Genomic DNA, 57,671 nt, shown 5'->3' with positions numbered 1-57,671 from the left:
TTTTCTTTGTTGAAAACGAATAGACGACTTTTTTCAATTTTAAAACCTTATATATCATGGCAAACATTACCGCCGCAGACGTAAAGAAATTAAGAGAAGCTACTGGAGCTGGAATGATGGACTGTAAAAAAGCCCTAGTTGAAGCAGATGGTAACTTTGATGAGGCAATCACTGTACTACGCAAAAAAGGACAGAAAGTTGCTGAAAAGAGAGCAGATAGAGATTCTTCTGAAGGTGTAGTTATTGCAAAGATCAATGCAGATAACACACGCGGAGTTGTTGTATCACTTAACTGTGAGACTGACTTTGTAACAAAAAACGATTCTTTTATCGAGCTAGCTACAAAAATGGGAGAAATCGCATTAAGCGTAAACTCTAAAGAAGAAATGCTTGCTGCAGATTTTGACGGAATGACTGTTACAGAAAAGCTTATCGAGCAAACTGGTGTAATAGGTGAGAAAATCGAAATAGGAGGTTATGAGACATTAGAAGCTCCTTTTGTAGGTTCTTATGTACACGGTAACAAAATAGGTGCCCTAGTAGGTCTTAGTGCTGCTACTGATAACGCTGCAGAAGTTGCAAAGAGCGTTTCTATGCAAGTAGCATCTATGGGAGCAAACACGCTTTCTTACAAAGATTTTGACCCTGCATTTGTAGCATCAGAAACTGAGGCACGTATTGCTGCTATCGAAAAAGATAATATTGAATTAGGTCGTCTTGGGAAGACTCTTAAAAACGTACCTCAATATATCTCTATGTCACAACTTACTGAAGAAGTAATGGCACAGGCAGAGGCAGATATTAAAGAACAATTAAAAGCAGAAGGTAAGCCAGAAAAAATCTGGGATAACATTGTACCTGGTAAAGTAGCTCGTTTTGTTGCAGACAACACGACTCTTGATCACGAGCAAGCGTTACTTGACCAACGTTTTATTATGGATGAAAGCCAGAACGTAGCAGAATTTGTTGCTTCAAAAGGTGATGCATCTGTAGTAGCTTTTAAAAGAGTTTCTCTAGCTTAATCGCTTTACAAACTTTATTGATATTTAAAACGCCTCCATCTGGAGGCGTTTTTTTATTTAGGTCTTTTAAAGAAGCCTAAGAATTGTACTGATCCATTATCGATACAGACACCTCTTTACTTCTACTTATGGCAATAGGCAATACCATTAAGTTCATTAGTGAGCACAAACATTGCTTTGAGTTCAAGAGCATAGCCATCTTTTTCATCTCGCAATGCCTCAATAACCTTATTGCTTACAAGAAAATTACCTGGTCTAACGGAGCTCGGGTCTTTTTGTAATTGGAATTTAAAACGGGTGGTAACATTACCATTACTTGCCTTATAACTCTTGCCAAGCTTGTTGTAAATCATATCGTCCTCGTTAGAATAAGAGTCTTTTACTTGCTCAACATCTAATTGACAATGCAATTCATTAATGAGCGGCATCATAATATCTTCCTCTCCATCTACGTCGTAAACAAATCCTTGTATGTAATAGATAACATCCAGTTGCTTATCGAGCTTACTAAAGACAATATCTGTTTTAATTTCTATATCAATACCGCTTGATGCGTTACCAATAACTTTTAATGATGTAGCTTGTAGTTTTGCCATTGTATGTTGTTTTTGTGATTACGACCCCAAAATTATAATGAGTATGACACAAACCAATACCACTTCACCCTTAAAACAAAGCATCAAAACACTCTAAGTCAAAAGATTAAAACCCCATCACACCTTCCTAAATAAAACGAATCTTCAATCACAATCAAGTTAATTGGTTTAAAGAAGATATTTATTTTACAAAAGCCCGCTTTCGCGAAAGCGTAAAAAACCATTGCCACACATTTTTAAATCATTCTGTTTAAATAGTATATTTGCATAACTACACAGACTATGAAATATAAAAGAATATTACTTAAACTTTCTGGTGAGGCCTTAATGGGAGATCGCCAGTACGGAATAGATCCTAACCGTCTTGCAGAATATGCAGAAGACATTAAAGCAGTAACAGAAAAAGGTGTTGAAGTTGCTATTGTTATAGGTGGCGGAAATATCTTTAGAGGTGTAGCGGGAGCTAGCAAAGGAATGGATCGCGTGCAAAGTGATCACATGGGAATGCTTGCCACTGTAATAAATGGCCTAGCTCTACAAGACGCGCTAGAACAAGCAGACGTAAAAACAAGACTACAAACAGCGGTGAAAATTAATGAAGTAGCCGAGCCTTTTATACGCCGTAAAGCGATGGCACATCTTAAAAAGGGACGTGTTGTCATTTTTGGAGCAGGTACAGGTAATCCATACTTTACTACAGACTCTGCCGCAGTACTAAGAGCGATCGAGGTAGAGGCAGATGTAATTTTAAAGGGAACAAGAGTAGATGGTATTTATAACTCAGATCCTGAGAAAAATACAGATGCTATTAAGTATGACCATATCTCTTTTGACGATGTGTTACGTAAAGGATTAAAAGTGATGGACACTACTGCATTTACATTAAGCCAGGAGAATGAACTACCTATTATTGTTTTTGATATGAACACACGAGGTAACTTAATGAAAGTAGTCTCTGGTGATGCGATAGGTACTACCGTAAACTAACGTCAAGAGAATTGGCTCAATTTTTGTAAACTTGCTATCATAATTATATTACCATGAACGAAGATTTAAAATTTATAGTAGATACTGCCAAAGAAGCAATGGATGATGCCATTGTACACTTAGCAAAACGATTACTTACCATACGTGCAGGAAAAGCAAGCCCAGCAATGCTACAAGGTTTAATGGTAAGCTATTACGGGAGCCCTACGCCTTTGAGCCAAGTGGCAAATGTAAACACTCCAGATGGTCGCACAATAACTGTACAGCCGTGGGAGAAAAGCTTAATGCAAGAGATTGAAAAAGCTATTATAAATGCAAACTTAGGTTTTAACCCTATGAATAATGGGGAAAACATTATCATTAACGTTCCGCCACTTACAGAGGAAAGACGTAAAGATCTTGTAAAACAAGCTCGCTCAGAAGCAGAAGACTCAAAGGTAGGTGTGCGTAATGACCGTAAAAATGCCAATAACGATATCAAAAAAGTAGATGACGCCTCTGAAGATGAAAAGGCAAATGCAGAAGTAGATATCCAGAAGCTTACAGATATTCATATCAAGAAGATAGAAGAAGTCTTAAGTAAGAAAGAAGAAGAGATTATGACTGTATAATACTACAGACGTTAAACAATTATAAAAAAGCGACCATGTGGTCGCTTTTTTAATACATTTACCTTTCAACCTACCCTATGCGTCCGTTTATAATTGTCTTACTCTTATGCTTAAGTTTTAATGCGGTAGCTCAAAATGAGCCTGATGAACTGGACATTATTACGCAAGCAATTGAAAATAAATCTAAGAACGACCCGCGAGAGGTACTCGCTTCATACACATATGACGTTTATGAGAAAACGGTTATTACCGATAGTCTCAATGGAAGCACACACAACTTCTTTTCTGAAAAAGTAAGCCAACTTCAATTTACAGAGGATCACCAGTTTTCGGAGAATATTATTGGATATCAGCTTGCTGGTTTTAAGAATCCGCGATACGAGGTGTTTGCTGTAAACGTACAATCAAGATCATTTTATGATGATGACTTTGTAATTTTCAATAATCGATATGCGGGAATTCTCTCAACAAGAGGCATGCGCAATTATAACTACAGTATAACTTCTAGTGGTGTAAATGGAGATTACCAAGTAAGTTTTAGCCCTAAAAAACCTAAGAAAATTCCTGGGCTTACTGGGACAATGACCTTAGATAAAAACACACTCGCTATAAAAGGCGTGCAAGTGCGTATTACAGATAAGCTTAACATTATTCTTAATCAAGAGTACACCTACATAGAAGACGCAAACATTTATTTACCACAGCAGCGAGAGTTATTTCTAGATAAAGGAAGTGAAGATCGCAAGCTGTCTTTCTTTAAAGGTCGCATCTCCATAGGTACTATAGAAAACGAAGTGCTAGAAGATATGGTCACTCGTAAGTTTCTTGTAGCTACTACTAGAATGAGTAATCATAATGTAAACGGCGATGTTGCCATTCCAGATTCTAAGTATGCTATTACTTTTAAGGAAGGAGCAAGCGAGCAACCAGAATCGTTCTGGCAAAACTATCGTACAACCCCGCTATCTAGCAAAGATGAACGCAGTTTCTCAGAACTAGAGCGCATTGTAAATGCCGAAAACATAGAACGTAGATTAGGGACTACTAATAATTTTAGTATTGGTTATTTTAGTTTTGACGCCTTCGATTTTGACCTTACCTATCCTGTAAAATTCAATAATTATGAGGGTTTGAGACTTGGCCTTGGTGGAGTGACTAATGAGTCTTTCTCTAAGCGTTTCCGTATAGAGGGCTATGGTGCATATGGATTTAAGGATCAAGATGTCAAGTATGGTATAGGAGCTGGCTATCTCCTAGATCCAGACAAGGGAGCATGGATTTCTGGAACGTACAACAGTGATCTTGAAGAAGTAGGTAATTATGCATATTTGACAGATCGCCGTGTGTATTCACTCTTTGAGCCACGCCTTGTAAACATCACACAGTTTTACAAACATCGCACTACTCGTTTAAATCTTGAATACAGATTAACACCACAATTACTTTCTGAACTACAGATTGCTCATAGAAGACTAGATCAAACAACACCTTATCGCTATAATAACAATGGCAACATCATACGCAATTATGATATTTCTGAAGTCACTGCCTCTTTCCGCTGGAGTCCGTCTAATAAATACTTAAAAACAGATAATGATATTGTTCCTGTTTACGAGGGGTATCCTATAATCTCTGGCCAAGTATCTCAGGCTATTGATGGTCTAGGAGGTGATCTCGAATTTACAAAACTTGCCGCCAAAGTATTTTACAGAGTAGATAGACTCAACAAATCTGCTACGGAGTTTCTGGTAGAAGGGAACGTTGGTTTTGGAGATTTACCTATTACACACTTGTTTCACGCTTTTCCTAATGCACCTACTAAGGAAACGATACTTCAGCGGTTTTCGGTGGCTGGGGTTAACAGCTTTGAGACTATGTTTTTTGGAGAATTCTTTTCAGACAAATTGCTTACTGCTCAGGTAAAACATAGACTGGCACCATTTAATATCTCTAAGAGCTTTAAACCAGAATTGGTTTTTATAAGCCGTTTTGCCATAGGAGATATAAGTAACCCAGAAGATCACCTCGACATCGGGGAGTTTGGCTCGCTTAGTAAAGGATATACAGAAACTGGTTTTGAACTCAACAAGCTACTTTTTGGTTTTGGGACGAGTCTCACCTACCGTTATGGCGCATATCACTTACCTAACTGGGGAGATAACATTGCGTTTAAGTTTACATTTAATCTCAAACTGTAGTAAACCTATCGTAACCTCATTCGATTTACTGAACCTAGGTTAATTTTTTACGCTTTCGCGAAAGCGTAACCCCTACCACCTACAAGCCTTTGTCAATTTGCCCGCATATCTGCATCCAAAAGAATATCTTTGCGGTGCTAAAACAAGTCAATGGCAAAATTTCTGAGTAAAGGTTTTTGGGAGTCTGTAGCGAGTTTAATACTACGCAATCGTCCTTTGATTCTCATTCTTATTGTGGGTTTCACCATTTTCTTAGGTTTCCAATGGCGCAATATGCGCTTTACCTATACAGAGGCAAACTTACTTCCTGACGACCATGAAGTAAATCTAGAATACCAGAATTTTAAAGATAAGTTTGGTGAGGAGGGGAACCTCATTGTGTTAGGAATACAAGACGAACGTCTCTTTACTCCTGATGTACTTACCGCTTGGAATGACTTATCTACCAAGATTGCAAAGGCAGATGCTGTTGCATTATCCCTTTCTCTTAAAGATCTCAAGATATTAGACAAACAAGAAAATCCGCAGCGATTTGATCTTGTTCCCTTCATGACAGATAGTACGCTCACTGCCGAAAGTGCTGCTAGTTATAGAAAATTACTCTTTGACGATTTACCATTTTATGAAAATCTGATTTACAATAAAGAGACAGGTACCGTACGCTCTGCGGTATACCTTAAGAAAGATTTAATCAACACTCCAGCGCGTTTAGATTTTGTTGTAAATGATCTTATGCCAGCGATCGCGACTTTTGAAAAAGATTACGACATCGATGTGCGCACCAGTGGGATGCCATACATACGAACGCTCAATGCTCAAAATATTATTGATGAGATAGGCATTTTTGTAGGTGCAGCATTACTAGTTACTTCTTTTATATTTTTCTTTTTCTTTAGATCATACAGAGCAACCTTTATCTCCATGATTACGGTAATCATAGGTGTGATGTGGGCTTTTGGATTTCTAGGATTACTTGGATACGAGATTACAGTACTTACAGCTATTATCCCACCGCTTATTATTGTGATTGGGATTCCTAACTGTATTTTCTTAATTAATAAATACCAGCAAGAGTATAAAAATCACGGTAACCAAGTAAAAGCGTTACAGCGTGTTATTACCAAAGTAGGTAATGCAACCTTAATGACTAACATTACAACAGCTTCTGGATTTGCTACTTTCATTCTTACTGAGAGTTCGCTATTAAGCGAGTTCGGTGTGGTTGCAAGTATCAATATCATCGCTATATTTTTACTTAGCTTACTTATCATTCCTATCATTTACAGTTATATGTCTCCTCCTAAGGAGAAGCACCTTAAACACCTAGGTAAAACTTGGATAGAAGGGTTTGTAAACTGGATGGAGCGCATGGTACGTACTAGACGCACTGCAATTTATGCCTCTAGTGTATTATTACTTGCTTTGAGTATTATAGGTATTTATCAAATACGCATATCTGGTTCGCTCATAGAAGACATGCCTAAAAAAGCCGACTTCTATAAAGACATAAAGTTTTTTGAGGAAGAATTTGATGGTATTATGCCACTTGAGATTCTGATTGACACTAAGAAAAAACAAGGAGTCATGAAGCTTGCCACGCTTAAACGCATGGAAGAGCTAAGTGCTACCATAGAGGAGCAACCAGAACTCTCTGCACCTATATCTATAGTAAATCTTGTAAAGTATGCAAAGCAAGCCTACTTTAATGGAAATCCTAAATACTACCAACTTCCTACCAGCAACGAGCGCAATTTTATACTGCCGTATGCAAAGAGTTTTGATAATGATCAAAATCTCATGGGAGCCTACGTAGATAGTACGGGTCAATATGCCAGAATCACCACCTTCATGAAAGATGTAGGTACTGACAAGATGGAACGTGCTGAAGAAAATATTCAACTAAAAATAGACAAGCTCTTCCCTGAAGAACGCTATGAGGTTACCATGACAGGTACTGCACTCGTTTTTCAAAAAGGAACAGATTACCTCGTAATGAACCTTGTGATAAGTCTATCACTTGCCATCTTACTCATCGCGCTATTCATGGCGTGGATGTTCAAGTCACTACGTATGATTATAGTGTCCCTCATCCCTAATTTATTACCACTACTAGTTACGGCGGGTATGATGGGCTTTATAGGCATCCCTATCAAGCCATCTACAATACTTGTTTTTAGTATTGCCTTTGGGATCTCTGTAGATGACACAATTCACTTTCTTGCCAAATACCGTCAAGAGCTCAAAGCCAATAAGTGGAAGATCAAAAAGTCTGTTTACGGTTCGCTACGTGAGACAGGTGTAAGTATGTTTTACACCTCAATTGTATTATTCTTTGGCTTCTCTGTGTTCATGATTAGTAGCTTTGGAGGAACTGTAGCACTAGGTGGTCTTGTAAGCGCAACACTTCTCTTTGCAATGCTAGCAAACCTTTTACTCCTACCATCACTGTTGTTATCCCTAGAAAAAGAGATTGCAAATAAAGACACCTTTAAAGAACCTGCACTACAAATTGTGGAACGTGAGGGTGATGAAGAAACTGTTGATAAAGAGCTTGAGTAACTAGGCATTCCCTTTGTATCTTTATACAAAAAGGCATGACAGATCAGTACTTTAAAAAAGCACAAGACGAGTTACAACTTGGCGTCAACAAAAAGGGACACCCGTTTAGGTACACCACTATGGGAACGGTAGATGCTTCTGGAGTTCCTGCACTAAGAACTGTTGTACTAAGACAAGTTACAGACGATTTTAAACTGAGAATTTATACTGACAGTAGATCCAATAAAATAGCTCAGTTACTCCAAAATGACGTTACTAGCCTACTCTTCTACCATCCTAAAAAATTGCTGCAGATTAAAGTTACAGGAAACGCGTCTATCATTACAGATCCCGTAGAGCTGCAACGCTATTACAGCGGCGTGCAGCCTTCATCAAAAAAAGATTACACTACCACTGATGCTCCTGGATCAGAGATTTCAAACCCAGATGCGGTAGACTACCTTGAGAACACGCATTATTTTACTATTATTGAGATTGCACCTACACATTTAGAGTTTCTTCAGCTTAAGAGACCTAACCATATTAGAGCGAGTTTTACACTCGAAGATGGAACATGGAATGGGCAGTTTTTAAACCCTTAAGGGTACGCTTTCGCGAAAGCGTGAAAACCTTTTTTACACCTCATCTTGAGCACTGCTGTAAATCTCAATAAAGAGTAATGCGCCTTAGCGTATATTTCAGTCCATTTACCCCTTACCCTACCACAAAAATCTTTTATATTTGCCCTCTATCTAGAGAATTCATTTAAATAAGATACAATGACACATACGCCTATTATAGCGCTACTCGAAAGTGACAAAATTCATCAAGAATTTACGGTAAAAGGATGGGTAAGATCCTTCCGCGGAAACCAGTTTATCGCACTTAATGATGGTTCTACTATTAATAACCTTCAGTGTGTAGTCGATTTTGAAAATACAGACGAAGCACTTTTAAAGCGTATCACTACAGGTGCTGCCGTTGCCATCAAAGGAACTTTAGAAGAAAGTCAAGGTGGAGGGCAACGTATAGAAATAAAAGTAAAAGATATCCAGATTGAGGGCGATGCAGATCCTCAAGAATTAAAAAACACAATACTCTCTCCTAAGCGTCACACACTAGAAAAACTACGTGAGCAGGCACACTTAAGAGTTCGCACTAACACCTTTGGCGCTGTAATGCGTTTACGCTCAAAGTTATCGTTTGCCATACACGAGTATTTTAATAAAAATGGCTACTTCCATGCACACACGCCTATCATTACCGGTAGTGATGCAGAGGGAGCTGGTGAGATGTTTCGCGTAAGCGCACTGGATCCAGAAAATCCGCCACGCACAGAAGATGGAAAGATTGATTACAGCAAAGACTTCTTTGGAAAAGAGACTAACCTTACGGTTTCTGGACAGCTAGAAGGAGAGACATATGCATTAGGACTTGGGAAGATTTATACCTTTGGGCCAACCTTTAGAGCAGAAAATAGTAACACTTCTCGTCACCTTGCAGAGTTCTGGATGGTAGAACCAGAGATGGCTTTTTGTGATCTAGATGGCAACATGGATCTTGCCGAAGATTTTATCAAGTATGTAATTAACTACGCACTAGAAAACTGTCAAGATGATCTTGAGTTTCTAGAAAACAGATTAATTCAAGAAGATAAGAGCAAGCCAGAAGCAGACCGTGCGCCTATGCCACTGCGCGAGAAGCTGAGCTTTATAGTAGACAACAACTTTAAGCGTGTAAGCTATACGGAGGCAATTGACATCCTGCGCAATAGTAAGCCTAACAAGAAGAAAAAATTCAAATACCCAATTAATGAATGGGGAGCAGATTTACAGTCTGAGCATGAGCGTTATCTTGTAGAAAAGCACTTTAACTGCCCAGTAATCTTATTTGATTACCCAGCAAACATAAAGGCATTTTATATGCGCCTTAACGAAGATGGTAAGACCGTACGTGCGATGGATGTACTTTTCCCTGGAATAGGTGAGATGGTAGGAGGATCACAGCGTGAGGAGCGTCTAGATGTTCTTAAAGAAAAAATGGCTGCCTTAGATATCTCTGAGGAGGAGCTTTCTTGGTATCTAGACACTCGCAAGTTTGGAACGTGTACGCACAGTGGTTTTGGTCTTGGTTTTGAGCGCCTTGTGCTATTTGTAACGGGAATGACAAACATACGTGACGTAATACCTTACCCACGTTTTCCTGGTCACGCGGAGTTTTAGAATATACTTTCTTTCGCTTTCGCGAAAATTTGAATATATCAACTATTATAAATCCAACGTACTTAGGTATGTTGGATTTTTTTTGTGGGGATTGGATGCTCACTCTTGTGGAATATCCTCCCTAGCTTTAGATTTCAAACAGGGCTGTGCTTACTCTTGCCTGCTTACTCGGATGTGCTTACTCCTGCGAAACATCCTCCCTAGCCCTCCTTCGAAGGAGGGGACTTAAATTCTCAAATCCAACTGTTCTCACTCGAGTGTGCTTACTCGTGCCTGCTTACTCTTGTGAAACATCCTCCCTAGCCCTCCTTCTAAGGAGGGGACTGGAATTCTCAAATCCAACTGTTCTCACTGGAGTGTGCTTACTCGTGCCTGCTTACTCTTGTGAAACATCCTCCCTAGCCCTCCTTCGAAGGAGGGGACTGGAATACAGCATCAATTTGTGCTTTTGTCATCTCGACGTTAGGAGAGATTTCAGAAACAAGCTTAGAAACTGATTGTTCATACTCAGGTGTGCTTACTCACGTGCGCTCACTGTTATGTGATTTCTCCACAGGGTCGAAATGACGAGGGTTTCGATTCCAAGTTCAGTTTCAGTTTCGACTTTTATTGCTTACTCTTTTGGAACATCCTCCCTAGCCCTCCTTCAAAGAGGGGACTTGAATACAGCATCAATTTGTGCTTTTGTCATCTCGACGTTAGGAGAGATCTCAGAATCAAGCTTAGAAACTGTTTGTTCTTACTCGGGTGTGCTTACTCGTGCCTGCTTACTCTTGTGAAACATCCTCCCTAGCCCTCCTTCGAAGGAGGGGACTGGAATACAGCATCAATTTGTGCTTTTGTTATCTCGACGTTAGGAGAGATCTCAGAAACAAGCTTAGAAACTGATTGTTCATACTCGGTTCTGCTTACTCAGGTGCGCTCACTGTTATGTGATTTCTCCACAAGGTCGAAATGACGAGGGTTTCGATTTCAAGTTCAGTTTCAGTTTTGACTTTTCTTGCTCACTCGCACGAAACATCCTCCCTAGCCCTCCTTCGAAGGAGGGGACTTGAATGAAATGCTCAATTAAACCCGCTCACTGTTATGTGATTTCTACACAAGGTCGAAATGACGAGTGTTTGTTCAAATTTCAAGTTCAGTTTCAGTTTTGACTTTTCTTGCTTACTCTTGCGAAACATCCTCCCTAGCCCTCCTTCGAAGGAGGGGAGTGGAATGAAATTCTCATTTAAACCTGCTCACTGTTATGTGATTTCTCCACAAGGTCGAAATGACGAGGGTTTCAAGTTCAGGTTCAACTTCTCTCAATTGAACCTGCTCGCTATTATGTGATTTCTCCGTGGGTCGAAATGAGGGCGGTTTGTTTAAAATCATCTTCATATATTTGATATTGTATGAATTACAATCATGCGTTTTAGTTTGCAGTAATGAAGTTATCACGGCAAGTGATGATGCTTTATGGCTGTCTCATTTTCAAAATGACTCAATAATCATGACCTGAACGAACTATGCTCACTTCCTATAAAGGGACATTTACCCCTACCTCATGAGTAGTAGGCATAGTATACTTGTATTTCCCTAGCTTGGTTAACGTTTTATTTATATTAATACTAACCAAAATTCTAATACACATGAAAACATGTAAATTTCTAACCTTCCTTTTATTGGGCGGATTCATAATGCTAAGCTGCGGCGGTGAAACCAAGGGTACGCCTCACACAGATGACCACGATGAAGAACCTCTGGCTGTACCTAGCACCATAATTTCATTGCAAGAAGCAGAAGATATGTACCACAGGTTTGGGAACCAAAGAGTACCACTTATAGAAAAATCAGTAAACATCGATAAAGAAGGTGACTCTATTAAGCCGGAAGATGATCGCTATATACAAGCAACTCGCTCATTATCTATGGAGTACAAAGACCTTAAGGCATACCTAGCTTTTATTGAGGAACAAGCAAAACTGGCAAATGATACTAAAATCTCAGGCTTACGTATTTATTTTTCTCAGTATAAGAAAGGTAAAAATGATGGCAGGGCGACCGTTTTTTTAAACCCTATAATGGAGGCAGGACAAAAAGGAGACATTAGAGATGATGTAGCTTTTGCAATAAAAACAAATGGTAATAAAAGTACAGCTGTACCTGTAGGGAAGCTTATTAAGATTCCATCTGAAAAATCTAATAGAGCAGACTTGACAATGCCCATACAGAATGGCGTACAGAGTTTAGCGGGGAATAGTTTGCCTTGGAATCCACCACCAAAAAATGATCCAGATGATTTTCAATAAAACTAAGCCGTTTTAAATGTATGAAGAATTCAAAATTGCAGTAATAACATCTGAATATATAGCAGCAATATTTGCGGCTATATATTTCTATAAGTATCGGAATTCAAAACTCAAATTGCTGCTAATTATAATGTGGTACATACCTATTAATGAGGTATTAGGTCAGTACTTATTTGCAAGAACTGAAACTGGATACCTACTTTACAATTTGTATCGCATTATAGTACCTGCAAGTTTTGTATATCTGATTGGCACACAAATTTCAGATTCATTGAGAAAGAAAATTGTATTTGCACTTTCTGCTTTTTGTTTTCTCACTTTTTTGATAAGTATCTATTTTTCAAACCCACTTAAACAATTCTCGAGAACTACTTTCACCATTTTTACAATTGCTGTGTTAATTTCATTATTAATCTATTTCATAGAGTTATTAAAATCTGACAAAGTATTAAATATGAGTAAAAATTTATTTCTATGGATTGCTCTCGGTTTTCTAATATTTTTTATTTCATTCCCTGTAATCTTACTCGCAAGAGAGTTTGTAAGTGACGGAGACAAAATAAATAGATCGTTAAATTATATTCAATTTACAGTGTCCATTTTATCATACCTCACTATTGCCTTTGGCTTCTATTATGGAAATAAGATAGAAATGGACAAGTAAAACAGTCTTACTTAAAAACAACACACTGTACACCTTGTGGACTACCTAATATACATAGTGCTATTATTTGAGTTTGCTGCCGCAATCTCTGCCACTGTATATTATAAAAAGTACAAGTCAACCCCATTAAAATGGATGCTACCGCTGTTATGGTATATCGCCATTAATGAGTTTGCTTGTCACATACTACTAGCACCCTATAGGTTTGAGATACTTTATAATTTTTACGAAGTTATCGTTTGTTTAGGCTTATTAATAATCACAAGATTGCATTTATCACATCATATACGCATCGCTATCGCAAATGTATTAATCGTAATAAGCGCTATCGCATTTACTATTACTGCGATTACTCAAGACCCTTTTAATGACTGGCCTGTATACTCATTTACGTTATCTACCATATTAATCATTATAGCACTCACGCTATACCTAATAGAGCAACTAAGAAGTAATAAAATTGGAGCATATAGCAGAGATATCTTTTTGTGGGTGAGTATTGGTTTTTTGATATTCCACATTTCATATCCCGTTATAATGTTTTCGAGATACTTTCTTGTTACGGATAGTATTTTTCTATATGAGGCAATTTTTCTTATTCAATTCATTGCAGTAATTGCGTGTTATGGCACGATTGCATTTGGTTTTTATAGAGGAGTACATTCAGCAACTTTAATAAGGCGTACCTAATGATTAAGGAAGAAGTTCTTGTCATATGGCTGGTCTGCGTGACCATTTTGTTTCTACTATTTTTAGTAGCGACTTTGTTTTGTGCGATTGCGCTGTATTATCGTTTTGATAATAAGCCGCGATTGCCGTAAATACAGTTTTTCTTATTTTGATATAAAATTTTAGTGTCGAGTACGCTTTCGCGAAAGCGTAACACAGCACACCAGGAGTATAATATTTTACAAGTTCACTCTTTATAATTTATTACCTTACAGCACTAACTTAAAGAAACCCCTACTTGAGTACTCTAATGTATATCTCAGAAATTATAGTGGCACTTGTGGCAACTATCTACTTTTCTAAGTACAAACGGCTCCCTATAAAAACCATACTGTATATTCTCTGGGTTGCGGTCATTACTGAGAGTATGGCTAAAATATACTCACACTACTACCACAATAATCACTGGGCATATAACCTTTATGCATTCTTGTTTTACATCTTGTTTTATAAAATGGTGTATGATCACATAGAAAACACGACTCGAAAACGCATTGTAAAGTGGTTATCTACAGTGATGATTATAGCCATTATTATTAGAGCCTTTACTGTACCTGTGGTCACGCACTACATGAGTATTATCTTTAATATTGCCATGATTTTATTAGTCGTTTTATTAATGTACTATGCCATAGATCGCCTTAAGAGCGATGCACCGCTTAGGCTTAAAAACCAACTTGAACTTTTTGTGTTTGCTGGGTACTTATTATTTGGAATCACCTTTATCCCATTGGCTCCATTTGTGGTAGGCCAACTAGATTTTCAGTATTCACGAGAGGTATTAAGCACCTTACGAGCAGTACAGACATTTTCTCTTGTAGTAACTAATATTATTTTAGTGTTTGGATTTATATGGACAGACCCTAAGAAAGTAAGTGCTTACGAAATGTAGTTGTTTATAGTACGCTTTCGTGAAAGCGTATTCTTAAAACCATTAAACCTTGACTTTGGGGTAAATGCCCTATGGGTAATCAATATCAAAATAAGTACCTTCAACATTCATTATAATTACTCCAATCCAAATTATGCTTCTTATCCAAAATCAAGATAATGGCACACTATTTATAGTCCTAGTGGCTATTACCATATTACTATTGCTTCTAGTTGTTGTTGTAGTGCTCTTCTCTGTATTTATGAAACGTAAGAACACCTTACTCTTAGAACAGGAGAACACAAAGAAAAAGTTTGAAAAAGAAATTGCAGAGACGCAGATAGAAATACGTGAAGAGACACTACGCAATATAAGCTGGGAGCTCCATGATAACATAGGGCAGCTACTTACGCTAGCCAAAATACAAACTCAAAATTGTGGTGGTAGTCAGCAAGATCTTGACGAGGCAGCAGCTACTATAGGCAAAGGACTTACAGAAATAAGAGCACTCTCTAAGCTCATAAATCCAGAGGCACTAAAAAATATGTCCCTTCCAGAAGCTTTAAACTTAGAGTTAGAACGCTTTAACAGAATGGCGTATCTAAAACCATCTCTCAAAATTACAGGAACCCCTATTACTATAGATAAAAAGATTGAGACCATCATCTTTAGAATCTTACAAGAGTTTTTTACAAACACCATCAAGCACTCCAAAGCAACTAACCTTGACGTTAACCTACTCTATAAATCTGATACACTGCATGTCACTATAAAAGATAATGGTGTAGGCTTTAACTACGATCAAGCAAGATCAAAAAACGGCATAGGGCTCACAAATATTGAAACCCGTACAAAACTTATAGGCGCAACAATAGACTATAAATCAAACGTAGGCGAGGGCACAACGCTATCGCTTACTTACAAACCACAACCACAATGAAAACTATCGTTATTGTAGATGACCACACCTTATTAAGCCAGGCAATAAGCGGCCTAGTGAATTCTTTTGAAAATTTTAAAGTACTCTACACTTGTAAAAATGGTCAAGAACTTCTGGATAATCTTCGTTTTGAAAACAAGCGCCCAGACATCATCTTGATGGATGTAAACATGCCTATAATGGATGGTATAGAAGCTACCACACAGGTAAAAGACCTCTACCCTACTATTCTCATACTCGCGCTCTCTGTAGAAGAGGATGACCACACTATCTTACAAATGATACGCGCAGGCGCAAAAGGATATTTACTTAAAGACACAGAAAAAAAGACACTTGAAAATGCTCTCAACGAACTTGCAGTAAACGGTTATTATCACACAAATACGGTGAGCCAGCTCCTTGTAAAAAGTCTAAATGGTAACAATAAAGATGCATTGCGAGATCGAGAGATCGAATTTATAAAACACGCCTGTACAGAGATGACCTATAACGAGATTGCAGACGTTATGTTTTTAAGTCCAAAAACTGTACAAGGATATCGTGATAGCGTATTCTCAAAACTCAACTTAAAAAACAGGACTGGCTTAGTGATTTATGCACTTAAAAATGGGCTATTTAGACCCTAATAAGGTAAAAATATAGATTAAGTTAAACTAGCCACTGCTTTGAGTACTTCCTCTAGCTTACGCACATCAATCTCCTCTGGAGCATGATATCTAAGCGAGCGTAATTGCTTGCGGCCTTCTCCAGCGATTAATACATCATCAAAGCCCCGTATGAGTATCCCCTTAGGAAAGCCGACATCTACAAATGTCTTTCTAAAATTTAAAAAGCAGAACATCTTACCTTTAAGCTATAAAATGGCAAATGCCATTTATAACTTTCCTCTACGTCAGGAACGGTATGCTTAATTACAGCTTGTAGCTCCATAAGCATAGAACGCCAAGGCTCTGGTTTAGCGAGGATGTATTCTTCGGCTGGGTTCATTGTTTTGTTTTATATTTAGTTTTTAAAACTAAAGATCTTGAAAATAAAACATTTAGCAATCGCATTTCTTTTTTTCTCACTCCTTGCAAACAGTCAGACAATTGAAGAACTAGAACAGCAGGTTAGCACTTATCCAAAAACACTAAATACCATTGAAGACATTACTTATAGAATCCACAATGACTTTAACTCCAAAGAACTACAAGCAAGAGCTGTCTACACTTGGATTAGTAAGAATATTGCCTACGATTTGAGCAGGTATTACAGCTTTAGATCTCCTCCATTAATGATATATCGTTCGTCAAAAGAACAAGCGAGACAATTGAGAAACTTAGAGAGGCAACGAATCAATAAAACTCTAGAAAGCAAAAAAGGAATTTGCGGTGATTATGCATCATTATTTGTTGCGCTTTGCGAAAAATTAGAAATTCCCGCTAAAAAAATCCGAGGTTATACAAAACTAAACCCAAATTTTATTGGGGCAGATCCCGGCATGAAAGATCATTTATGGAACGCTGTATACTTGGATGAGGAGTGGCACTTGGTAGATACTACCTGGGGAGCTGGCTATGAAGTAGAGTATAAAACAAAATGGGAATTCAATTTTTCAAATAAATTCTATAAAGCTCCACCAGAGGTTTTTATTCAGCACCACTACCCTGGAAATCCAACCTGGCAATTACTCGAAAAACCAATATCAAAAAAAACATTTTTCTCAAAACCAGTATTTTACACCTACTACAGCTCATCAGATATTCATCTAGCTGATGATCACGAAGGTATTTTAACAGAATATAAAAATGACACTTATCTGATTTATTTTGATAAGCTCCCAAAAGGAAAGGAAATTTATTACCAAAATGCATCGTTTAAATTTGCTAAAAAGCTTTTTATCCACAGAAAAAACAACAAATTGGTAGCAAAAGTTAAAGTCAAAAATCCCAGCCAACCTTTTCTTACACTCTTTACTGATAACAAAGCAATTGTAAATTTTAAATTAGAAAGGGCATCTCAATAAATATAGATGCTATTTTAAATCATTATCTTCCTACTCTGATTCACCATACATTCTTCTTTTTTATGATTGACTTATCTGGCTTAGATATTGCCATTATTATTGCTCTTTTTGTAATTATTTTAGGCGTAGGTTTTTACGTAGGCAAAAGCGCAGGAAAAAACACTACACAATACTTTCTATCGGGTCGTAATATGCCGTGGTGGCTTTTAGGGCTTTCTATGGTCGCTACTACCTTTTCCACAGACACGCCTAATCTGGTTACAGATATTGTGCGTACTAACGGTGTCTCAGGTAATTGGGTATGGTGGGCATTTCTCGTTACTGGATTACTGACGGTATTTGTCTATGCAAAACTATGGCGTAAGTCTGAGGTAAAAACAGATATTGAGTTCTATGAGCTGCGTTATGGTGGTGCTCCTGCTCGTTTTTTACGAGGATTCAGAGCGATTTATTTAGGTATTGTTTTTAACGTACTGGCTATGGCGGGTGTTACACTAGCTGCCATAAAAATAGGCGAAGTGATGCTAGGTCTCGACCCAGTAACAACGGTGATAGTTGCTGGAGTGATTACCGTTGTCTTTAGTGCCATAGGCGGCTTTAAAGGAGTGGTTTATACAGATTTTATATTATTCTTTGTTGCAATGGCAGGAGCATTTGGTGCTGCATATTACATCGTAGGTATGCCCGAAATAGGCGGACTAGAAGCATTAATTTCTCATGAAAATGTAAAAGATAAAATCAATCTCCTTCCAGATTTTAACGATACAGAGATGCTTATTACACTTCTCATCATCCCGCTAGCGGTACAATGGTGGAGTTCTTGGTATCCAGGTTCTGAGCCTGGAGGTGGTGGATATGTAGCGCAACGTATGCTTGCTGCCAAGGATGAAAACCACGCCATAGGAGCAACCTTTTTCTATAACATCATGCACTACGCATTACGCCCATGGCCGTGGATTCTGGTTGCACTTGCTTCTCTTATTATCTTTCCAGACCTCGCAAGTATTCAAGAGGCTTTCCCAAATATATCTGAAGATAAACTAGGACAAGATCTAGCATACTCTGCAATGCTTACCATGTTACCTAGCGGTTTGTTAGGTCTCGTGCTCGCATCACTATCTGCCGCATATATGAGTACCATAAGTACGCACCTCAACTGGGGAGCATCTTACGTGGTTAATGATGTTTATGCACAACAAATTAAACCTGACGCCACCGAGAAAGAGCTCGTAGCTGTAGGTCGTATTACCACGGTAATTCTAATGGTGATAAGCGCACTCATTGCCTTGGCACTTACAAATGCAATACAACTCTTTAATATCATACTGATGTTTGGTGCTGGTACAGGACTCATATTTATACTAAGATGGTTCTGGTGGCGCATTAATGCGTGGACAGAGATAAGCGCTATGCTTGCCTCTGGTATAATTTCTATCCTCATAGAATTTACTTCACTAGGTGAAACACTCTTTGGAGCTAGTGGGATGTTACCAGCGTATGCCAAGTTTCCTTTTGTGGTTTTTAGTTCAACGCTTATTTGGCTTATTGTTACTTATCTCACACAACCAGAAACTAAAGAAACACTTTATGCGTTCTATAAAAAAACTCAACCTGGAGGCCCAGGATGGAAAAAAATTATAATAAAAGCAGACCAAGAACAAGTAAACATCATAAAAACTACAGAAAAGTGGAGTGTACCTATGGGTATTGTCGCAATGCTGCTGGGATGTGTATTAATTTACGGAACGTTATTTACCACTGGTTACTTCATTTATGGCCAACTGACTAATGCACTTATTGGATTGAGCATTTGCGTTGTATCTGCAGGATTACTACTCAGTGTTTGGAAAAAAATAAAAGGAAAAGTACTATAATGAGACTATCAATATTTATCACCATTTTGTGTTTGAGCTTAGGGCTTCAAGCACAAGAAACTACAGAGACATATCAAAAAGCTGTCGATTTAATTAAAAAAACGCCTGAATTTAAACAGACGGGAGCCACTGCAATTGCAGCATCGGCAGGGACCGTAAGTTTTACAAATCAAGCTTATGCATTCTGGCTAGATGGTATGGACACTCGTTTTGCAGATAAGGATTTTGAGAACTTCTTTGGTGATTTATATCAACCAATTGAGATTCCTGCTTTTAAAAAAGTACGAGATAAAAGAAGATCACGCTACCAGCTTTATGTTTCTGAGACCGAGAATGATATGTTTGTCATAGAAATGCTTTCGCGAAAACGTAAACGTACCGCAAAGTATCCTACCTTTTATCAAGGAGGAAGTACGTCGTTTCTATTTGAAAAAACAGCAACAGGCGTTCGACTTGTTGAGACACTAACATTGCAGAATAATTAGGGAATGATAGATTGCCAAAACATACTAGACAACACCTATAAAAAGGTGTTGAAAATGGAAAATAAAGGAGCCGTTGCTAGCTATATTCCTGAGCTATCTACAGTAGATTCAGATCAATTTGGCGTATGTCTCATTACAAAAAGCGGAGAACGGTTTACTTGTGGTGATTTCTCAAAAAAGTTTTCTATACAAAGTATCGCTAAGGTATTATCCCTAAGCCTAGTACTTTCAAAAATAGATGATAAACTTTGGGAGCGCATGGATTTTGAACCTTCTGGAACTGCTTTTAATTCGCTGGTACAACTGGAGAGTGAGAACGGAATCCCGAGAAATCCTCTTATTAATGCTGGGGCAATTGTAATGTGTGATATTATTTGTGACCTCTTTGATGATCCGAAAACGGCTTTATTAGATTACGTGCGAGAAGTATCAGGAATTAAAGATTTACAATACGCTACCGATATCGCCGCCTCAGAGCAAGCAACCGGCTATCGAAATTATGCACTAGCAAATTTCATAAAGTCCTTTAAAAACATTCATAACACATGTAATCAAGTAACAGATTTATACTTTCACCTCTGCTCCATAGAGATGACGTGCGAGCAACTGGCTTATACCTTTGGATTTCTAGCAAATCAAGGCAAGCAGATTCAAACAGATATGAAAGTTGTAAAACCCGCTCAGACAAAACGCATAAACGCCATTATGCAAACCTGCGGCTTTTATGATGAGGCTGGTGAGTTTGCCTTCCGTGTGGGTCTTCCAGGCAAGAGTGGTGTGGGTGGTGGCATGGTTGCCATTTTGCCTAACTCCTTCTCCATTGCTGTGTGGAGTCCAAAACTCAATAAACACGGTAACTCTTACCGTGGGATGAAATTTCTAGAGTATTTTACAGACGAGACTCAGGATACGGTTTTTTAAAACAATACAACCTTCCACACATCTCATTATCGCATTACTAGTAACTATTTTACTCATAGTAGTTTTATGGTTTTACAAAAAGAAATTACTTGCGAGTCGTAAATGGTTATTTATAAATTCTATAATTTTTTTATGCGTTTATTTTATTGTGGTGGGTACCGCTTTATATCAAGACATCTCCCTACAGCTAGCCTTGCAAAAATTTGATATCAATAGTGACGGGTTTTTTAGCGGCAATGAAATTACTCCACAACAATCTGAAGCAATGCAAAAATTTGTTTCTGACACAGGCAGAACATTTTCGGTAATATCTGGATTAGTATATGCAGGAATTATTACTATTATGATATCTCTAGGGCGAGTTGTTGTATACATTCTCAAGTCCAAATGAAAATTTCCGCTAAATACATCATCGCATTCTTAGTCCTACTAGCAATGGAAATATTTATTGCCATTTATGTACACGACAATTTCATAAGACCTTACTTAGGCGACAGTATCGTTGTAGTCTTAATCTATGTGCTTATAATGGGGTTGTTTAATATTCCGAGAAGTTTTAAAAGCAAAAACATTACGGCGCTGGCGGTATTACTATTTGCTTTTATAGTAGAAGGCCTACAAGCAATTTCCTTTATAAACTACACAGGCCTAGCAGATAATAAACTCGCGCGCATTATTCTAGGCACTTCTTTCTCTTGGTGGGATATGCTCGCTTATGTAGGTGGATATCTCTTTATTATAATTATAGAAAAACTTAGAGAGTAAGCTTTGTAGCTCTTAACATCTCGCGTTTGCCCGGAGGTCCTGGCAGTCGCTCTACTAGAAAACCTACAGCTTGCATTGCTCTCCTTGCAGCTCCTTGAGCACAATAAGTTGTCAAAACACCATTTGGTTTTAGTGCTTTAAACATTTTTGCAAAGATCTCTTCGGTCCATAATGTAGGCTGAACTCTTGGTCCAAAGGCATCGAAATAGATCAAATCAAAAACCTTGTTATCCGTAATATCTTCAAAACGCTGCTTGCGTTTTGTAAGCATAAAATGGTCACTTATTCTAATTTCCTTTTCCCAAGCAGCGTCGTGCATCTCGTTGTAAACCTCTGTAGCATCCTCTTCCTCTAGCTGACTAGCATAATCCATTGCTGAAGCTTCCTCTGATGTAACGGGATAGGCTTCTGCTCCCACGTAGTTAAAAGAGACTTGATGCTTTTGTGCCTCAAAATAGGTAAGCAAGGCATTGAGTCCTGTACCAAATCCCATTTCTAGTATTGCAATTTCTTTTTGATCTCGATGTTGTGTAACATAGTGTTCTACTCCAGTCATTAAAAACACATGACGTGCTTCTTGTATCGCTCCATGTTTAGAATGATACTGCTCATCCCACTCTGCAATATGTATCGTCTTTGAGCCGTCTCCTGTAGTTATAATTTCTCTCTTCATTTCTGTTAGGTAATACTAGTAAAAAAGGGTAAGCATATGCCTACCCTTTTTTAATAATTTTATAATGTGTGACTTAGTCTGCTTTAATTAATACACCATCTGCCATAAAGCGTAACTCGCGCTCAGGTTTTGTGATTGCAGCAATCTCTTCTTTAGACTTCCCAGCATCTTCTGCCATGTGACGTAACTCATCTACAGATACTTCCTCTAGGTAAGCTTTTCCTTCTACAACGGCATTTCCATCTTTAGTATCTGTAGGCACAAAGAATCCGTAATCTTTAAACTTTACAAACACTTGTTCCTCATCTGCTATATCTAAGCGCATCCAGCAACCTTTTGAAGCGCAAACATCATTAATAGGTGCTTCAAATTTTACGATAGCCGTATCACCTTCGGCAAGAGCTGCATATTTTTCTGAGATCTCGATTTTAGTCATTGCATCTGCTGCAGATATCTTTTCTCCGTAGCTTGCATACGCCTGTTGAGCTTCTTTATTTTCAGTTTCCGCTTTCGCGAAAGCGTTATCACCCTCATTGTTAACTTCTTTACAACTTAGTATTGTCAAGAAAATTAAGAATATCGTTGCATATATTTTCATAATAGATTGGTTTTTAGTTGAACATCGTAAAATTATGCAAAAATCACTCGACAAGGATGACAAATCATTAAATTTGTTGCTATGGAAACAACCTCTACACTTCGTATTACAAAGCGTGACAACAGTAAAATTGCTGATGTTGATTTTAGTAACCTTGCTTTTGGTAGCGTATTTACAGACCACATGTTTTCTGTAGAATATGCAGATGGCAAGTGGCAACAACCAGAAATAGTTCCTTACGGCCCTATCTCTATGGATCCTAGTGCAAAAGTTTTTCACTATGGACAGGCTGTTTTTGAAGGAATGAAAGCATTTAAGGATGACAATGGAGATATCTTCTTATTTCGTCCAGAAGATAACTGGGAGCGTATCAATACCTCATCTGCACGTCTAGCAATGCCAGAACTTCCTAAAGAAGTTTTTATGGAAGGTCTTATGGAGCTTCTTAAACTAGACGAAGCTTGGATAAAAGCTGGAGATGGTAATTCTTTATACATACGCCCTTTTCACATTGCAACACAACCGGGAGTATCTGCATCACCATCAGACAGGTACAAGTTTATGATTATTCTGGCGCCTGCTCAATCATATTACTCTGGTGAAGTAAGCGTAGTATTTGCCGAAAAGTATAGCCGTGCCGCTAGTGGTGGTGTAGGTTATGCAAAAGCTGCAGGCAACTATGCTGCTCAGTTTTACCCTACTAATCTTGCAAAAGAAGAAGGGTACCAGCAAGTAATCTGGACAGATGCAAATACACATGAATACCTAGAAGAAGCTGGTACGATGAACGTATTCTTCCGTGTGGGAGATGCACTTCTTACAGCACCTACTAATGACACTATCCTTAATGGTATCACTCGTAAGAGTATCATACAACTGGCAGAAGCAGCAGGTATTACTGTAGAAGTAAGACCAGTGTCTGTAAAAGAAATTGTAACAGCCGCACAAGCTGGTGAGCTTAAAGAAATTTTTGGAGTAGGTACTGCAGCAGTAGTTGTTCCTTTTAAGAGCTTTGCTTATAAAGGTGAAGATCACAAACTCAACGCACCAGAAAATAGCTACGGTATGAAGTTTAAAAAAGACCTAAACGACATACAGTACAACCGCACAGAAGATAAATATGGCTGGAGAGTCGCTGTAAAATAAGAAACGATTATTCTACATATACAATCCAAGTGACGCAAGTTGCTTGGATTTTTTTGTTTTCTATAACACCCATAATACTGCAAGACTTATGAGTTTTTATTACCTTGTAATCATAACTAAAATAACCATCTTATAATATGAAAAGAGGTAGCGGTCTTAAGATCAGATTACTTATTGGAGTTGCCATCGTTGCATTTGCACTTTTTAAGAATTGCAGTAACCGCGAGGAGAACCCATATACAGGAAAAGTACAGGCGATAAGTATGTCTCCAGATGAGGAGATCGCGATGGGAATACAATATGCACCTCAAATGGCAGAGCAGCATGGCGGTTTACACCCAGACCAGCAACTTCAAGCCTTTGTAGATCAAGTGGGCAACAAGCTTGTACAAGAAAGCATGGCCCGTGAGACTCCTTATAGATACGACTTTCACTTATTACGAGATGAACAAACAGTAAATGCATTTGCACTTCCTGGAGGACAAATTTTTATCACCTATGCCCTACTCTCAAAACTTGAAAACGAAGATCAAGTAGCAGGTGTGCTAGGTCACGAGATAGGTCACGTCCTTGGAAAACATAGCGCAGAGCGTGCCGAAAACTCTAGTATGTGGTCTACCATCTCTATGGGGGCAGAGGTAGGCGGCGGCATGGGCGGTGCTGCAGGTTCTATAGGTCAGAGTGTATTGTTGGGTAATGGTCGTGATGACGAGTTAGAAAGTGATGACCTAGGTGTACGTTTTATGATACGCGCTGGGTATGATCCGTATCAGATGATAGGCGTGATGAAAATACTTAAGGCAGCAAGTGGTGGCAGTAGCCAACCAGAATTCTCTAGCACACACCCAGATCCAGAGAATCGTATTGAGCAAATAAAGGAGAGTATCCAGAAATATGGTTACACGGGTCCAGCTACAATGTAGCGCAACCGTTTTCGTCAAAACATACCCAAAACCTCGCTCTCGCGAGGTTTTGTTTTTATCTTTACTATTCAACTTAAGATCATGAACAAGAAAACAATCCTAATGATACTTGATGGATGGGGCATGGCTCCAGACAAAAAAGTATCTGCCGTAGACCAAGCGCAAACGCCATTTATAGATAGCCTTTATAATAAGTATCCACATGCCCAATTACTCACTCATGGTGAGAATGTAGGCCTTCCAGAAGGGCAAATGGGCAATAGTGAGGTAGGCCACATGAACCTAGGTGCTGGTCGTATTGTATATCAAGATTTTGCTAAAATCAATAAAGCACTCAAAGATGATACGCTTAAAGATGAGCAAGTATTGAAAGATGCTTTCGCTTTCGCGAAAGAAAACAATAAATCTGTTCACTTTCTAGGTCTTGTTTCTGATGGAGGTGTACACTCACACATCAACCACCTTAAAGGTCTTATTCTCGCTGCCGAAAATGCAGGAGTTCCTCAATCTTACATCCACGCATTTACAGATGGTCGTGATGTAGATCCAAAATCTGGAAAAGAACTTATAGGAGATATTTCTGCTTTCGCGAAAGCGCACAACGCACAACTAGCATCTGTAATAGGTCGCTACTATGCGATGGATAGAGACAAACGATGGGAACGTGTTGCTCTTGCATATAATCTAATTACCAAAGGTGCTGGAACACCTACTAAAGATGTTGTACAGTCTATTCAAGATAGCTACGATGCTGGTAAGACAGATGAGTTTATAGATCCGCTTTTTGTAACCCAAGATAACGAGAGAATATCTACCGTTCAAGAAGGTGATGTAATTATCTTTTTTAACTTTAGAACAGACCGTGGTCGCGAACTAACAGAAATGTTGTCTCAAAAAGACTTTCCTGAGCAAGACACTCAAAAGCTAGACTTGTACTACGTTACCATGACAAATTATGATGACACGTACACAGGTATGAAAGTCATCTATGATAAAGATAACTTAGTAAATACCTTAGGAGAGGTACTTGCAAATGCTGGAAAAAAGCAAATACGCATCGCTGAGACTGAGAAGTACCCACACGTAACATTTTTCTTTTCTGGAGGCCGTGAAGAACCTTTTGATGGAGAGTCTAGATTACTAGCACCCTCGCCTAAGGTTGCCACCTACGACTTACAGCCAGAAATGAGCGCCTTTGAGATACGTGATAAAATTGTTCCAGAAATAAACAAAGGAGACGTAGACTTTGTATGTCTCAACTTTGCAAATCCGGATATGGTAGGTCATACGGGTGTTATGGAGGCAGCAATTAAAGCTTGTGAGACTGTAGATACTTGCGTTAAAGATATCGTTACCACCGCCGAAGAAAATGATTACACTGTAATCATCATTGCCGACCATGGAAATGCAGAGGTAATGATTAACCCTGATGGCTCTCCAAATACGGCTCACACAACAAACCCAGTACCCGTAATACTAGTTGATAAGGATATCAAAAAAATCAACAATGGTATTCTATCTGATGTTGCACCTACAGTTTTAAAACTACTAGGCGTAGACCAACCACCAGTTATGGATTGTACACCACTAATATAAATTACATAGACAATGAAATATTTTTATATAACACTCGCACTTCTTGCTCTTATGTCAAGTTGTGATAGCTCAAAAAAAGCAGTAGAAGCTATTCCTACACCTCAAGTTGCAGAAACCGTAGAACCGAAAACACCTGTTAAACCTGCACTCCCAGCAGTAGTGGCAAAATCTGCTCCTAAAGTTAAAACAATGTTAGTAGGTAAAGAAGATAGAAGTGCACTAAAGCAAGCTCCTTTTGATAGTTGGTTCAATCCTAACTATGCAAAATATGTAGTAAATACAGATTACATAAATGATATAGAAAAAGGGCTAGAAGGGGTTACTATCACCACTTTTATGGGAACATGGTGTGGAGATAGTAAACGTGAAACACCAAGAATGTTTAAAATACTAGATGATGCTTCCTTTAAAAATCAAGACTTAGAGCTTATTACCGTAGATCGTACCAAAAAGAAACCTACAATATATACTGACGGTAATAACATCATACGTGTACCTACTTTTATCTTTAAAAAAGATGGTAAAGAAATAGGCCGTATTGTGGAGCGTCCAGTAGAAAGTCTTGAAGAAGACATGCTTAAAATTTTAAATGGAGAACCTTATAAACACTCTTATGAAAACTAATATTATTGCCTTAGTAGCTATTATAGCACTCACTTTCTCTTGTAAAGAAAAAACCACTACCGAAGAAGTTGTGGTGGTAGAAGAGGTAGAAGTAATTGATGAAAATGTGGACGACAACGGGGTTTCTATCCTTCTAGGCGCGCAAGAACGAGAAACCTTAGAGTCTGAGCCATATAACGAATGGTTTATGAACAGTTACAAAAATCATACTATAAATACGGAGTCCCTTACGGCTGTTAAGGAAGGTCTTAAAGATGTAAGGATCACTATATTTATGGGAACTTGGTGTGAAGACAGCCAGCGAGAGGTGCCTGCATTTTTCAAAATCCTTGATGAGGTAGATTATGAAAGTGAGACTGTAAAACTTATCACTGTTTCGCAAGATAAAACAGCTCCAGAAGAACTAATAAAAGGGAAAGATATAACAAATGTGCCTACATTCATTTTTATGAAAGATGGTCAAGAACTTGGTCGTATTGTAGAGTATCCTCTAGAAAGCTTAGAGAAAGATATGGCAAAGATTCTATCTGGCGCAGATTATCAACATGCTTATGCCGAGTAAATAAACAACAGTTATTAATTTCAAACCCCTCATCTTCATGAGGGGTTTTATTTTAAACATAATTTTTAAGGGAGCTATATATATTTATTAGCTTAGCGCATTAAACATTGATCAAAAAACAATTAATTTATGAAATGGTATTTAAAAGTAGTAGGAGATAATTATGCAAACTTTGAAGGAAGAGCACGTAGGGAAGAGTATTGGATGTTTGCGCTTTTTAATGTTATTTTCGTCATGCTTGCTTATATTCCACTTATTGCTGGTGCTGCAATGGAAAGTGAGGCACTAATGATGGTAGGAGGTCTATTACTTTTTCTTTACATAGTCGCTCTATTTATACCTAGTATTGCGGTAGCAGTACGCAGGCTTCACGATCAGGGCAAAAGCGGTACTTGGTATTTTATAAACTTTGTTCCATTTATAGGTGGCATTTGGTTTCTTATACTAATGATAACAGAAGGAACTCATGGTACTAATCAATATGGCCCAGACCCTAAGGGTGACCTGATACAATAATAATTATTAACTTATAACAAAGGGCTTCTATAAAACTTATAGAAGCCCTTTGTTATTATATAAACGTAACCGTAGTTCTTTTTGTAATTTTGCATAAACTTTAAAACAATCGAAACAATAAAAACCATAGCAGTAGATTTTGATGGTACCATTGTAGAAAATGCGTATCCAGGGATTGGTAAGCCTATGTTATTTGCTTTTGATACTCTTAAAAAATTACAACAAGAAGGAAACAGACTCATCTTGTGGACTTATAGAAGTGGTGCTCGCTTAGATGAAGCCGTACAGTTCTGTGCAGATAATGGCATTACATTTTATGCCATAAATAAAAGCTATCCAGAGGAAGTTTTAAGTGAAGATATAAGCCGCAAGATCAACGCAGATATTTTTATTGACGATCGCGATGTACGTGGTATGATGGGATGGGGTGAGATCTATCAAATATTAGGCAGCAGTGATGAGAAATCACCCTCGCTAAAACAAAAGCGCAGTAAACCTGCTAGAAAACAATCAAAAAAGAGCTTTATGTCTCGCATAGAGGAGCTTTTTAAAGACGAAAACGCATAATGGCAATTATACAGAAAACAAGAGAAGAGATTGAATTAATGCGTGAGAGTGCGCTAGTAGTATCCCGTACCTTAGGTATGCTTGCGGCCGAAGTAAAGCCAGGAGTCACTACGCTATATCTAGACAAACTTGCCGAAGAATATATAAGATCACAAGATGCCATTCCTGGTTTCTTGGGGCTATATGATTTCCCTAACACCTTATGCATGAGTCCTAATGAGCAAGTTGTACACGGTATCCCAAATGACAAACCTCTTGTAGAAGGTGACATTATCTCTATAGATTGTGGTGCTATAAAAAACGGATTTTATGGTGATCATGCTTATACGTTTGAGGTAGGCGAAGTAGCACCAGAAGTAAAGAAATTACTTGAAGTCACTAAGCAATCTCTTTATGTAGGTATAGAGCAGCTTAAAGTAGGAAATCGCGTAGGTGACGTAGGATATGCAATTCAGAAATTTACCGAAGACCACGGTTATGGAGTAGTGCGCGAACTCGTAGGTCATGGTCTAGGAACTACCATGCATGAAGATCCAGAAATGCCTAACTACGGTAAACGTGGTCGTGGCAAAAAATTTATAGAAGGTATGGTAGTAGCCATCGAGCCTATGACTAATATGGGAACTCGCAATATCACACAGCACAATGATGGCTGGACGATAACTACGCGCGATAATAAACCAAGTGCCCACTTTGAGCATGATGTTGCTATATTAGATGGTAAACCTGAATTATTATCCACTTTTGCATACATCTACAAAGCCTTAGGGATTGAGAGCGATGAGGAAACTCCTTTTCGTCAGCAAGCATTAGTGCTGTAACTAGTGAAAAAGCTTTTCAAATTTTTCTTAAATGCCATTCCGCGACCTTTGTTAATAAGGGCTAGTTATGTGGTGAGACCAATTATGGCTACCTTCTTAAAAGGTGACCGTTACGAGGACCCTATTGACAGAAAAACATTTAAGAAATTTTTACCGTACGGTTATGGTACGCCAAGAGAGAATGTCTTGTCTCCATCTACACTTTCACTCGAACGTCACAGACTTTTGTGGCTATGGTTACAACGAGAAACAGATTTCTTTACCTCCCCTAGAAAAGTGTTGCATTTTGCTCCAGAGCAAGCATTTTATAAACGCTTTCGCGAAAGCGCACACCTAGATTACACCACTACAGATTTAAACTCTCCACTAGCAGATGTAAAAGCAGATATATGTGATTTGCCTTTCGGCGAAAATAGTTATGATCTCATATTCTGTAATCATGTATTAGAGCATATCCCAGATGACACTAAAGCGATGCAAGAATTATATCGCGTATTAAGACCAGGTGGGATGGCTATTTTACAAATACCGCAAGAACTTGATAGAGCCCTAACTTTTGAGGATGACACCATCACAGATCGTGAAGAACGCGCTAAAATATTTGGACAATATGACCATGTACGTGTCTATGGTCGTGACTACTTTGACAAACTAAGAAGCATAGGATTTAAAGTAGATGAAATAGATTATACAAACACCTTATCTCAAGAAGATGTAGATCGCTATAGACTAGCTCAAGGAGAGATATTACCAGTTTGTTATAAATAATCGTATTTTAATGCTTTGCTAACTAATCTAACCCAATGGGACATCAAGCTAAAGCAATTTATTTGTTACTCTTTTTTAGCTTTTACGTCTCGTTTGGACAAACTTCAAATGACTGTATAAATGCCATACAAGTATGTGGCAGTTTACAATTAGGTATAGAACCTGCGGGAGTGGGATTTGACGAATTCTCAGAATCTGCTAATACTCGCCCACCTTGTTTTTTTGGTCTTTCTGACACAATCTGGCTAAGTTTTACATTTACATCTGACGGCACATTTGGTTTTACCATCACCCCTACTAACAATACTGATGACTATGATTTTGCTGTTTATGGCCCCGCAGATGATTGTAGCTCACTAGGTGATGCCATAAGGTGCTCAACTACAAATCCACGAGCTGCAGGAGTAAGTGCAGCCACAGGATTATCTCTAACAGAACCTAATGATGATATATCAGAGGGACCAGGAGCAGATGGCGATGGTTTTTTAAGCGGTCTAAATGTTCTCGCTGGTCAGACATATTATGTTTTAATTGATCGTGCAATAGGTAATCAAAGTTTTGATATTGAAACTACAGGAACCTCACAATTACCTGAAACTCCAACTATAAATCCAATCCAAAATCAAGAGTTATGTGATCTTGACGGTCCTGTAGACGAGAAAACAAGATTTGACCTTGCTTCACTCATTCCATCGATAAATAATCAAAACAATGTAGCTGTGACATTTCATGAAACTTTGGATAATGTAAGCACAGGTGCAGATCCTATTGAATTAGATTATATCAACATAGCTAACCCACAAACGCTTTATTATCGTGTAGAAAACACCCTCACAGGCTGTTTCAATATTGATGAATTTGATTTATCTGTAGCTATACCATTTGATGTGACCTTACCTCAAGACTTACAAATTTGCACTAACGATGCGCAACCTATAATACTTACTACAGAAGCTAATTATGCTTTCTACGAATGGAGTAATGGTCAATCTGGAGAAAATCTCAATGAAATCACAGTTAATGCTCCTGGAACTTATAGCGTTATTGTAACAGATATCAGTGGTTGTAGAGCCACACAGAGCACTACGATTGTTGGAAGTTCCATAGCAAATATCACTGAGATTTCAGTTACTAGTTTTGCACAGAATAATAATACCGCCATAGTAAATACAGAAGGTTTAGGTGAATATGAATATGCGATTGGTGAGGCAAGCAACTTCCAAGACAGCAATACTTTTACAGGACTAACTAACGGTTATTATAACTTTTATGTAAGAGATAAAAAGAGATGTGGCACCAGCACAGAAAGACAACTCATTTTAGATTATCCTCGCTACTTCACACCTAATGGTGATGGATATCATGATAAGTGGAAAATAATAGGCATTGGCGATATAGAAGATATAGCATCCATATACATATTTGACCGATACGGCAAATTATTAAAGCAGCTATCTCCGCAATCCAGTGGATGGGATGGAACGTACAGAGGGAAGCTACTTCCTTCTAGTGATTATTGGTTTTTATTAAAGTTTAATAACCGAGAAGACGTTGCTGGACATTTTCTATTAAAACGTTAATCTTGTATATATTTACTAAACCCTAGAGTCATAAAAACTCCTCCATCATACACGAGGTAAGCTTCTATATTTTGACCTTTTAAGGCCTCTTTTGAGCGCTCAAGCCCCATTGCCATACAAGAAGTTGCCCAAGCATCTGCCGTGGCACAATCATCTGCAATAATGGTTGCACTGAGCACATCACTACGCTCTGCAGAACCCGTAAGTGGGTTTATGGTATGTACGTATTGTTTACCCGTAGCTTTGTCGACACGATTCTTTCGGTAGTTTCCAGAGCCAGCCATCGCCTTGTTTGTAAGGTTTACGAGAACTGATGCCGTTCTGTCTGTCACTTTAGAATCTAGATTTTCTATTCCTACTGTCCAGCGTTGTTCTTTATTAAGGTTGGTCCCTGCGGCCACTATCTCTCCACCTATATCTACGAGGTAGTTATTAAACCCCTTTGAACCCATATAAGCTGCCACTCTATCTACTCCATACCCTTTTGCGATGGCATTAAAGTCAAAATAAATAGTTGATGCCGTCTTACTTATCCTTCCATCTTCTTGTAATTGTACTTTACTCCAACCTACATACTGCATTAACGAGTCTAATGTAGGCCTATCTAATGTTTCTAAGGCCTCTGTATCCCCAAAACCGTACGCATTGCGCAATGTACCTACTGTAGGATCAAAGTAGCCTGATGTGGCTTTATTTAGCTTTCGCGAAAGCGTAAATACATCCTTAAACATAGCATCTACAACAACGGTAGTATCGCCTCTATTTATTTTTGAGATATCACTTTCCGGAATGTACGTGCTTAGTGACTGGTTTACCGCTGCTACCACAGAGTCGATACCCTTTTTAATTTGTGGAGCCTCTGCTACCTCTCCAAAGTATTTTACTCCATAACTAGTGCCAAAAGCGTTGCCTGCGATTGTAATCTCGTCTGGGGTTTGTGACTGTTTACAAGCTAGAAAACTTACAGCAATAAGAAATGATAGAAGTATGCGCATTATTGTATCTCTTGAAGTCCGTTATAAATCTCTCTGTAAGCCGAATCTTTTTCGACTGGCTTTTGATAATTGTCTCCGTGACCTAGTCCTACCCCAGCATAAAATGTACGTGCTTCAAACTTGAGTGCGTGATCACGCATTTTTATCATAAAAGCTTCATCATACACATTTGCATCTTCTGGAAATGTACGCGCTCTTACGATTACAAAATGTAATTTTTTATCCTTGAGAGCCACAAACTGCGGGTCCTTTTTAAGCTTAGAATTTACTGCCATAAACTCAAAGCCTTGACTCTTTAAATCTTCTCCTACGATATTCATCGCAAGGTTGTGAAGCTCTTGTTCTGTAAGAAGTTCTGCCATATTACAAAGATAATATTCACAGTTAACTGTACCTAACTGCAGCATAGTTTTGAAAGTAACAATATATCTAAAAACACAAAACCCGATACATTGCTGTATCGGGTTTTTAGGTTTTCGCGAAAGCGAAATTATATACTATCCTCCAAAGTCATCAAAACGGATGTTCTCATCTGGAATTCCATAATCTTCTCCCATTTTCTGAACAGCGTTGTTCATAAGTGGAGGACCACAGAAATAAAGTTCGATATCTTCTGGTGACTCGTGCTTACTTAAGTACTGGTCTATTACTACCTGGTGAATGAAACCTACAAAACCGTCTCCTTCTCCATCTGTAGAGTCTTTTACTTTCCAGTTATCTTCTTCCATAGGCTCAGAAAGCGCTAGATAGAATTTAAAGTTAGGGAATTCTCTCTCTAACTCACGGAAGTGCTCTAAGTAGAATAACTCACGCTTAGAACGTCCTCCATACCAGTAAGTAACCGTACGTCCCGTCTTAAGGGTTTTGAAAAGGTGATACAGGTGTGAACGCATAGGTGCCATTCCTGCTCCTCCTCCTACGTAAAGCATTTCTGCTTCAGATTCATTTATGAAGAATTCTCCATATGGCCCAGAGATTACTACTTTATCACCTGGCTTTTGTGCAAATATGTATGATGATGCAACCCCAGGGTTAACATCCATCCATTGGTTTTTAGCACGATCCCACGGCGGAGTAGCAATACGCACGTTAAGCATAATCTCGCGTCCCTCTGCCGGAAAAGAAGCCATAGAGTATGCACGCTCTACAGTTTCGTTATTTTTCATTGTAAGTGGCCATAGACCAAACTTATCCCACTCTGCTTGAAACTTATCTGGTGTTTCGTGCTCTTCTGGGTAAGCCGTGATATCTATATCCTTATAGTTAATCGTACACTCAGGGATTTCAATCTGGATATATCCTCCAGCTTTATAACCCATATCTTCTGGTATCTCAACTACAAATTCTTTAATGAATGATGCTACATTATAGTTACGTACAACTGTTGCATCCCATTTCTTAATTCCAAAAACTTCTTCTGGAATCGTGATATTCATATTTTGCTTCACCTTTACTTGACAAGCAAGACGTGCTCCGTGAGCAAGCTCCTTACGAGAGAAGTGTGGTGTTTCTGTAGGTAATGCTTCTCCACCTCCTTCAAGAACGTGACACTCACATTGTATACAAGTACCTCCACCTCCACAGGCAGATGGTAAGAATATTTTATTGTTTCCAAGAGTTGATAAGAGCGTACCTCCAGAGGCAACTTCAACTTCTTTTTCACCATTTATAGTAATTGTTACAGGTCCTGATGGAGATAACTTTTGCTTAGTAAAAAGCAATAAGCCCACAAGGATTAACGTAAGCACTAAAAAGGCAGCGATTGTGGCGATAACAACGCCAGACATTGATGCAGCTAGTAACATAATTAGTTTTCTTTTTCGTTAGCAATTTCAACCTCGATCATAGCTACGGGTTGCGTATTTTCTTCTTGTAACTCTATTTGAGCAGCTTCGGTTGCTGGTGCAGCTTCTTCTTCGTCACCACCTGTAAGCATTCCTCCAAAACTCATAAAACCTATTGCCATAAGACCTGTAATGATAAAAGTAATACCAAGACCTCTTAATGGAGCAGGAACATTTGAGTAACGTATTTTCTCACGTATCGCTGCAATTGCAAGAATTGCAAGGAACCACCCTATACCTGAAGATATACCGTAGTTAAAGGCAAGACCTAACGTTTGGATATCTCTAGATTGCATAAATAATGACCCTCCTAAGATGGCACAGTTTACTGCAATAAGTGGTAAGAAAATACCAAGTGAGTTATATAATGACGGAGAGAACTTCTCTACCACAATCTCTACCAGTTGTACCATTGTTGCAATAGTTGCGATAAATAGTATGAATGACAAGAAACTTAAGTCATAATCTGCATACTCTGGTCCTAACCACGCTAGTGCGCCATCACGAAGAATATACTGGTCAAGTAGCCAGTTTATAGGCACTGTTACTGCTAGTACAAATATGACAGCAGCACCAAGACCAACAGCGGTTGACACTTTTTTAGACACGGCTAGGTAAGAACACATTCCTAAGAAGGTGGCAAATACCATATTGTCTATGAAAATCGATTTGAAAAATAATTCAATATGCTCTAACATATCTTTGATTTTATAGGTTTACGCTTTCGCGAAAGCGTGATAATTCATTTTCTAGTTCTCTTCTACGAGTGCAGGGTTCTTACTACGTTGTACCCAGATAATGAGTCCAACTACGATAAGTGCCATAGGTGATAGTAACATAAAACCGTTATTCTCGTAGCCTATGCTGTATAATCCTGTTTTTTCTATAGGATCTCCTAGTACTTTAATACCTAGAAGCGTTCCTGAACCTAATAGCTCTCTAAAGAAACCTACTATGATTAAGATCACACCATAACCAAGTGCGTTACCTATCCCGTCTAAAAATGATCTGTATGGACCGTTACCTAAAGCAAAAGCCTCAAAACGTCCCATAATGATACAGTTTGTAATGATAAGACCTACAAAGACTGAAAGTTCTTTACTCAACTCATAAGCAAATGCCTTGAGCGTCTGGTCTACTACAATTACAAGTGTTGCCACAACGATAAGTTGTACAATAATTCTAATTTTTGATGGTATGATGTTACGCATAAGCGATATCACTACGTTACCAATACCTAGTACAAATAATACAGATACTGCCATTACGATAGACGCTTTAAGCTGAGCAGTAATTGCTAGTGCCGAACAGATACCTAATACTTGAATAGTAATTGGGTTATCATCTGCTAATGGATCAAGAATGAGTCGTTGATCTTTTTTTGATAGTATCGCCATTATGCTTTGGTTTTAAAATCTTTAATTACTGGAACGTAGCTCTTAAGTGTGCTTTTAATCATTGCACTCACACCGTCACCAGTGATCGTTGCACCTGCTAGAGCATCTACTTTATTATCATCCTTACGTTCATTTTTTGGATCATTGTTACCTTTTGCAACTGTGATACCTGAGTACTGAGTTTTTGACATAATCTGCTCGCCAGTAAAGTCGTCCATAAAGTAACGCTCTTTAATGTTTGCACCTAGACCAGGAGTCTCACCTTTGTGATCAAAAAACACACCTTGAACAACTAGATCTTTATCTAGCGCTACATATCCCCAGATAGCATCCCAAAGCCCTTTACCGTACATAGGCACAACAAAAAATTGTTTACCATCACGCTCTCCCACAAAAAGAGGCATCTTGCGCTCATTTTTAGGCAACTTGCTTTGCTTCTTCATATCTACAGTAAATGCCTCATCACTTTGAGTCACTTTACCATTCTGGATGATGTAAGCTTCTTTAATGTACTTATCGTACTCTGCTTCAACCTTATCTGTAGGGATGAAGTTTACACCTCCATCTCCTTCTACATTCTCATTTACGCCCATAGCATAAAGAATGTTCTGCTGCTTTTCAAAGCGCTCATTTTCTTTAATAGCAGGTTTAAGACCTTGTGCTAGTCCTGCTAGAACTCCTCCTACTACGACTACCATAATAGTCGCAAAGAGAATTGTATATCCGTTTCCGTCTGTCTTTGCCATCGTTATGCTGTTTTAAGTTTAAGACGCTTCATTCTCTTCTTCACATTCCCTTGTACCACGTAGTGATCAATTGTAGGAGCAAATACGTTCATTAATAATATCGCAAGAAAAACTCCTTCTGGGTATGCTGGGTTAAATACACGTATCATAATTGAAATAAATCCTATTAAGAAACCGTAGATGTATTTTCCTTTATTAGTTTGTGAACCTGTAACGGGATCTGTTGCCATAAATACAGCACCAAATAAGATACTACCTATGATAAGGTGTTGCCAAAAAGGAACACTCATCAATCCGTAAAACTTACTTGAATTATCAATCCATCCTGCGTCAACTACTCCGTTAAAGATAAGCCCCATCACTAGTGCTCCTGCTACTGCAGAAAGTATAATTCTCCAGCTTGCTATTTTTGAAAAGATCAAGAATGCAGCACCAAAAATGATTAAAAGTTTTGATGTCTCTCCTACAGAACCTGGTATAAAACCAGCAAACATATCCCAATAGTCGTAAGCAACAGTACTATTCTGTGCATAACTACCTAAGATAGTTTCCCCAGAGATTGCATCTGGCTGCCCAGCCATATCTACTGCTTGGTGTACCCATACTTTATCTCCAGACATCCATGTAGGATATGCAAAGAATAAGAAAGCACGGATAGTAAGTGCAGGGTTAAGGATATTCATCCCTGTTCCTCCAAATACTTCTTTACCTATTACTACACCAAAGATTACCGCTACTGCAAGCATCCATAATGGAATATCAATAGGAACAATAAGTGGCACAAGCATTCCAGTTACTAGGTAACCTTCTTCTACTTCGTGTCCTTTTATAACTGCAAAAATAAATTCCACAAGAAGACCTACACCGTACGAAACCACCACAAGTGGCAATACTGTCCAAGCTCCCATTGCAAAGTTATCCCAGTTCCAGAAATTTCCATCAAAGAAACCTACAGCTTTATACTCTGCTGCTGTTCCAGCAACCTCTGCAACTGCATAGTAATGCTGGTATCCAGCATTAAATATTCCAAATAACAAACAAGGAATCAATGCGATGATTACCGTGTTCATTGTTCGCTTTAAATCATCTACCGCTCTAATGTGACCACCACTATGTGTTGTCTCATTAGGAGCGTATAAAAAAGTGTGAAGTGCGTTGAAAGCCGGAGCCATCTTCTTCCCTTCATACTTCATTTTAAGCTTATGTAAACTTTCTTTCATTCCCATAACTTATCCTATTTCTTTATACATAACATCTAATCCCTTTCTGATAATTTCTTGATGTGGCTGTTTAGACACACACATGAATTCAGTAAGTGCAAAATCTTCTGGAGCTACTTCGTACATCCCAAGTGCTTCCATCTCATCTAAATCTTCTACCATACAAGCCTTAAGGATTTGCATAGGGTAGATATCTAGAGGAAAAACCTCTTCGTAGTTTCCTGTTACAACAAACGCACGGTGCTCACCATTTGTATTGGTATCAAGATCATATTTTTTATTAGGTTGCATCCATGAGAACGTAAGCGCTCTAGATGGTGATATCTTATCAAAAACAGGCTTATTCCACCCAAAGAATTCATAATCATCACCTTCTGGGATAGCAACAAACTCAGTTGCATAAAAACCAAGAGCTCCATCTGGACTCACTTTATCACCCGTAAGTACGTTACCAGAAATAAAACGGTTGTTATCTCCCTCTACCCCTGCAGCATAAGCAAATGTAGAAACCTCAGCCCCTATCATTGTCTTGTAATACTTAGGCGCTTTGATCGATGATCCAGATACAGATATAACACGCTGTGCATTAAACTTACCTGTAAGCAACAACTCTCCAATAACAGCAAGATCTTGTGCAGCAATCGTCCACGCAGTTTCTCCCTTATTGATTGGGCTTGTTTTATTAATTAAAGTTCCAACATTCCCAGCTGGGTGTGGTCCTTTTACTGTATGAGTTACAACATCTTTAAGTCCAGAAAATATAGAAGAGCTTGCTCCTATAGAAACATGAACACCTCCAGAAGTAAGCGTTGCAAGCGCAGAAACTGCTGCTTGTAAGTGAGCTTCCTTACCTGCAAGAACAAAATCAAGGTCTGCAGCGAGTGGCGCCGTGTTTAATCCAGAGATAAAAATCGCCTTTGGAGTTACTGTTGGATTTGCAACAACGTCATAAGGACGTTGCTTAATAAATGGCCAAACTCCTCCTTCAAGTAATCTCGCTTTTACTGCCTCTGCGCTTGCAGATGCTCCTAAAGCTCCTAGATCACGAGTAGTACCAGCATAATCTGCTTCAATCACAATATCAGTAATCACACGGCGAGCGCCACGCTTGATTTCTGTAATTGTTCCAGCAACTGGAGATACAAATTTGATTTCTTCTTGAGACTTTGAGTAAAATATTACATCTCCTGCCTGTAGGGCCGCTCCTTCTTTTACGACCATTTTAGGAGTAATGAGATGAAAATCCGAAGGTCTAATAGTAATGGTACGCGATCTTGGCGCCTCAGAAATTGTTTTTTCTGCTTCGCCTACTAATCGGATATCAAGACCTTTTTTGATTCTGATGTCTTTTGACATATGTCAGTAGATTTATGTTATCTAAAATCCTCTTAAATTGAGGTTTGCAAATTTACATAATACGGTCCGTATTTCCGAGTGTGACTAAGTGAAAGTATTATTTATAACATTTCTAAATAACGTTTTACACAACTCATTAAACAAAGCTTCTCAAAACACTATATTTCAAACGTTTTCACCTCAGAAAAATCTATATTTTAAGATTATTGTTAAGCCTATTTGCTTTAGCCTGCTCAAAAATAATTTTTGAGCAACCATAAGCTAGGAGCTAAAATCTTTAAAAATCTATTCAAAAAGTAGGCAGTGATACACTTCCCGTTATCACTTTTTCGCGTAAGCGTAATCATCAAACATCATCATTTGCCATGCCATATAGATCGACGCAATATCTCGGCATCAAAATTGTTTATATTTGGTAACCATTCATATTTTTATGAGACCATATTTTACCATATTCTTACTTGCTCTTTCGTTATCTGCCGCTGCTCAAGCAGTGCAAGAACTTCCCGAACCTGCTTTTATTAAAACCGTACAGTTTAATGAAAACAGCACTACCGGCACCTCACTCCCTATTATCAAACTAGGAAGTCGTTTGCGCCTTTCCTTTGACGATATTATAGGTGATGAACGTGATTATTATTACAAAATAACTCACCATAATGCAGATTGGACTCCTAGCGATCTCGTTCGCTCTGAGTTTATGGAAGGTATGGACAATGTGCGTATTCTTGGGTTTGAGAATTCGGTGGCTACATTACAACTCTATACTCATTACGACTTAAGTATACCTAATAAGATAACAAAGAGACTCACTAAAACAGGTAATTATCTTTTAAGTATTTACGATGAGGATGACCAACTAGTTTTTTCTCGTAAGTTTATGATTTACAACCCAAAATATAGTGTAGGAGCAGAAGTTAAGAGGTCTAGAGATTTACGTTATATAGATAGCAAGCAAGTACTACGCTTCTTTGTAGACTCTGGAGACGACCTTATTATCAACCCTAAAAACAACCTGCATACTGTTCTTATCCAGAACAACAACTTAAAAACAGCTATCACAGGCGTAGACCCTCAATACAATATAGGGAGTAAGCTTGAGTACCGCTATGATCAAGAAACAGCTTTCTGGGGTGGTAATGAGTTTTTTAACTTTGAAAACAAAGACGTACGATCATCTACTTTTGCAATACGCAGCATAGAGCTTAAAAGTCTTTACCACAATTACCTCTACACGAATCCAGCTCGTTATGATGAGCCATACACCTACAATCCAGACATTAACGGTAATTTCTTAATCAACACCTTACAAGGTCGCACACCACTCACAGAGGCAGAGTATGTGTGGATTCATTTCTCTTTGCAATATCCAGAAATTAACGAAGGACAGTCCATACATGTCTATGGAAACTTTAATAATTATGTAATCGACAAGAGCACTGCCCTTACTTACAATAGCGACTCGCGTCGTTATGAGTTACCTTATTTGCTTAAACAAGGATTTTACAACTATCGATACATACTAGTAAACACAGATGGAAGTACTGAAGAGAAGAATAATATAGATGGCAACTTCTGGCAGACAGAAAATGATTATCAGATTCTCGTGTACTACCGTAAGCCTGGCGGACGATTTGATGAACTCCTAGGATATGGCACGACAAACTCTAGCCAGATCACAAACTAATCGTATGGTACTTATTTAGTGTTATTTCTTTACGCTTTCGCGAAAGCGTATCTTTCTAAAAATCCTATATTTATATCGTGAAGGAAACAGAAATCAAACCAACTAGCCGAAAGGCGATGCGATATCGAGGCGTAGAATGCTTAAACTGTAAGCATCCGCTAGAACTTTCTGACCGTTTTTGTGCATACTGCGGTCAAATAAACACCACCAAAAGACTTACGCTCAAAGATTTTTTTAATGAATTTATACTGAGCGTATTTACTTATGATTCTCGATTTAGATACACTGTAAAAGATTTATTGTTTAAACCAGGCACCATCACTAGGTATTATGTAGATGGCAAACGTCTTAAATATGCAAACCCTTTTCGGTTTTTTCTAAGCGCCTCTATTTCTTACTTTATAATACTAGCCATCATAGGGTTTATAAATGGCAATAATGATCTAGACTTCACAGATGATGGAGTCATCCAGTTCAATGTTGATGAAGCACAAGGAGATATTGACGCAATAAAAGACATTACGAAAGACATCAACATAAATGAACTTCAAAACCTCAATCAAGAAGATGCAGATCTGCTAGAAGAAAGAATTAATAATACTATTGAAAATAGCGTCTCAAAACTTAAAGAGCGAAAAAAGACAAAGGACTCCACAAAGAGAGCCGTCAAGAAAGTTCCTTACAGCACCCGTTCTGAAGCCTCTATTGACGGGATGTATCTTTCTAAAATCGCAACAAAGGGCGAGATTTTTTATGATTTCTTTGAGTATACAGAAATAAGTGATCCAGTAACTGCTCTCGATAGCTTAAACTTTAGCAAGACTAGAACAAATATTTTTTTATATAGCAAGAATGAAGATATAAAACGTGTAAAAGATAATCCAGCACGTTTTATTAGGTTCTTAGCTTCAAAAATTCCTTTCTTCTTATTCTTTTTCGCACCTATTTTTGCACTTTTTTTGTGGCTGATATATTCAAAAAAGCGATTCAACTATATGGAGCATCTAGTGTTCATATTCCACATTTTTAGTTGGGTCTTTTTAGTACTACTTATAGCCATCATTCCAGACCTACTTATTGGGGATGAAATAGTTGCATCACTCCTACTTCTATTAGTCGGTCCATTTTACTTTTACAAGGCACTTCGCAATTTTTATAAACAAAAAAGAAGGTGGACGCTACTAAAATTTGTATTTTTAAATATCATATTCTATTTAGGAGCAACAATATTTGCCGTAATTTTCTTTGCAATCACTGCATTTTTATTTTAAGAATGGTACAACAAGTTACACGAGGAATCAAGATTTCTGTAGAGACTACCTTTGAGGGCACATTTTATAAAAATCATAAAATGCGCTATGCCTTTGGCTACAAAATAACGATTGCAAACCAGAGTAAAGACAGCGTGCAACTCATGGCTCGTCATTGGAGAATCACAGATGCCCTTAGCGCACCAGAGACCGTTGCTGGAGAAGGTGTCATAGGTAAAAAACCTGTTCTCAAACCTGGCGAAAGCCACACATACAGTTCTGGATGCTTGCTCAACTCTGCCTTTGGGGCAATGCAAGGTTTTTACCAGATGGTAAACTTTACTACTACACGTAATTTTAGGGTAAAAATCCCAGTTTTTAAGCTGAGTGCGCCTTTTGCTCTAAACTAATATCCGAGAATTCTTGAGAAGTAAGCTCAAGGCGAAAAAGTGAATCTCCCTGCTCAAGCGTGCAATATGCACAGTTACTATCATACACAAAACGATAATCACTCACCGCCGAAAAACCCTCTGGGAATACGGTAACACCTTGAAAGTCCTGCTCGCCAAACTCAGTAAACCTTCTTACAACACCTTTTTTCTCAGAGAGAATCTCAAGATGAAAATACGCACTACTACCTGTGCCCTCTAAAAAGTGAACGTTTTCTGGCAACACACCCTCATCTTCAACAGTGTATGCAGCGGGAACTCGTCTGTCAAAGTAATTTGTAAGATTCTCGCGTAGCGCAGTTGAGTTGTATGGAGCAATCTCACCATTAAAAACTTGATAAACTCCTTCTTCTGAAGCGCTTTTCTCAACATTACCTACGGTACTCGGTGTAAACTTCTTGTTACGCTTAAGGTATTTAATAATAGCCTTATCGTCTGTACTAGCTAGTATCGTCTCTGTAACAAAACGAGCGCAATTACTTCCTATTTTTCCAAAGGCTTTATAAGGAACACTGCCTTGACTTTGTAGTGAATGAATGTAAGCAAGTGCTTTCTCATAATTAATAGCCGAGCAAAGCGAAGCTACAAGTCTGCCTGACCCGTGCGTTTTTTCTGGATGTGCATCAAGCCATAATAATAGCTCATCTAGATTTTCAAGTATTCCATTATTTACAATTGCCGTTACGGGTACTTCAAGTTCTATATCTGTATTTGCACCACGCACACGACCTTTTCCTTTGGGAGTAATATATCTGCCAAAATCAAAATATTGTGCTTTACCAGTCTCATTTTCTATAAGCACAAGCGCAGCGTGACCTGCTTTGATATGGGTGCGCGTACCTAGCCCCATGAGAGGTAAAATTTTACACATGAGCTCATCAGACATTTTTACAAATGTATCTGGAAAAGCGAGCACTATAATCTTTCCGTTATATATCACGCAGGTATCATTTCAAATTGAGTGGTGTGAACTTCCTCCTTTTGAAGATCATTATACGTCATCACACATGTATCATCTATTTTCTCCACCTGAGTAACACTTACTGTTTTTAAAAGTCCGCGATTGATTTGCAGGTCTATATGCGCATCACCTTCTCCTGCCTTGGTATGAAAGTCAAATAAACTTTCCTTACTCCAGTCTGTAGTCTCCTTAAAAGCAGCAAACCATGTCTGCCGTTTTTCTTTCATGGTGGCGTCATATAATGTAGAAGACGACCATATTTTCGGCTCATGATCTAGCACTGTTGCATGCGCTTTCTCACCATCCCAAACTAGTTCTGTAGCCTTAAGTGCATTACTCCAGTCTATAGCTACAATCGTGAAAGGCTCAATACCCTTGTAATTGAACGTATCGATAGCCTCAGACAAATCGGCTGCCTTGAGAAGTTCTTTTACAACGATGCCTCGACTCATGGTATAACTTTCCTTTCTCACGTGTATTTCAAAACCACCGTTAAGCAAGCATATCATCCTATTTTTTTCGGAAATGCCTATCCACGTACCGCCAGCGACAGCGTCTTTTGGAAATAGCATCTTTGTTCCATCTAGATCATAAAAGTCTGGAGCGAGGGTGGTTCTACCCACCGCTTCATCGCGATTAGACGTAAGAATGAACGTATTATTTTCTTTCGGAATATAGGTTACAGTACACATTGAGGGATAAGTCGCAGTTTAATGGGTGAAATTACGAAAAAAAGATGGGCAGAGTTTCCTAAGATATGTTTCTAAGTTACGCTTTCGCGAAAGCGTAAAAATCCCACTTGTTACACTCTTCCCAAAGACCTGTATCATCCTATCTTAAATTTGTAACTTTACAACTCGTAAAAAACAAAACAAAAAAACATCATGGGAAAAGGATTTTTTCAAGTTCCAGTTGCTGTAAACGAAGAGGTAAAATCTTATGCTCCAGGCTCTCCAGAACGCGAGGCGGTAGCAGCAGCTTATAAAGAATTATTTAATGCACACACAGAAGTACCGATGTACATCAACGGTAAAGAAGTGCGCACAAAAAATACACGCACGATCACTCCACCACATGATCACAAGAAAGTGGTAGGTGAGTATCATCTTGCAGAAAAAACACATATTGATCAAGCAATTGCTGGAGCTCTAGAGGCTCGTACAGAGTGGGCAGAGCTTCCATGGGAGCAGCGTGCAGGCATCTTTCTCAAAGCTGCAGAGCTTATTGCAGGGCCATACCGTGCAAAGATTAATGCTGCAACGATGATCAACCAGTCTAAGACTATCTACCAAGCAGAGATTGATGCTGCTTGTGAACTTATAGACTTCTTACGTTTTAACGTGCAGTTTATGACAGACATCTATAATGAGCAGCCAGAGTCTACTTCTGGAGCTTGGAATAGATTAGAATACCGTCCACTAGAAGGATTTATCTATGCGATTACTCCTTTTAACTTTACAGCGATTGCTGCAAACCTTCCTGCTGCTTGTGCACTTATGGGGAATGTAGTAGTATGGAAGCCTTCTGATAGCCAGATGCTTTCGGCTAAGATTATTCTTGACATCTTCCGTGAGGCTGGTGTGCCAGATGGTGTTATCCAAGTTGTACACGGAGATCCTATCATGATTACAGATACCGTACTTGCAAGCCCAGATTTTTCTGGACTACACTTCACAGGATCTACTCATGTATTTAAGGATATCTGGAAAAAAATAGGTGAGAACATTCACAATTACAAGACATACCCACGTATCGTAGGTGAAACTGGTGGTAAAGATTTTATCGTTGCTCACCCTACTGCTCCTGCTAAGCAAGTTGCAACAGCAATCTCACGTGGTGCTTTTGAATTCCAAGGACAGAAATGTAGTGCTGCAAGTCGCGGTTACATTCCTGCTTCTATCTGGGAAGAAGTAAAAGAGTACGTTATAGAGGATGTGAAGTCTTTCAAAATGGGATCTCCAGAGGACATGACTAACTTTATTACTGCGGTAATACATGAAGGATCTTTTGACAAGCTTGCAAAATATATCGAACAAGCAAAAGAAGATGCAAATGCAGAGATCATCGTAGGTGGTGGACACGACAAGAAGAAAGGTTACTTTATTGAGCCTACTGTTATCGTAACTACAGATCCTAACTATACAACAATGCACACAGAGCTTTTTGGCCCAGTGATGACTATCTATGTATATGAAGATAAAGACTGGAGCGAGATGCTTAAGCTTGTAGACAGCACTAGTGAGTATGCACTTACTGGAGCAATACTAGCAACAGATCGTTATGCTGTACAAGAGGCTACTAAGGCTCTTAAAAATGCGGCAGGTAACTTCTATATTAATGACAAGCCTACTGGAGCAGTTGTAGGGCAACAACCTTTTGGTGGAGCTCGTGCATCTGGAACTAATGATAAGGCTGGTTCTATGCTTAACTTACTACGCTGGGTAAGCCCACGTATGATTAAGGAAACATTTGTAACTCCTACAGATTACAGATACCCTTTCTTAGCAAAAAAGTAATAGACTAAGACAACTACTAATGACAAAGCCCATTCTTTTTAAAGAATGGGCTTTGTTTTTTTAATATACTGCGCTAGTTAAATTACTTTATGAATCCAACTCCAGCTGTTGTATTTGTAATGGGATCAATAATAATGAATGAGCCTCCTTGCTTATGATCTGTGTAACGATCATAAAAAAGTGATTTAGCAAGTTTAAAATGTACCGTTGCAATTTCGTTAATTGTAACTTCACTTGTTCCAGAGTCTCGTGTTGAGTAATCTGTCGGGATGATTTCTTGTATTTGAGATACCTTTGCAAGTATGCGTTGGGTCATATGCTGCAATTCATATTTTTTTCCAGCAGTAAGTACTGTATCATCCATCCAACATACCGTAGCTTTAAGCTCTTTTGTTTGCTCAGGAATGTCACTAGACTTCACAATAATATCACCTCTAGTGACATTAATATCATCTTCTAGCGTGAGTGTTATAGAATTACCCGCTTGGGCTTCTTTAAATGAGTCTTTGTAGCTGAATATATCTTGAACTTTTGATGACTTTAAGCTAGGTAGTACTGTTATGTCATCTCCTACTGCAATGGAACTCCCGTATACCTTACCTGCATATCCCCTAAAGTCATGAAAAGCATTGGTTTTTGGTCGTATTACTGTTTGCACAGGAAAACGCATAGGCGTATTGCTAGCTGCTTCTGGTGTTACGTTTTCTAAATATCCTAAAATAGATGGTCCTTCATACCAGCTCATTTTCGCGGAAGCGGAAGCCACATTATCCCCTGTAAGTGCACTTATAGGAATAAACGTTATCTCTTGATCTTTATAACCACTCTTTGCTCGAAGTGCATCAATGTCATTTTTAATACTATCAAAAACAGACTGATCATAATCTACCAAGTCCATTTTATTTACTGCAATTACCACGTGCTTAACTTGTAAAAGCGCATTGATAAAGAAATGCCTAAACGTTTGCTCGATAACGCCTTTTCTAGCATCTATAAGAATAATTGACACAGAAGCATTTGACGCTCCAGTAATCATATTACGAGTGTACTCTACATGACCAGGGCTGTCTGCTATAATATAACTTTTAGTAGGCGTCGAAAAATAAATGTGAGCTACATCAATCGTGATTCCTTGCTCACGTTCTGCCACTAATCCATCTGTTGCTAGTGAAAAGTCTAGGTAATCATACCCTAACTTTTTACTGCTTTTTTCTATAGCCTCAAGTTTATCATCAGTAAGTGATTGCGTGTCGTATAACAATCTACCTATTAAAGTACTCTTTCCATCATCTACACTTCCAGCAGTTGCCAGTTTCAATACTTCCATAATCTAAAAATAACCTTGTTGTTTACGTTTTTCCATTGCTGCCTCGCTGCGTTTATCATCTATACGCGCGCCTCGTTCGGAAATACGGCTTACTTTAATTTCGTTTACTATCTGCTGTATAGTAACTGCCTCAGAAACTACAGCTGCAGTACATGTCATATCACCTACGGTTCTAAAACGCACTACACGATCTTCTACCTCTTCATTGTCATCTCTATATACACAATCTGAAGCGCTCCATATCATCCCATCACGCTCAAATGTTTTTCTTGTATGTGAGAAGTAAATACTTGGAATTTCGATATTTTCTTGTTGTATGTAGCTCCATACATCAAGCTCTGTCCAGTTTGAGATAGGAAAAACACGCACGTTTTGTCCTAATTCTATATTACCATTAAGCAAATCGAATAATTCTGGTCGCTGGTTTTTTTCATCCCACTGTCCAAAATCATCTCTTACGGAGAAGATACGTTCTTTTGCACGTGCCTTTTCCTCATCACGACGAGCGCCACCTATACATGCATCAAACTTAAACTCCTCAATAGCATCAAGTAATGTAGTTGTTTGTAAGCTATTTCTACTAGCATACTTTCCAGTTTCTTCTGTCACTTTCCCTTGATCAATTGCATCTTGCACATTACGCACAATTAAATTAAGCCCGAGTTCCTTTACTAGATCATCTCTAAATTTGATGGTTTCTGGGAAGTTGTGACCCGTATCTACATGTAGTAATGGAAATGGTATGGCAGCTGGATAAAATGCTTTTTGAGCAAGTCTTACCAAGGTGATACTATCTTTACCTCCTGAAAATAATAATACTGGATTTTCAAACTGAGCAACTACCTCTCTAAATATATAAATGGACTCACTCTCGAGTGCATTAGTCTTTAATATCTCTTTCATATGTCTCTCTGCTTAGAGATGTAAACCACATTCTCTATGTTCTAATACTTTTGTTGGGTCATTATAATTATGTTCATTAGGCAACTTATGATCTACTAAGTACTTGTCTAACTCACTATCTGACCAGTAATAAAAAGGGCTTACTTTAAGAACGCCATCTTTGCTTAAACTTAAGATATCTAAGTTATCTCTATGTGCCGTTTGCCCCTGCCTTAAATTAGTAAACCACACATCCGGCTTATGGACTTCCATAGCTCTACGGAAAGGTTCTAATTTTACCTGCTCTGTAAACTCTTTATGACTTTCATCTGTGACAGATGGATTACCCATAACAACATCACGATGTGCACGTGTTTGTCTTGGAACATATAAATCAACAGAAAGTGCTAGTTGATTAATAACCTCTTCTGCATGACTATAGGTTTCTGGAGTATTGTAACCTGTATCACACCATACTACATTAATCTTATCAAACTCTTGAGAAACCACGTGTAAGATGGCTGCCTCATAAGGCCTGAAATTTGTTGTTATCACAGGTTTTTCAGCATGTTCTAATGCCCATTTTACAACGTCTGATGGACTTTGTGATTTTAAATCACTATTAAATTGTGTAATTTGCTCTTGAGTAAACTTCATTATTTTCCCCATTTTATTAAATTCCAAACACGCTCATGAAAAAAATAGAGCGCCATTTTTGATACTAGTTCTACTGCCCCTATGCTCAACGCTAAGGATAGCGTACCCGTAACAAACCATGAAATAGCTATTGTATCAAGTGTCCCTATTGCTCTCCAGCTTATGGACTTCACAATACTGCGCATAGGTTTTTCTGCCGAGGCAGGAGTTTTCTCTTTAGAAGTATTTTTTGATTGTTTTAAAACAAGCGAATCGATAATCATTTCAGAATTATTTATTCCTATCGGATTACTAGGGTTAATCGGCAAATGTAAAATTATTAACTTAGGTTAACAAGAATTATTGTTGTTTTAAAGAAAAAGCTAACAAATAGGACTAAGAACTGGCAGCCGCCACAAGGTCTGCAAGCGTGTTCTTTTCTAACACAAGAAGTGTATTGTCTCGTATTTGAATCATTAGACTATGAACAGAACATGCATCCTCATCTTTACAGTCTGCACAACGTTCATAATAATTGAGAGATACACATGGTAGCATGGCAACGGGTCCTTCAAGTACTCTCATGACCTCAACCATTTTGATATCCTTAGGCTCACGTCGCAGTTGATATCCACCTCCTTTACCTTTTCGGCTAGATACGAAACCTGCTTTTTTAAGCGTAAGCATAATACTTTCAAGAAATTTTTGAGAGATATTCTCACTTTCAGCAATCGTGCCTATTTGCACCATTGCATCTTCCCGTTGTTCACGGGCGATGTACGTTAAGGCTTTAATGCCATATTTAGTTTTTCGCGAAAGCATATCTAGAACGAAAGTACTAAAAAACTCTAGGTGGAAATAGTGATATGAACAGTATATAAAAGATATTATTACAAAACTATAAACTTTACTATGACACTTTTTTTAAAAAATAGCCGCTGCTATCTGTCTAATATTATCACTTTTACCCATTGAGTAATAATGTAACACGGGTACGCCAGCAGCTTGCAACTCCTTGCTTTGCTGTATGCACCACTCTATCCCTATCTGGCGTATGGCAGCAGTGTCTTTGGCTTTTACAACTTCCATTACTAGTGCATCTGGCACGTCTACACTAAAGCGTTGCGGAATTAAATTGAGTTGCTTCTTTGTCGCCAGCGGCTTGAGTCCTGGTATAATAGGTTTTGTGATACCGGCGGCTCGGCATTTTTCTACAAAGTCGAAGTATTTCTGATTGTCAAAAAACATTTGGGTCACCACATAACAAGCCCCAGCTTCTAGCTTTTTCTTTAAAAAATGAATATCACTTTCAAGACTGGGCGCTTCTAGGTGCTTTTCTGGATATCCCGCCACACCTATGCAAAAATCTGTTTTGGCGCTGTTCTGCAAATCTTCATCTAAGTAGGTGCCATTATTTAAATCAATAATTTGCTCTACGAGGTCTTGCGCATAGATATTTCCGTTTTTATTGGGCTTGTAGTAAGTCTCACTCTTTACCGCATCGCCACGTAAGGCCATCACATTCTCAATACCTAGAAAATCCATATCTATCAAAAAATTCTCAGTATCTTCTTTAGAAAAACCTCCGCATAAAACGTGCGGCACTGCATCTACTTGATAGCGGTTTTGTATCGCAGCACAAATACCCACAGTACCAGGTCGCTTGCGCACCACCTTTTTCTCTAGCAACCCATCCTCACGCTCCTTATAAATGTATTCCTCACGGTGATAAGTTACATCTATAAACGGCGGCTTAAATTCCATAAGCGGATCTATATTATCAAAAATGGTATTGATATTTTGCCCTTTGAGAGGTGGCAAGATTTCAAAAGAAAAATCGGTTCTCTTCGCTGCTATTGCTTCTGCTATGTGATCTCGTACTTTTGTCATAATCTACTCTGCTATATTTGGGGTGAGCCATTTTTCCGCTTTCGCGAAAGCAATATTCTTGCGGCTCGCATAGTCCTTTACTTGATCTTCTTTTATTTTCCCTAGCCCAAAATACCTTGCCTCTGGATGCCCGAAATAATACCCACTCACACTTGCCGCCGGCCACATCGCCAAACTTTCGGTAAGGGTAACACCTATGGACTCTTCCACGCCAAGCAACTTCCAGATAGTCTCTTTCTCCAAATGATCTGGACAAGCAGGGTAACCTGGCGCTGGCCGTATTCCTTGGTATTTTTCTTTAATTAAATCTGTATTTGCTAGTGCTTCTCTGATGGCATACCCCCAGTGTTTTGTGCGTACTTCCTTATGTAGATATTCGGCAAAGGCTTCTGCGAGTCTATCTGCAAGTGCTTTAATCATTATAGCGCTGTAATCATCTAGTGCATCTTCAAACTCTTTTGCCTTTCTGGCTGTTCCAAATCCTGCTGTAACACAAAAAGCTCCCATATAATCTTGCAATCCACTATCTAGAGGAGCTATAAAATCTGATAGCGCGATATTGGGCTTGCCCGCTACCTTTTTTGATTGTTGCCTAAGGGTTCTAAATATCACTGGATCCTTTACTCGCTCCTGATTTACTACAATATCATCTTGGTTATTTGCATTTGCTTTAAAAAGTCCAAAAGTCGCTTTGGCAGTGAGCCATTTTTCGGCAATGATTTGTTTGAGCATTTGTTGTGCATCGGCAAATAGTTCGCTGGCTTGTGTTCCTACCACCTCATTTGTTAAAATCTCTGGGTACCTACCGTGCAAATCCCAACTCCTGAAAAATGGACTCCAGTCTATATAAGACACCAGTTCGTTGAGATCTAAATGTTCAATCACCTGTACACCTAGTTCTTTTGGAGCGACAATATCTTCGGCTTTGAAATCTATTTTTAATTTATTTGCTCTCGCCTGCTCAATCGTTACGTATTCCTTAATGCGTTGTCTTGAGTTAAAATTTTCGCGAAAGCGTGCATATTCCTCTTTCAATTCATTTTTAAAAAGAACACTTGTATCCTTCTGTAACAAATCACCCACAATAGTCACCGCCCTGCTGGCATCGTTTACGTGCACAACGGCACTCTCATAATGCGTGTCAATTTTTACAGCGGTGTGTGCCTTGCTTGTGGTTGCACCACCTATCAAAACTGGGATTTTGATATCTTGTCTTGCTAGCTCTTTGGCTAGATAAACCATCTCATCAAGGCTAGGTGTAATTAAACCACTTAGACCTATGATGTCTGCATTTTCGGCAAGGGCGGTGGTTATGATTTTTTCTGGTGGCACCATCACACCTAGGTCTATAATCTCATAATTATTGCACGCTAGCACAACGCTCACGATGTTTTTACCTATGTCGTGCACATCTCCTTTTACGGTTGCCATAACAATTTTACCCGCACTCTGACTCGCGGCTTGGGTACCGTTTCTCAGCTTCTCTTCTTCTATGTATGGCAATAAATAAGCAACGGCTTTTTTCATCACTCTGGCAGATTTTACTACTTGAGGTAAAAACATCTTCCCACTTCCAAAAAGGTCTCCCACCATATTCATACCCGTCATCAAGTGACCTTCTATCACTTTAATTGGAGCATCTACAGCTTGTCTGGCCTCTTCTACATCTTGCAGAATATAGGCATCTATTCCTTTTACCAGTGCTCTGGTGATACGGCTCTGCACATCTTCTGTTCGCCAGGCTTCGGTTTCTTTTTGTATAGATTCTTTTTGACCTACGGTCTCTGCAAATGTGAGTAGGCGCTCTGTTGCATCATCTCTTCTATTGAGTATTACATCTTCTACAAGCTCTAGTAAATCTGCTGGAATATCATCATACACCTCCAGCAAGGCGGGATTAACGATACCCATATTCATCCCTGCATCAATAGCGTGATACAAAAACACCGAGTGCATCGCCTCGCGCACGGCATTATTTCCTCTAAAACTAAAAGACACATTACTTACACCACCACTCACACTACAATGAGGTAAATTATTTTTTACCCATCGCGTGCTCTCTATAAAGTCTAATGCATTGCGTTTATGCTCATCCATACCCGTCGCCACAGGAAAAATATTAAGATCAAAAATGATATCTTCTGGCGGGAAGTTTACCTCATTAACTAAAATCTCGTAGCTGCGCTTTGCAATCTCAATGCGACGCTCATAGGTATCTGCCTGACCCACCTCATCAAAAGCCATTACAATCACAGCGGCACCATAACGTTTTATAGCCTTTGCTTGCTGTATAAAAATGGATGCTCCTTCTTTTAAAGAAATAGAGTTTACAACACATTTACCTTGTACTACCTGCAAGCCAGCTTCTATAATCTCCCATTTTGAACTATCTATCATAATGGGCACTCTCGCGATATCTGGCTCTGCAATCACAAGATTTAAAAAGGTAACCATTGCCTCCTTGCCATCTATGAGACCGTCATCCATATTAATATCGATGATCTGTGCGCCGTTTTCTACTTGATCTCTAGCGACAGAAAGTGCTTCTTCAAATTGTCGCTCTTTAATGAGTCTCAAAAACTTTCTTGACCCCGCAACATTAGTACGTTCTCCTACATTTATAAAATTACTTTCTGGAGTAATTACCAGAGGCTCAAGGCCAGAAAGTCGCATATATCTAGGAGTCACATTCATTATAGCTTACATTTTCTAGGGGTTACATTTGCTACTAGTTGAGCAATGGCTTTAATGTGTGCAGGTGTGGTGCCACAGCAGCCACCCACAATATTTACAAGGTTTTTATCTATGTATTTTTTAATCTGCGTTGCCATTTGCTCTGGTGTTTCATCATACTCCCCAAAGGCATTAGGCAATCCCGCATTAGGATGTGCAGAAACACCCACCTCTGTTTTACTTGCTATGGCTTCTAGATGTGGCTGCAGCTGACTAGCACCTAGCGCACAGTTAAAACCAACAGACAACAGCGGAATATGAGATACTGAAATTAAAAATGCCTCTGCCGTTTGCCCAGAAAGCGTTCTACCAGAGGCGTCTGTTATGGTGCCAGAAATCATTACTGGCGTGTCTATTGCTCGCTCCTCTTTTACCTGATCTATCGCAAAGAGCGCAGCCTTTGCATTGAGCGTGTCAAACACAGTTTCTACCAGCAGCAAATCCACACCACCGTCTAGCAAGGCTTCTACTTGCTGCTTATAAGCAACTCTAAGTTCTTCAAAACTTACCGCACGATACCCCGGGTCATTTACATCTGGCGACATACTCGCCGTCTTGTTTGTAGGGCCTATGCTTCCTGCTACAAATCGTGGTTTGTGAGGTTCTTTTGCGGTTATGGATTGAGCGACATTTTTGGCAATTTTCGCGGAAGCGTAATTCAAATCATACACATACTCCTCCATCTCATAATCTGCCATTGCGATGGTGGTACTCGAGAAGGTATTAGTCTCCACAATATCTGCTCCCGCATTAAAATACTTGCGGTGCACCTCTGCAATTGCGGCAGGCTGCGTGAGTGACAGTAAATCATTATTACCTTTTACAGACCGATGAAAATCTTTAAAGCGCTCTCCTCTAAAATCTTCTTCACTAAAATTATATGCCTGTAGCATCGTACCCATCGCCCCATCTAGCACGAGGATACGCTCCTTTAGTGCCTTTGTAATTGCCGTGCTCATAACTAATTAAGGCTTGTCGTGATTTTTAAAATATCACTCAGCACTCCTCTTGCTGTCACTGCCTTTCCTGCGCCAGCTCCTTGTATCACCAGCGGGTGATCACCGTAGGAGTCTGTATAAATTTCAAAAACAGCATCCGCACCTTGAGTTTGTCCCAGCGCTGTGTGCTTAGACTCTTGGACTAGTTTTACTTCAAGCTGTTGTGTTTTTAAATCTAACTCACCTACGTGTCTCAACACTTCATTTGCTCCTAGTTGGGATTTACTTTTCTCAAAAATGGCATCAAGGGTTTTTACGCTTTCGCGAAACTGAGGTAAGGTAGTGGTACCATTTAAAGCTTTAGGCACTAGTGATTGTACTTTTACATCGTCAAACTCTTTTGTGAGTCCTACCTCTCTCCCTAAAATCAAGAGCTTGCGTGCCACATCTTTACCAGATAGATCTTCTCTAGCATCGGGCTCAGTGAGTCCCAACGCATCTGCCTCAAGTAATATGTCTGAAAAACTCTTATCCTCTGCCGAAAAGGTGTTAAACAAATAACTAAGAGAGCCAGAAAATATGCCTCGTACCTTATGTATTTCTTCACCACTATCGTATAAACTTTTTATAGTCTCAATGATAGGCAATCCTGCTCCTACATTTGTTTCATATAAGAACTTCTTGTTGTGCTGTTTTAAAGATGTACGCAGGGTTTTATAAAAATCATACGAGCGTGTGTTTGCAATTTTATTTGCCGTTACGATATGAAATCCATTTTCAACGAGAGATACATAGTTTTCTACAAACTGCGGACTCGCAGTGACATCTACCGCGATAAACGAGCTTTCAACATCGTGATTTGACTCTTGTTGTTGTTTTAATTTTTTCGCGTAAGCGTAAATATCATCAAGTGTGTATGGATGTGCCTGGTTCTCAAAATCTGCACTCCAGCTGCCTGTCGTCTCATTTTGAAATAATGCCAGTGTAGAGTTTGCAATACAAAAAATATTAAGTTGCTTACTAGAAGACTTTTTATTAAAATCTGTAATCTGTGTGATGAGCGTGCTCCCCACATTACCTATACCAAAAATGGCGATGTTTATTTGTGACATAATTGTGTTGAAAAAATGGGTTTTACAAAGCTTGATAACTGCTCATATTCTATTAAAAAGGCATCGTGACCGTGTATGGATTTAATCTCATCATAGGTAGATGAGACACCCATCTCTTGTAATTGCAAGTGGGTCTCATACATCTCATCTGCTAGAAAAAGTCCGTCTGTATCTATAGCTACTTGATGCACGGTACCGGTAAAGTCACACAGGGACTCTTTAAAATCTTTGCTTCCTTGTGTAATATCTGCACTAAGCAATAACTGATTCATAAGCCTATATGCCGATAGCGAAAAACGTTCTGAGAGCTTTATGCCGTGGTGATTAAGCCAGCTTTGTGTATTATATAATTGCTCATCGCGCTTACTGCGATTAAACTTCTCTTTAAAAGAAGCTGGTGTGCGATAAAAGGTCATTGCGTGCATACGCGCATCTGCTACGGGCTGGCTAGAATGGGTAAGCAAGCTGTCTTGTATATGACATTGTGCTATCACCCAGTCTGTCGCTTTCCAGTCTGTCGCAATGGGTATTAAATGTTTTATAAGTTTTGGCTGTTGGCTTGCGAGCTCCCAGGCTATCTGCCCTCCTAAGGAACCACCTACAACGGCAAAAAGTGATGTTATGTTAAGATGCTGTAGCACCTCCCCGTGTATGCGTGCGATGTCATAATTTGTAAACTCTTTATACGCTGTAATGCGCTGCGTGCTTGCGTGGCCATTACCTGGTATATCTATAGATAGTATGGTGTAGCAACCTGTATCTATAGCTTTTTCTTTACCTATCAAATCACTCCACCAGCCTTTGTCTCCAGTTATGGTAGAGTTACCCGTGAGCGCGTGATTAACCAGTACTACAGGAGCTGTACCTAGTACCTGACCCGCCAGCTGGTATGACACTTCGAGATCACAATGATAACCAGAATGTGTGGTAAAAGATGATATGGATACGATGTTAAGCATAAATATTGCAGTTTAAGATGGGGCGAAAGGCTACTTATTGTAAAAAAGCTCCAACTAGCTCTGGCAAAAAAGCTAGCTGGAGCATCACAATTAATTACACTAAAACAGTTTTATCTACGCGCGCAAAAGCCGCTACGAGATCTTCTTTAAGATCTTCTATATTTTCAAGACCAACAGAAAGACGTACGAGATCTTTAGTTACTCCAGTTGCCTCTTGCTCTTGGTCTGAGAGTTGCTGGTGTGTGGTGCTCGCTGGGTGTATAATGAGTGATTTACTATCACCTATATTTGCGAGTAGTGAGAAAAGCTTAGTCTCGTTTGCAATAGTTTTTGCACTTTCAAAACCACCTTTTATACCAAAGGTGACAATCCCACTCTGCCCCTTAGGCAAGTATTGCTTTACAAGATCATTGTACTTACTTGACTCAAGACCTGGATAATTTACCCACGCCACCTCATCACGAGTTTCTAGCCACTGCGCAAGTGCAAGTGCATTTTGCGAGTGCTTTTGCAATCTAATTTCTAGTGTTTCTAGCCCTTGTAATATTTGGAATGCATTAAATGGGCTCAATGCCGCACCGTGATCTCTCAATCCTTCTATGCGCACCTTTGCAATAAAGGCTGCCTCTGCAAGTGCATCGTGGTATACTAAGCCGTGGTAACCTGCAGATGGCTCTGTA

The 57,671-nt window shown here is 38.8% G+C and carries 59 protein-coding genes (1 of these 59 cut by a window edge); 33 read left to right on the top strand and 26 right to left on the bottom strand.

Annotated features, from left to right (window positions below):
- The first annotated feature begins 56 nt into the window (after positions 1-56).
- Positions 57-1,022, top strand: a complete 966-nt coding sequence (tsf, locus tag SJY23_RS07245; protein WP_035334579.1) for a translation elongation factor Ts — start codon at positions 57-59, stop codon at positions 1,020-1,022.
- Positions 1,023-1,144: 122 nt separating this feature from the next.
- Here tsf and SJY23_RS07240 read toward each other — a convergent pair whose 3' ends face one another.
- Complete coding sequence (locus SJY23_RS07240) at positions 1,145-1,618, bottom strand: hypothetical protein (protein WP_396598017.1); 474 nt, start codon at positions 1,616-1,618, stop codon at positions 1,145-1,147.
- Between the two features lie 282 nt (positions 1,619-1,900).
- Here SJY23_RS07240 and pyrH point away from each other — a divergent pair, with 282 nt between their 5' ends.
- From pyrH to SJY23_RS07180, 12 genes are all read left to right on the top strand, one after another.
- Entirely contained in the window at positions 1,901-2,605 is a 705-nt protein-coding gene (gene pyrH, locus SJY23_RS07235; protein WP_035334584.1) for a UMP kinase, read from the top strand.
- Between the two features lie 53 nt (positions 2,606-2,658).
- Positions 2,659-3,216 carry a ribosome recycling factor gene (gene frr, locus SJY23_RS07230; protein WP_396598016.1) on the top strand — a complete coding sequence of 186 codons (558 nt, stop codon included), beginning with the start codon at positions 2,659-2,661 and terminating at the stop codon, positions 3,214-3,216.
- Between the two features lie 77 nt (positions 3,217-3,293).
- The gene (locus SJY23_RS07225; protein ID WP_396598015.1) at positions 3,294-5,414 is read left to right on the top strand and encodes a DUF5686 family protein; all 2,121 of its coding nucleotides are present in this window, start codon (positions 3,294-3,296) and stop codon (positions 5,412-5,414) included.
- Positions 5,415-5,564: 150 nt separating this feature from the next.
- Positions 5,565-7,973, top strand: a complete 2,409-nt coding sequence (locus SJY23_RS07220) for an RND family transporter (protein ID WP_396598014.1) — start codon at positions 5,565-5,567, stop codon at positions 7,971-7,973.
- A gap of 35 nt (positions 7,974-8,008) precedes the next feature.
- Positions 8,009-8,554: a pyridoxamine 5'-phosphate oxidase family protein gene (locus SJY23_RS07215; protein WP_396598013.1), complete on the top strand. Its 546-nt coding sequence runs from the start codon at positions 8,009-8,011 to the stop codon at positions 8,552-8,554.
- A 177-nt stretch (positions 8,555-8,731) separates the two neighbouring features.
- Entirely contained in the window at positions 8,732-10,174 is a 1,443-nt protein-coding gene (asnS, locus tag SJY23_RS07210; RefSeq protein WP_339849334.1) for an asparagine--tRNA ligase, read from the top strand.
- A gap of 1,631 nt (positions 10,175-11,805) precedes the next feature.
- Positions 11,806-12,465, top strand: a complete 660-nt coding sequence (locus tag SJY23_RS07205) for a hypothetical protein (RefSeq protein WP_396598012.1) — start codon at positions 11,806-11,808, stop codon at positions 12,463-12,465.
- 454 nt (positions 12,466-12,919) lie between these two features.
- The gene (locus SJY23_RS07200; protein WP_396598011.1) at positions 12,920-13,129 is read left to right on the top strand and encodes a hypothetical protein; all 210 of its coding nucleotides are present in this window, start codon (positions 12,920-12,922) and stop codon (positions 13,127-13,129) included.
- 36 nt (positions 13,130-13,165) lie between these two features.
- Positions 13,166-13,819, top strand: a complete 654-nt coding sequence (locus SJY23_RS07195; RefSeq protein WP_396598010.1) for a hypothetical protein — start codon at positions 13,166-13,168, stop codon at positions 13,817-13,819.
- A 406-nt stretch (positions 13,820-14,225) separates the two neighbouring features.
- On the top strand, positions 14,226-14,750 hold the full coding sequence (locus tag SJY23_RS07190) for a hypothetical protein (protein ID WP_396598009.1): 525 nt from the start codon (positions 14,226-14,228) through the stop codon (positions 14,748-14,750).
- A gap of 133 nt (positions 14,751-14,883) precedes the next feature.
- Complete coding sequence (locus tag SJY23_RS07185; RefSeq protein ID WP_396598008.1) at positions 14,884-15,669, top strand: sensor histidine kinase; 786 nt, start codon at positions 14,884-14,886, stop codon at positions 15,667-15,669.
- Complete coding sequence (locus SJY23_RS07180; RefSeq protein ID WP_396598007.1) at positions 15,666-16,295, top strand: response regulator; 630 nt, start codon at positions 15,666-15,668, stop codon at positions 16,293-16,295. The genes SJY23_RS07185 and SJY23_RS07180 overlap by 4 nt, the downstream gene beginning before the upstream one ends.
- A 17-nt stretch (positions 16,296-16,312) precedes the next feature.
- Here SJY23_RS07180 and SJY23_RS07175 read toward each other — a convergent pair whose 3' ends face one another.
- Positions 16,313-16,510 (bottom strand): DUF1801 domain-containing protein, encoded by a 198-nt coding sequence (locus tag SJY23_RS07175; RefSeq protein WP_396598006.1) that lies wholly within the window; start codon positions 16,508-16,510, stop codon positions 16,313-16,315.
- A complete protein-coding gene (locus SJY23_RS07170) occupies positions 16,495-16,656 on the bottom strand; it encodes a DUF1801 domain-containing protein (RefSeq protein ID WP_396598005.1) in 162 nt (53 codons plus the stop codon). Before SJY23_RS07170 ends, SJY23_RS07175 begins: the two co-directional genes overlap by 16 nt.
- Positions 16,657-16,693: 37 nt before the next feature.
- Here SJY23_RS07170 and SJY23_RS07165 point away from each other — a divergent pair, with 37 nt between their 5' ends.
- From SJY23_RS07165 to SJY23_RS07140, 6 genes are all read left to right on the top strand, one after another.
- The gene (locus tag SJY23_RS07165; RefSeq protein WP_396598004.1) at positions 16,694-17,674 is read left to right on the top strand and encodes a transglutaminase domain-containing protein; all 981 of its coding nucleotides are present in this window, start codon (positions 16,694-16,696) and stop codon (positions 17,672-17,674) included.
- Between the two features lie 62 nt (positions 17,675-17,736).
- The gene (locus tag SJY23_RS07160; RefSeq protein ID WP_396598003.1) at positions 17,737-19,548 is read left to right on the top strand and encodes a sodium:solute symporter family protein; all 1,812 of its coding nucleotides are present in this window, start codon (positions 17,737-17,739) and stop codon (positions 19,546-19,548) included.
- A complete protein-coding gene (locus tag SJY23_RS07155) occupies positions 19,548-20,033 on the top strand; it encodes a hypothetical protein (protein ID WP_396598002.1) in 486 nt (161 codons plus the stop codon). The genes SJY23_RS07160 and SJY23_RS07155 overlap by 1 nt, the downstream gene beginning before the upstream one ends.
- 3 nt (positions 20,034-20,036) lie before the next feature.
- Complete coding sequence (locus SJY23_RS07150) at positions 20,037-20,954, top strand: glutaminase (RefSeq protein ID WP_396598001.1); 918 nt, start codon at positions 20,037-20,039, stop codon at positions 20,952-20,954.
- A 151-nt stretch (positions 20,955-21,105) separates the two neighbouring features.
- Positions 21,106-21,345 carry a hypothetical protein gene (locus SJY23_RS07145; RefSeq protein WP_396598000.1) on the top strand — a complete coding sequence of 80 codons (240 nt, stop codon included), beginning with the start codon at positions 21,106-21,108 and terminating at the stop codon, positions 21,343-21,345.
- The gene (locus SJY23_RS07140) at positions 21,342-21,719 is read left to right on the top strand and encodes a DUF2809 domain-containing protein (RefSeq protein ID WP_396597999.1); all 378 of its coding nucleotides are present in this window, start codon (positions 21,342-21,344) and stop codon (positions 21,717-21,719) included. The genes SJY23_RS07145 and SJY23_RS07140 overlap by 4 nt, the downstream gene beginning before the upstream one ends.
- Here the strand turns inward: SJY23_RS07140 and mnmD are convergent.
- On the bottom strand, positions 21,709-22,392 hold the full coding sequence (gene mnmD, locus SJY23_RS07135; RefSeq protein ID WP_396597998.1) for a tRNA (5-methylaminomethyl-2-thiouridine)(34)-methyltransferase MnmD: 684 nt from the start codon (positions 22,390-22,392) through the stop codon (positions 21,709-21,711). The two genes, SJY23_RS07140 and mnmD, sit on opposite strands and share 11 nt — an antisense overlap.
- 73 nt (positions 22,393-22,465) lie before the next feature.
- A complete protein-coding gene (locus SJY23_RS07130; RefSeq protein WP_396597997.1) occupies positions 22,466-22,990 on the bottom strand; it encodes a DUF4920 domain-containing protein in 525 nt (174 codons plus the stop codon).
- Positions 22,991-23,071: 81 nt separating this feature from the next.
- Here SJY23_RS07130 and SJY23_RS07125 point away from each other — a divergent pair, with 81 nt between their 5' ends.
- From SJY23_RS07125 to SJY23_RS07080, 10 genes are all read left to right on the top strand, one after another.
- Complete coding sequence (locus tag SJY23_RS07125; protein WP_396597996.1) at positions 23,072-24,136, top strand: branched-chain amino acid aminotransferase; 1,065 nt, start codon at positions 23,072-23,074, stop codon at positions 24,134-24,136.
- A 137-nt stretch (positions 24,137-24,273) separates the two neighbouring features.
- Entirely contained in the window at positions 24,274-25,059 is a 786-nt protein-coding gene (locus tag SJY23_RS07120; RefSeq protein ID WP_396597995.1) for a M48 family metalloprotease, read from the top strand.
- A gap of 81 nt (positions 25,060-25,140) precedes the next feature.
- On the top strand, positions 25,141-26,655 hold the full coding sequence (gene gpmI / locus SJY23_RS07115) for a 2,3-bisphosphoglycerate-independent phosphoglycerate mutase (protein WP_396597994.1): 1,515 nt from the start codon (positions 25,141-25,143) through the stop codon (positions 26,653-26,655).
- Positions 26,656-26,667: 12 nt separating this feature from the next.
- Complete coding sequence (locus tag SJY23_RS07110) at positions 26,668-27,279, top strand: thioredoxin family protein (RefSeq protein ID WP_396597993.1); 612 nt, start codon at positions 26,668-26,670, stop codon at positions 27,277-27,279.
- A complete protein-coding gene (locus tag SJY23_RS07105) occupies positions 27,269-27,841 on the top strand; it encodes a thioredoxin family protein (protein WP_396597992.1) in 573 nt (190 codons plus the stop codon). Before SJY23_RS07110 ends, SJY23_RS07105 begins: the two co-directional genes overlap by 11 nt.
- Before the next feature lie 129 nt (positions 27,842-27,970).
- The gene (locus SJY23_RS07100; RefSeq protein WP_396597991.1) at positions 27,971-28,357 is read left to right on the top strand and encodes a DUF805 domain-containing protein; all 387 of its coding nucleotides are present in this window, start codon (positions 27,971-27,973) and stop codon (positions 28,355-28,357) included.
- 108 nt (positions 28,358-28,465) lie between these two features.
- On the top strand, positions 28,466-28,924 hold the full coding sequence (locus SJY23_RS07095) for a BT0820 family HAD-type phosphatase (protein ID WP_396598110.1): 459 nt from the start codon (positions 28,466-28,468) through the stop codon (positions 28,922-28,924).
- Positions 28,924-29,745 (top strand): type I methionyl aminopeptidase, encoded by an 822-nt coding sequence (gene map, locus SJY23_RS07090; protein ID WP_396597990.1) that lies wholly within the window; start codon positions 28,924-28,926, stop codon positions 29,743-29,745. Before SJY23_RS07095 ends, map begins: the two co-directional genes overlap by 1 nt.
- Before the next feature lie 3 nt (positions 29,746-29,748).
- Positions 29,749-30,513 (top strand): class I SAM-dependent methyltransferase, encoded by a 765-nt coding sequence (locus SJY23_RS07085; protein ID WP_396597989.1) that lies wholly within the window; start codon positions 29,749-29,751, stop codon positions 30,511-30,513.
- 35 nt (positions 30,514-30,548) lie between these two features.
- On the top strand, positions 30,549-32,093 hold the full coding sequence (locus SJY23_RS07080; protein ID WP_396597988.1) for a T9SS type B sorting domain-containing protein: 1,545 nt from the start codon (positions 30,549-30,551) through the stop codon (positions 32,091-32,093).
- On the opposite strand, the gene SJY23_RS07075 is transcribed toward SJY23_RS07080, so the two are convergent.
- From SJY23_RS07075 to SJY23_RS07040, 8 genes are all read right to left on the bottom strand, one after another.
- Positions 32,090-33,088, bottom strand: coding sequence for an FAD:protein FMN transferase (locus tag SJY23_RS07075; RefSeq protein WP_396597987.1), 999 nt, complete (start codon positions 33,086-33,088; stop codon positions 32,090-32,092). The two genes, SJY23_RS07080 and SJY23_RS07075, sit on opposite strands and share 4 nt — an antisense overlap.
- Positions 33,088-33,450, bottom strand: coding sequence for a hypothetical protein (locus tag SJY23_RS07070; RefSeq protein WP_035328806.1), 363 nt, complete (start codon positions 33,448-33,450; stop codon positions 33,088-33,090). The genes SJY23_RS07075 and SJY23_RS07070 overlap by 1 nt, the downstream gene beginning before the upstream one ends.
- Before the next feature lie 135 nt (positions 33,451-33,585).
- Complete coding sequence (gene nqrF / locus SJY23_RS07065) at positions 33,586-34,893, bottom strand: NADH:ubiquinone reductase (Na(+)-transporting) subunit F (RefSeq protein WP_396597986.1); 1,308 nt, start codon at positions 34,891-34,893, stop codon at positions 33,586-33,588.
- A 2-nt stretch (positions 34,894-34,895) separates the two neighbouring features.
- A complete protein-coding gene (gene nqrE, locus SJY23_RS07060; protein ID WP_035334627.1) occupies positions 34,896-35,630 on the bottom strand; it encodes an NADH:ubiquinone reductase (Na(+)-transporting) subunit E in 735 nt (244 codons plus the stop codon).
- A gap of 51 nt (positions 35,631-35,681) precedes the next feature.
- Complete coding sequence (locus tag SJY23_RS07055) at positions 35,682-36,329, bottom strand: NADH:ubiquinone reductase (Na(+)-transporting) subunit D (protein ID WP_021778072.1); 648 nt, start codon at positions 36,327-36,329, stop codon at positions 35,682-35,684.
- Complete coding sequence (locus SJY23_RS07050) at positions 36,329-37,075, bottom strand: Na(+)-translocating NADH-quinone reductase subunit C (protein ID WP_035334629.1); 747 nt, start codon at positions 37,073-37,075, stop codon at positions 36,329-36,331. Before SJY23_RS07050 ends, SJY23_RS07055 begins: the two co-directional genes overlap by 1 nt.
- Positions 37,076-37,077: 2 nt before the next feature.
- Positions 37,078-38,301 (bottom strand): NADH:ubiquinone reductase (Na(+)-transporting) subunit B, encoded by a 1,224-nt coding sequence (locus SJY23_RS07045; RefSeq protein ID WP_035334630.1) that lies wholly within the window; start codon positions 38,299-38,301, stop codon positions 37,078-37,080.
- A 3-nt stretch (positions 38,302-38,304) separates the two neighbouring features.
- Positions 38,305-39,651 (bottom strand): Na(+)-translocating NADH-quinone reductase subunit A, encoded by a 1,347-nt coding sequence (locus SJY23_RS07040; RefSeq protein WP_396597985.1) that lies wholly within the window; start codon positions 39,649-39,651, stop codon positions 38,305-38,307.
- A 433-nt stretch (positions 39,652-40,084) separates the two neighbouring features.
- Between SJY23_RS07040 and SJY23_RS07035 the strand changes: the two genes are divergently transcribed.
- The 3 genes from SJY23_RS07035 to apaG all read left to right on the top strand — a co-directional run bounded on the left by SJY23_RS07035 (position 40,085) and on the right by apaG (position 42,998).
- Entirely contained in the window at positions 40,085-41,338 is a 1,254-nt protein-coding gene (locus SJY23_RS07035; RefSeq protein ID WP_396597984.1) for a DUF5103 domain-containing protein, read from the top strand.
- A 77-nt stretch (positions 41,339-41,415) separates the two neighbouring features.
- Entirely contained in the window at positions 41,416-42,609 is a 1,194-nt protein-coding gene (locus SJY23_RS07030; protein WP_396597983.1) for a DUF3667 domain-containing protein, read from the top strand.
- A 2-nt stretch (positions 42,610-42,611) separates the two neighbouring features.
- Positions 42,612-42,998 carry a Co2+/Mg2+ efflux protein ApaG gene (gene apaG, locus SJY23_RS07025; RefSeq protein ID WP_013750231.1) on the top strand — a complete coding sequence of 129 codons (387 nt, stop codon included), beginning with the start codon at positions 42,612-42,614 and terminating at the stop codon, positions 42,996-42,998.
- Here the strand turns inward: apaG and SJY23_RS07020 are convergent.
- Positions 42,967-43,977, bottom strand: coding sequence for a DUF6695 family protein (locus SJY23_RS07020; RefSeq protein ID WP_396597982.1), 1,011 nt, complete (start codon positions 43,975-43,977; stop codon positions 42,967-42,969). The genes apaG and SJY23_RS07020 overlap by 32 nt on opposite strands.
- Complete coding sequence (locus tag SJY23_RS07015; protein ID WP_396597981.1) at positions 43,974-44,690, bottom strand: NRDE family protein; 717 nt, start codon at positions 44,688-44,690, stop codon at positions 43,974-43,976. The genes SJY23_RS07020 and SJY23_RS07015 overlap by 4 nt, the downstream gene beginning before the upstream one ends.
- Before the next feature lie 192 nt (positions 44,691-44,882).
- Between SJY23_RS07015 and pruA the strand changes: the two genes are divergently transcribed.
- A complete protein-coding gene (gene pruA, locus SJY23_RS07010; RefSeq protein WP_396597980.1) occupies positions 44,883-46,514 on the top strand; it encodes an L-glutamate gamma-semialdehyde dehydrogenase in 1,632 nt (543 codons plus the stop codon).
- Between the two features lie 82 nt (positions 46,515-46,596).
- Here the strand turns inward: pruA and SJY23_RS07005 are convergent, their stop codons facing one another.
- From SJY23_RS07005 to SJY23_RS06955, 11 genes are all read right to left on the bottom strand, one after another.
- Positions 46,597-47,841, bottom strand: coding sequence for a sulfate adenylyltransferase subunit 1 (locus SJY23_RS07005; RefSeq protein ID WP_396597979.1), 1,245 nt, complete (start codon positions 47,839-47,841; stop codon positions 46,597-46,599).
- A 3-nt stretch (positions 47,842-47,844) separates the two neighbouring features.
- The gene (cysD, locus tag SJY23_RS07000; protein ID WP_396597978.1) at positions 47,845-48,744 is read right to left on the bottom strand and encodes a sulfate adenylyltransferase subunit CysD; all 900 of its coding nucleotides are present in this window, start codon (positions 48,742-48,744) and stop codon (positions 47,845-47,847) included.
- Positions 48,745-48,756: 12 nt separating this feature from the next.
- Complete coding sequence (locus SJY23_RS06995) at positions 48,757-49,380, bottom strand: phosphoadenosine phosphosulfate reductase family protein (RefSeq protein ID WP_396597977.1); 624 nt, start codon at positions 49,378-49,380, stop codon at positions 48,757-48,759.
- Positions 49,380-49,643 (bottom strand): DUF2061 domain-containing protein, encoded by a 264-nt coding sequence (locus SJY23_RS06990; protein ID WP_035334638.1) that lies wholly within the window; start codon positions 49,641-49,643, stop codon positions 49,380-49,382. The genes SJY23_RS06995 and SJY23_RS06990 overlap by 1 nt, the downstream gene beginning before the upstream one ends.
- 112 nt (positions 49,644-49,755) lie before the next feature.
- Positions 49,756-50,181, bottom strand: coding sequence for an Rrf2 family transcriptional regulator (locus SJY23_RS06985; RefSeq protein ID WP_035334639.1), 426 nt, complete (start codon positions 50,179-50,181; stop codon positions 49,756-49,758).
- Positions 50,182-50,283: 102 nt separating this feature from the next.
- Positions 50,284-51,249, bottom strand: a complete 966-nt coding sequence (gene metF, locus SJY23_RS06980; RefSeq protein ID WP_396597976.1) for a methylenetetrahydrofolate reductase [NAD(P)H] — start codon at positions 51,247-51,249, stop codon at positions 50,284-50,286.
- A 3-nt stretch (positions 51,250-51,252) separates the two neighbouring features.
- Positions 51,253-53,943, bottom strand: a complete 2,691-nt coding sequence (metH, locus tag SJY23_RS06975; protein WP_396597975.1) for a methionine synthase — start codon at positions 53,941-53,943, stop codon at positions 51,253-51,255.
- On the bottom strand, positions 53,943-54,941 hold the full coding sequence (locus tag SJY23_RS06970; RefSeq protein WP_396597974.1) for a homocysteine S-methyltransferase family protein: 999 nt from the start codon (positions 54,939-54,941) through the stop codon (positions 53,943-53,945). The genes metH and SJY23_RS06970 overlap by 1 nt, the downstream gene beginning before the upstream one ends.
- Before the next feature lie 2 nt (positions 54,942-54,943).
- Positions 54,944-56,032, bottom strand: coding sequence for an aspartate kinase (locus tag SJY23_RS06965; protein ID WP_396597973.1), 1,089 nt, complete (start codon positions 56,030-56,032; stop codon positions 54,944-54,946).
- Positions 56,020-56,991: an alpha/beta fold hydrolase gene (locus tag SJY23_RS06960; RefSeq protein ID WP_396597972.1), complete on the bottom strand. Its 972-nt coding sequence runs from the start codon at positions 56,989-56,991 to the stop codon at positions 56,020-56,022. The genes SJY23_RS06965 and SJY23_RS06960 overlap by 13 nt, the downstream gene beginning before the upstream one ends.
- A gap of 94 nt (positions 56,992-57,085) precedes the next feature.
- Positions 57,086-57,671, bottom strand: the 3' end of a protein-coding gene (locus SJY23_RS06955; protein ID WP_396597971.1) for an O-acetylhomoserine aminocarboxypropyltransferase/cysteine synthase family protein. It continues 707 nt past the right edge of the window; the window shows 586 of its 1,293 coding nt (coding positions 708-1,293); its start codon lies off the right edge, out of view; the stop codon is at positions 57,086-57,088.

Origin of the sequence: Dokdonia sp. R86516 (genome assembly GCF_044596715.1) — a bacterium.
Lineage (GTDB): Bacteria > Bacteroidota > Bacteroidia > Flavobacteriales > Flavobacteriaceae > Dokdonia.
The sequence above is the reverse complement of the archived record's forward strand: the minus strand, read 5'-3'. Positions and strand labels throughout refer to the sequence as shown.

Coding starts and splice junctions, on each gene's coding strand:
- gpmI (WP_396597994.1), top strand. CDS start 25,141: ATGAACAAGAAAACAATCCTAATGATACTTGATGGATGGGGCATGGCT.
- frr (WP_396598016.1), top strand. CDS start 2,659: ATGAACGAAGATTTAAAATTTATAGTAGATACTGCCAAAGAAGCAATG.
- SJY23_RS07100 (WP_396597991.1), top strand. CDS start 27,971: ATGAAATGGTATTTAAAAGTAGTAGGAGATAATTATGCAAACTTTGAA.
- cysD (WP_396597978.1), bottom strand. CDS start 48,744: ATGAAAGAGATATTAAAGACTAATGCACTCGAGAGTGAGTCCATTTAT.
- SJY23_RS07205 (WP_396598012.1), top strand. CDS start 11,806: ATGAAAACATGTAAATTTCTAACCTTCCTTTTATTGGGCGGATTCATA.
- SJY23_RS07005 (WP_396597979.1), bottom strand. CDS start 47,841: ATGGAAGTATTGAAACTGGCAACTGCTGGAAGTGTAGATGATGGAAAG.
- SJY23_RS07045 (WP_035334630.1), bottom strand. CDS start 38,301: ATGGGAATGAAAGAAAGTTTACATAAGCTTAAAATGAAGTATGAAGGG.
- metH (WP_396597975.1), bottom strand. CDS start 53,943: ATGAATGTGACTCCTAGATATATGCGACTTTCTGGCCTTGAGCCTCTG.
- SJY23_RS07120 (WP_396597995.1), top strand. CDS start 24,274: ATGAAAAGAGGTAGCGGTCTTAAGATCAGATTACTTATTGGAGTTGCC.
- SJY23_RS06995 (WP_396597977.1), bottom strand. CDS start 49,380: ATGAAGTTTACTCAAGAGCAAATTACACAATTTAATAGTGATTTAAAA.
- SJY23_RS07200 (WP_396598011.1), top strand. CDS start 12,920: ATGAGTAAAAATTTATTTCTATGGATTGCTCTCGGTTTTCTAATATTT.
- SJY23_RS07070 (WP_035328806.1), bottom strand. CDS start 33,450: ATGGCAGAACTTCTTACAGAACAAGAGCTTCACAACCTTGCGATGAAT.
- SJY23_RS07080 (WP_396597988.1), top strand. CDS start 30,549: ATGGGACATCAAGCTAAAGCAATTTATTTGTTACTCTTTTTTAGCTTT.
- map (WP_396597990.1), top strand. CDS start 28,924: ATGGCAATTATACAGAAAACAAGAGAAGAGATTGAATTAATGCGTGAG.
- SJY23_RS07190 (WP_396598009.1), top strand. CDS start 14,226: ATGGCTAAAATATACTCACACTACTACCACAATAATCACTGGGCATAT.
- SJY23_RS07055 (WP_021778072.1), bottom strand. CDS start 36,329: ATGGCGATACTATCAAAAAAAGATCAACGACTCATTCTTGATCCATTA.
- SJY23_RS07215 (WP_396598013.1), top strand. CDS start 8,009: ATGACAGATCAGTACTTTAAAAAAGCACAAGACGAGTTACAACTTGGC.
- SJY23_RS07015 (WP_396597981.1), bottom strand. CDS start 44,690: ATGTGTACTGTAACCTATATTCCGAAAGAAAATAATACGTTCATTCTT.
- apaG (WP_013750231.1), top strand. CDS start 42,612: ATGGTACAACAAGTTACACGAGGAATCAAGATTTCTGTAGAGACTACC.
- SJY23_RS07170 (WP_396598005.1), bottom strand. CDS start 16,656: ATGAACCCAGCCGAAGAATACATCCTCGCTAAACCAGAGCCTTGGCGT.
- SJY23_RS07130 (WP_396597997.1), bottom strand. CDS start 22,990: ATGAAAATATATGCAACGATATTCTTAATTTTCTTGACAATACTAAGT.
- SJY23_RS06960 (WP_396597972.1), bottom strand. CDS start 56,991: ATGCTTAACATCGTATCCATATCATCTTTTACCACACATTCTGGTTAT.
- SJY23_RS07240 (WP_396598017.1), bottom strand. CDS start 1,618: ATGGCAAAACTACAAGCTACATCATTAAAAGTTATTGGTAACGCATCA.
- pyrH (WP_035334584.1), top strand. CDS start 1,901: ATGAAATATAAAAGAATATTACTTAAACTTTCTGGTGAGGCCTTAATG.
- SJY23_RS07185 (WP_396598008.1), top strand. CDS start 14,884: ATGCTTCTTATCCAAAATCAAGATAATGGCACACTATTTATAGTCCTA.
- SJY23_RS07040 (WP_396597985.1), bottom strand. CDS start 39,651: ATGTCAAAAGACATCAGAATCAAAAAAGGTCTTGATATCCGATTAGTA.
- SJY23_RS07105 (WP_396597992.1), top strand. CDS start 27,269: ATGAAAACTAATATTATTGCCTTAGTAGCTATTATAGCACTCACTTTC.
- nqrF (WP_396597986.1), bottom strand. CDS start 34,893: ATGTTACTAGCTGCATCAATGTCTGGCGTTGTTATCGCCACAATCGCT.
- SJY23_RS07225 (WP_396598015.1), top strand. CDS start 3,294: ATGCGTCCGTTTATAATTGTCTTACTCTTATGCTTAAGTTTTAATGCG.
- mnmD (WP_396597998.1), bottom strand. CDS start 22,392: ATGAAGAGAGAAATTATAACTACAGGAGACGGCTCAAAGACGATACAT.
- SJY23_RS07150 (WP_396598001.1), top strand. CDS start 20,037: ATGATAGATTGCCAAAACATACTAGACAACACCTATAAAAAGGTGTTG.
- metF (WP_396597976.1), bottom strand. CDS start 51,249: ATGACAAAAGTACGAGATCACATAGCAGAAGCAATAGCAGCGAAGAGA.
- SJY23_RS06965 (WP_396597973.1), bottom strand. CDS start 56,032: ATGTCACAAATAAACATCGCCATTTTTGGTATAGGTAATGTGGGGAGC.
- SJY23_RS07220 (WP_396598014.1), top strand. CDS start 5,565: ATGGCAAAATTTCTGAGTAAAGGTTTTTGGGAGTCTGTAGCGAGTTTA.
- SJY23_RS07050 (WP_035334629.1), bottom strand. CDS start 37,075: ATGGCAAAGACAGACGGAAACGGATATACAATTCTCTTTGCGACTATT.
- asnS (WP_339849334.1), top strand. CDS start 8,732: ATGACACATACGCCTATTATAGCGCTACTCGAAAGTGACAAAATTCAT.
- SJY23_RS07075 (WP_396597987.1), bottom strand. CDS start 33,088: ATGCGCATACTTCTATCATTTCTTATTGCTGTAAGTTTTCTAGCTTGT.
- nqrE (WP_035334627.1), bottom strand. CDS start 35,630: ATGTTAGAGCATATTGAATTATTTTTCAAATCGATTTTCATAGACAAT.
- SJY23_RS06970 (WP_396597974.1), bottom strand. CDS start 54,941: ATGAGCACGGCAATTACAAAGGCACTAAAGGAGCGTATCCTCGTGCTA.
- SJY23_RS07175 (WP_396598006.1), bottom strand. CDS start 16,510: ATGTTCTGCTTTTTAAATTTTAGAAAGACATTTGTAGATGTCGGCTTT.
- SJY23_RS07180 (WP_396598007.1), top strand. CDS start 15,666: ATGAAAACTATCGTTATTGTAGATGACCACACCTTATTAAGCCAGGCA.
- SJY23_RS07110 (WP_396597993.1), top strand. CDS start 26,668: ATGAAATATTTTTATATAACACTCGCACTTCTTGCTCTTATGTCAAGT.
- SJY23_RS07140 (WP_396597999.1), top strand. CDS start 21,342: ATGAAAATTTCCGCTAAATACATCATCGCATTCTTAGTCCTACTAGCA.
- SJY23_RS07125 (WP_396597996.1), top strand. CDS start 23,072: ATGGAAACAACCTCTACACTTCGTATTACAAAGCGTGACAACAGTAAA.
- SJY23_RS07155 (WP_396598002.1), top strand. CDS start 19,548: ATGAGACTATCAATATTTATCACCATTTTGTGTTTGAGCTTAGGGCTT.
- SJY23_RS06990 (WP_035334638.1), bottom strand. CDS start 49,643: ATGATTATCGATTCGCTTGTTTTAAAACAATCAAAAAATACTTCTAAA.
- SJY23_RS06985 (WP_035334639.1), bottom strand. CDS start 50,181: ATGCTTTCGCGAAAAACTAAATATGGCATTAAAGCCTTAACGTACATC.
- SJY23_RS07160 (WP_396598003.1), top strand. CDS start 17,737: ATGATTGACTTATCTGGCTTAGATATTGCCATTATTATTGCTCTTTTT.
- SJY23_RS07035 (WP_396597984.1), top strand. CDS start 40,085: ATGAGACCATATTTTACCATATTCTTACTTGCTCTTTCGTTATCTGCC.
- tsf (WP_035334579.1), top strand. CDS start 57: ATGGCAAACATTACCGCCGCAGACGTAAAGAAATTAAGAGAAGCTACT.
- pruA (WP_396597980.1), top strand. CDS start 44,883: ATGGGAAAAGGATTTTTTCAAGTTCCAGTTGCTGTAAACGAAGAGGTA.